Below are 57,671 nucleotides of genomic sequence, written 5' to 3' on the forward strand. Positions count from 1 at the left end.
CACGAACACCCTTGCGTTAAGCTAACTATTACTTCTGCCTTCACAGTTCGGGACTTGCACCCTATAGACTACACCCATGCTAGGCGCACATAAAAGTGTGTCCGATTTGATTTATTCGGACACACTCCACAATTAATCTTCTAGTTTTAGGATAAATTCTCGCATTAATCCCGGTAAATCTGGCCATGCATGACCACTTACAAGGTTACCGTCAGTATGCAAATTGGCGTTAATGTAAGTACCACCCGCTACTTGAACTTCTGGTTTGCAAGCAATATAGGCCGTTAGCTCGCGTCCTTCTAGTACCTCAGGGATTGTTGCGAAAATCTGTGCTGCGTGACAAACTGCTGCAACCGGCTTATTCTCCTCAAAGAAATGGCGCACAATTGCCGGTACATACTCGTTTAGACGAATATATTCGGGTGCTCGACCTCCCGGAATAATTAACCCATCAAATTGCTTCGGAACAACATCTTCAAAAGCTGCATGGGCCTCTAATCCGTACGCGGGACGTTCGATATATGTATCGACGCCATCTACAAAATCATGCAAGACAGTTTGTAGCTTCTTTGCTGAAGGTGCTGCAATCGTCACAGTATAACCTGCTTCTAAACAACGGTAATACGGATAATAAATCTCCAATGCCTCTACTGCATCGCCAGCAATAATCAAGATATTTTTTGACATCTTTCCCATCCCCTTTTCTTTGTGAATCTAGTAGCTTAATTCGACACTTAAGAGAGATTACCTGCTGAATTTTTGTAATTTTCATAAAATAATAAGAAGCAAGAAAAACCGCTTCTACTATTCTTTCAATAACTGATGTAAAACAAATAAAGGACCTCGAACAGGCCCTTTAAATTAGAATCCCTATTCAATTAATCTTGCTCCTCATTTTATCTTATATTTTCAAATGTAATGCTTGCTTGTCGATTTTCCCGACAATTGTTTTTGGTAATTCATCTATGAAAATTACCTTTTTTGGCATTTTGTATTGACCTAAATGAGTCTTACAAAGTAGTTCCACTTCTTCTAAAATAGCTTTTGTTTGAAGATTACATACAATGAAGGCTGTGACGATTTCACCCCAATAATCATCCGGTGCGCCAATTACAGCAACCTCCGTCACTAGTGGATGACGTAAAATACACTGTTCTACTTCTTGCGGATAGACATTTTCACCACCACTAATAATCATTTCCTTTCTTCTACCTACAATATAATAATCCCCATCGCTATCCACTTTTGCTAAATCGCCAGTCTTCAGCCAACCATTTTGGATGGTTTGTTCGGTTTCGTGAGGATTATTCCAATAAAATCTAAACATATGCTTTCCTTTTACGAATAGCTCACCAACTTCATTTGGCGCACAAACAGTACCCGCCGCATTTACGATTTTCACTTCATTAAATTGCATACTTTTTCCGACTGCACCTTTTTTAAAATAGGCTTCTTCGCGTGTAATGAAAAAATTGTTTGGTCCTGCTTCTGTTAAACCATACCCTTCTTTAAAGTAAAGCCCTTTATTAAAGAAGGCATCATATATTGGAAATGGACATGGAGCACCACCAGATAAAAATACTTTTACTGTTGGAAACTTGTTTTCTTTAAAATAGCTAGTTGTAATCATAGCCTGATACATGGTAGGCACAAAAAGTGAAATTGTAGTCCGATAATGATTGATAGCAATCAGCGCTTTTTCTGCCTCAAATTTATCACCAATAATTACTGTACCACCGGCCATTAACAATGGGATACACAATGCATTAATGCCACCTGTATGGAACATCGGCATATAATTTAACGTGCAATCCTGTTCACTTACTCCCCAGCTAACAATTGTATTTAGTGCATTCCAGTTAATTGAATTGAAAGAAAGAACGACTCCTTTTGCCTTGCCAGTAGTCCCACCCGTATAAATCATGAGCCAGGGATCATTTAAGTCCATTGGAGTAATTGTAGGTGATGCTGTAACTTCGTTATTCAACTGTAACGGTTGCATTTTATCTAAAGAAATTGGACATGGTATTTCTGGATCGTAAATAAGTAATGAAGGTGTAGCATCAGCAAGTATATGGTTCAATTCTTCTGTACTTATGCGCCAATTCAAAGGAACATAAATAAGTCCTCTAAGCCCACAAGCAAACATCACTGCAAACAAATGAATATTGTTCCTTGCATAAATGGCTACACGACTACCAACTTGGAGGTTCTGTCGTTCAAAATAATGACTCCATTTTGCTATTTCACTAGCTAGATGTTGATAGGTCCATTGTTCATTTGTTTCGAGGTTAATCAGTGCCAGTTTAGTCGGGGTTAGGGTTGCACGTTTCAATATCCAAGCTTGCTCCACATTCATCTTGACCGGCCTCCTTTACTACATCATAATTGCGCCGTCTACATGAAGCGTGTGACCACTGACATAAGAAGCCTCATCTGACGCTAAAAATAAATAGGCATTAGCAATATCTCGCGGTGCGCCTAACCGTTGTAATGGCACGACTGAGCGCATTTGGTTAAGTATCGTTTCTGGCATTTTTTTCACCATCTCAGTTTCAGTAAATCCTGGTGCCACTGCATTGACATTGATGCCTTTACGTCCCAGCTCTTTCGCCCATGTTTTCGTCATCCCTACAATCGCTGCTTTTGCCGCTGCATAATTGGTCTGACCGACATTACCATAAATCCCGCTAACCGAGGAAGTATTAATGATTTTGCCACTGCCAGCTGCAATCATATGTGGGATAACTTCTTGTGTACAATGGAAAACACCGCTTAAGTTAACATTTAGAACTTGCTGAAACTGTTCATCCGTCATTTTTGTTAGCATGGCATCTCTTGTAATACCCGCATTATTCACTAAAATATCGATTTGACCAGCTTGCTCCATCACAAATGTAACTAAATTTTTCACACTCTTTCTATCCGCAACATTTACTTTAACGAAAATTGCTTGGTCACCTAGCTTTTTCGCAGACGTTATACCAGCATCCTCATCAAAATCGGCGATATACACTAATGCACCTTCTTCAATAAAACGCTCAGCTGCTGCATACCCAATTCCGTTTGCTGCACCTGTAATAATCGCTACTTTATTGTTTAAACGCATAATTTTTTCCTCCTATTTCTAAAAAACTTTCAATTTTTGAAATAAGCTGTGGTAAATCATCAATCAGCGGAGAATGGCCGCAGTTTTCTAAACATTGAAATTGTACATTTTGACCTAAATCTTCAATTGTTTCATTTTTCATCTGCTCTGTAATTACGTAATCCCGATCGCCTCTTAACACTAAAGTGGGAATGTTAATATACTGGGCTCCTTTTGTTCCCTTTGCCACTTCATTATCAACCTTGCTTATATTGAAGGTGTTTAATGCATGATAAACTTCAGCAAGGTTTCGTTGCGTGAACATATCCTCTACATAGACACCATAATGATTTGCTTCTGGTTGATTATGAGTATAAATAAGTGCATTCCAAACAGCTTTTAAACCTTCCACGTTATGTGTATCGTAAAATCCCTGCACTAATTTGGTTTTGGATGAATCTAGTAATACTTCTTCGTAAGTAGTTGCTCGTTTTATGGATGCCTGATTCCCTGTACCAAGATCTGTATAAAATGGATATCCTCTCGTAGAAGCAGATGCTAGTAAGACGAGTCGTCGGCAGTATCCAGGGTAATTTGCAACAAATTGCATACCTATCGCTCCACCTGTTGACCAGCCAATTAAATCAAATTGACTTAACTTTATCGCATCTACAAAAAGTTTTACATCATCACTAAAATCTTTTATACTTGTAATCGGTTTGTGATAGGATGAACCACCAAAACCACGTAAATCAATTGCATATATCGTATATTTCGGATCTAATGCTTCGATAAATACATCCCAATGTTTTGAAGATGTCATATTTCCATGAATTAAAAGTAAATGGTGTGCACCACCCTCACGTTTACGATATGCAATCGATTCTCCATTTGATAATTGTACTGTTAACAACATTTTTCTTCCTCCTTATCCCCAGCGAATTGTTATAGCTCCCCAAACATAGCCAATACCCGCACCTACTAATGTCACAATATGCCCATCCTGTATACGTCCAACTTCTAAAGCGGTTTGAAGCGATAATATTTGATCAATTTGTCCAATATGACCATAGTTCCGTAAATAGATTGATTGGTCCTCCTGCAGCCCAAGTGATGACAGGACATAATCATGTGCCGACTTCTTCATATGCAGCATTGCTAAGTAGTCCAACTCTTTTTCACTTAACCCACTTTTCGATAAAGAACTCCGAATCACCTTTAAAAAATTGCTTAATGACTTTTGTTCAAGACGTTCCTTCATGCCTACCGGATCAATAACATCTAATTTGTATAAATTATTTTCTAAATCTTTAGGAGTTATAGGTTTCTTTGTACCACCAACTGGCACAAGTACGTCCTCCGAAAAAGACCCATCTGTGATAATGGCTGCTTCTAGCAAGTGATTTTTCTCATAGTTTTTTTGTAAAATCAAAGCACCACCGCCAGCTGCCAAATTAAACATAAAACGAGCTCTTGGGTTTTGATAGTCTATAAAGTCCCCGTTTCGATAGCCTCCAGCAAGTAACACGGTTTTAATAGATTCATCAGATTCCATTAAACTTTTTGCTAATTTCATTGCCATTATTGTCGTGCTACACCTCAATTGGACATCAAAGGCCCAGGCATTTACTGCACCAAGTTCTTCTTGCATTTTGATAGAAGCGGTCCAAAGTGGATATTCCTTATGTTCTTCACCTATATACATCACAACATCAATTAATTTCGGTTCGATGTTTGCCTTTTTTAAAGCATCTTGTGCGGCCCAAATCCCCATCTGAACTGTATGATCTTCTGGACCGGGAATAGGCTTTTCATATATCCCCATTTTTTGACGAATGATTTCTTCCGGTATATCAGAAAGAGCTGCAATTTCTTGTGACGTCATCTTCGTTTGTGGAATATAAATTCCTGTACTCACAATACCTACAGTCATTCAAACCGCTCCTTTTCTTGCGGAAGAGAAGTTGGAGCTTTCTTTCTCTCGTTTAGTTTGAAACGCCATTTCCAAAGTAGCATTCGAATGGAACCAATGATTCCTTTCGGGAAAAAGATTACCGCTAAAATATAGAGAATACCAAAGAAGATAATCCAGCGTTCAAATATTGGATAATCTCTCGCTAATCCAGAAAGCGTATGCTGTGCATATTCAATGACTGCCGCTCCAAGTAATGGACCGACTAATGTACCAACCCCACCGATAATCGTCATTAATAACGCATCGAGTGTAATATCCATCGTCATTACACTTGTATTAACAAAACGCAGAGACAGCGAATATAAAGATCCTGCTAAGCTTGCCACAACACCAGCGACAACAGAAGCAATCACTTTATAGTGCAATGTGTTATAACCTAATGATCTTGTTCTTTGTTCGTTCTCCCGTACTGCAATTAAAATTCTGCCAGTAGGAGAATTTACGAATCGATAAAGCGCTACAAAAATAAGGACTAAACAAGTTAATACGAAGAAATAAAATGTAATTCGATCTTTAAAAATTTCAGGTGCTCTAAATGTAAAGCCGTCATTTCCATATGTGATAGAACGCCATTTCTCAGCAACGACTAAAAACAAACCTGAAAATGCTAAGGTAAGCATTGCAAAGAAGTGACTTTTCAAACGTAGCGTAAGTAACCCTACAAGGAAGCTAATAAACCCTGCAATTAACATACCAACCACAATTGACAATATAAAGATAGCAATCGAGGTATCCATTTGCTTCAGCATAACGGCCGTCGTATAGGCACCAATACCAAAAAACATTGCGTGTCCAAAAGATACAATGCCTGTATACCCCAGTAAAATGTCATAGCTCATCGCTAAAATCCCAAATATAAAAATTTGCGTTAACAAAATGATAAGCGTACGAGAATCGTTAATGAACGGGAAAAGGATTAGGAACACAAGAATGAGAAAAAAACAAAGATACTGCCAAGAGAGCTTTTTCATCATGTTGATCTCTCCCTTCCTAGCGTAAATAAGCCTTGAGGACGGAAAATTAACACGATAGCCATTAAAATCATATTGACGGCAAGTGATAAAACAGGCACATAATAAGCCATGAAGCTACCCGCTAACCCCACTAAGATTGCCGCTAAAAGTGAACCAGAAAAGCTACCCATCCCCCCAATTACGACGACAATAAATCCTAAAATGGCGTACTCCATGCCCATCTCTGCATAGATGACACCTGAATATGGAGCCATTAACATGCCACTTAGGGCTGCTAATGCCGCTCCGACCATAAATACATAGAGAAAGACCCTTTTAATATGAATGCCAAGTGCTTGTGCCATTTCCTTATCCTGTACACCTGCACGGACGATTAGCCCAATCTTCGTTCGCTTCAGCATATATTGGAAAATGCTAAAAATCACAAATCCTACTACAATGATAAATAATCGATATTTAATGATAATAACGTCGCCAACTTCCCAGCTTCCTGCTAAATAGCTTGGTGTTTGCACCGGTACACCATTTGGTCCAAATACAACTTTTATCATTTCTTGCAAGACAAGCATTAACCCTAACGTAATTAAAATTTGTTGAATATGATTGCCATAAACCGGTGTAATAATGAATTTCTCAGTTACTAGCCCTAAAACTGCACCTGTCAAAAGAGCCCCCACAATACCTATTAAAAAGCTCTCTGTAGACATATACGTAAAGATTCCCGCGTATGCGCCCCATACAAATAAACCACCATGCGCAAAGTTTAAAACGTCCATCAGCCCAAAAATAAGGGTTAGTCCTGCTGCCAGTAAAAAAATTAACATTCCAGTTGCTAAACCGTTAATAATTAAATTCGCTAATAATTCCAATGTGCAACACCTCCTTTACCCGATTCCAAGATATCTTCGTTTTAACTCTTCATTATGGACTAGATCCTCCATTCTTCCAGCATGTACAGTTCGACCATCATCAATTAAGGTATACGTATCTCCAATACGACTAGCCATGATGAAATTTTGCTCGACCAGAACAATCGATGTTTGCTTCTTCATCTCAACAATTGCCTCCATCACTTTCTCCACAACAATAGGTGCGAGCCCCTTAGATGGTTCATCAATCAACATCAATTTACTATCATTGATAAATGCTCGTGCCATGGATAGCATTTGTTTTTGACCACCTGAAAGATGGCCGCCAGCTTTTTTCCAAAATTTCTTTAGGTCTGGAAAAAGCTGAAGTACATAATCTTGCCGCTCAAATGCTGCCGTGTCTTCCTTACGCATTGCTACTTTCATATTCTCCTCGACCGTTAAATCAGCAAAAATCCCTTGATTCTCTGGCACATAGCCAACCCCTAATTTTGCAACCTTATAAGTTGGAATTTTCTTAATGGAGTGTGATTGAAATTCAACTTCACCTTTAGAAGCGGGTGTTAGCCCCATGATTGTTTTTAAAGTCGTAGTTTTTCCAGCACCATTTCGGCCGAGAAGTACGCTCACTTGCCCCTCCTTCGCCTCGAAATTTACCCCCTGCAAAATGTGGTACTGGCCTATATGTGTATGAACGTCTTTTAAGTTAAGCAAGGTGTTCATCATAAAGACCCCCTAGGTAAGCATTTTGTACAGTTTCATTTTGCATGATTTCATTTGGCGTCCCGTCTGCAAGTAATTGACCATTAAATAACACCATGATGGAATCTGACAAATCTAATATCATATCCATCTTGTGTTCAATGAGTAAAATAGTTTTGTCGCCGTTATTTTTTATCGAACGTATGACTTCCAAAATTGCAGGTACCTCTTCCAAAGACATCCCTGCAGTTGGTTCATCGAGCAATAGTATTTCGGTATCAAGCGCTAGGAGCATGGCAATTTCTAGTTTTCTTTTCTCACCATGTGATAGCATCGTAGTAACGGCATCTCTTTTGTTGTCGAGCAACACAAGCTTTAATAATTCATCTGCTTTTTCCGTAATGGCACAATAGCTTTTATAATGACGAAAGATTTGATATCGTACTTTCTCTTTTGATTGGACGGCTAATCGCACATTTTCTAAAACAGTCAAATTAGGAAAGACATTAGTAATTTGAAACGAACGTCCCAACCCCATACGAGTTCGTTCTATCGAGGATTTTTGAGACAGAGACTCCCCTTTAAAGTAAACGTCACCGCTAGTTGGCTTTAATTCACCACTAATTAAGTTGAAAAAAGTTGTTTTCCCCGCTCCATTTGGTCCAATGATTGATTTTAATTGTTTCTCTGGCATACTAAAATTCACATTATCGACCGCTGTGTGCCCGCCAAAGCGTATTGTTAAATTGTTTGTTTGCAAAATAGGCTCCATCACAACTCCCCCTTCCTCTATCTCTCTTCACATACTCTCAGTAGAAAGTAGATGAAGAGAGACAGAACGTAATGCGCACTCTGTCTCCTTACAAACCTTTGCAGTAAATCTAATTCATAACTGGTGGAGCAGTCTCTTCAGGACTTAGCTCACGGATAAGCACTGGCACTGGATAGTCAAATCCTTCTTGTTTTTCTAAACGAATCGAATACATCGATTGTAAGGCTTGGTGATCATCCTCTCGGAAAGTCATCGTTCCTTTTGGTGTTTCGAATGACATACCTTCCATGATCCCGATTAACTTATTTGCATCTGCATCACCTTCAGATTTTTTCAAAGCTTCAACAATTGAAATGGCAGAAGACATGCCTCCTGGTGTAAATAGGTCAGGTACTTCATTAAACCGTTTTTGATGTTCATCTACTAACCACTTATTCACATCATTTTGTGGTAGTGTGTGATAGTAAACAGAGAAGCCCTCCATGCCTACTAATGGATTCATGAATTTCAAGGCAATAATATCTGGGGCTCCTGTCGAAATTTTAATGCCTTTTTCTTGAAGTTTAAGATCAGCAATTTGATTCCATGGAGAGTTTGCTCCCGCCCAAACTACAAATAGATAGTCTGGTTTAGCATCAATGATTTTCTGTAAGTTTGAAGTGAAATCAGTTGCCGCTGGATCTGCGAATTCCTCTTTAACTATTTTCGCACCAAGTTTTTCTGCTGCAGTTTTAAATGCTTCGACACCGTCCCAACCAAATGAATAGTCAGGTGCAAATGTTGCAATTTTTACATCTTTTCCAGCAATCGCTGCCGCTGCTGCATACGCATCTTGTGACGAATTACGTCCTGTGCGGAAGATATACTCATTAAACTCTGAGCCAGTTATACTATCTGCCACTGCTGGTTCGACAACCATGATTTTTTCGTATTCTTCTGCTAACGGTAAAACTGCAAGCGTATCACCAGAGCTAGAGGAGCCTACTAGAAAATCGACCTTATCATCTTCTAATAATTTTGTTGCCTTCTGCACGGCTACTTCAGGCTTAGTTTCTGTATCTTCATAAATAATTTCAATTTTTTTGCCGTTAACCTCCATAGTGCCATCTGTTGCATACTCAATTCCTAAATCAAAACCGCGTTGTGTTTGCTTGCCATAAGACTCCAGTGCTCCCGTTAACGAGGCAAGTACACCAATTTTAATCGTGCCTTCTTCAACAGTGCCTTCAGTGCCTTCAGTCCCCTTGTCATCATCAGCAGTTGTAGTATTATCTGCTGGTTTATCCCCGTTACATGCCGCAACGACCATTGTCAGTACAAGTAATAACAAAGCTAGCCAATATTTTTTCATTACAAAACCCCTTCCTGTAAGTGAGATGTTTCGTAAGCGCTTTCTTCGCTGTGCTTTAACTATATAAAAAGCAAGTTACAAATCAGTTACAGATGCTTTGAAATAAAGTTGGATCAAATAAATTAATAACTAATTAATCGATAGAAAATGACCCCTTTTCCAGTTCCGTATCTTACATTTAAGCCTAAGCGAGAAAGCTATAACAGGCGGTTGCGATGCAAGTAATTAATTTTATAAAGTAGGGCACCTCCTCATTGACCTTATAGGTAAATTTTTATATACTAAATTTAACCTAACAGGTAAATATTGTTTCTTTAAAGGGGGGACAGATATTGACAAAGTTATTAGATTTAACCCCTCAAAGGAGGGACACAATTCTAAATGCGGCATTAAAAGAATTTTCATCAAAAGGATATGACGTCGCTTCTACAAATGTAATCGCAAAAGAAGCCGGAATTTCTAAAGCTCTTATGTTTCACTATGTAAGTAGCAAGCAGGAGCTTTTTCTTGTTGTGTATGATTACTTCTCAGAACTACTTAAACATGAATATTTTGAATTGATGAATTATGATGCAAAAGATATTTTTGACAGGCTACGGCAATCATATCTTTTGCAAATTAAATTATCGGAAAAGTACCCTTGGATTTTAGATTTTAATAAACTTTCACGAATTACTAATTCTAACGAGGTTAATGAAGAACTCGAAAATAGAACACACAAAGAATATTCAAGCTGTTATCCTAATTTATTTGATGAAATAGATGAAGGTAAATTTAAAGTAGGCTTGGACATCGAAAAGTGCAAACAATTTATTCTTTGGGCTAATGTTGGATTTACTAATGAAATATTGGAGAATATTAGAAATTCAGAATCTCCAGCCATAAACTATGAATTTGTTGTTGAAAAAATTGATGGATACTTTGATGAACTGAGAAAAGTATTCTACACACCAGGCAATGAATAAGGGATTGGGAAATGTGCGTTCAACATGATAAAACGTATGCCTGTACTTATCAGTTTCGTACTGGCACTACACTTGTGGTACTAGTCATTTTCAATAATGCACGACAGAGGAGGGATATGAGATGTTTGATGCACGTGAGCCGATAATCGTAGAGTTTCCTCTGAGAGGAGAATGGCACTCGCCTAACACTCCAGGGACAAAAATTCCGAGTCACGGTACAAACCGATTCGGATCAAGATATGCTTGTGATTTTATACAAGTGGATTGGGAAAGAAAAGGTTGGCCCGCCTATCGCGTTAGTTTGGCGCAATATTTACTTTTTGGTGTTCCCTTAGACGAATATTATTGTTGGGGCCAAGATGTATATGCTCCTTGCGACGGGATCATTGTCCAAGCAGAGGATGGTTATCAAGAACGAACACGAACAAAATTGCTTTCAGATATGTCTAATGCTTATAAAAACGCTCGTTATTTCAACCCCAAAAAAGACGACATACAATCCGTTGCCGGCAACTACATCATTATAGAATGTGGCGACAATGTATATGTTGGATTAGTCCATCTTCAAACGGGGTCAATTCAGGTTTCAGTTGGTCAGCGTGTTAAAAAAGGTGACGTTATTGGTAGAGTTGGTCATTCAGGTAACTCCTTTGCTCCACATTTGCATTTTCAACTTATGGATAGCAGTGACGTAGCTATTGCAAACGGATTACCTTTTGCTTTTGAACAATACGAATTATTTAAAAATGGCACATGGGAAAAAGTAAAGAATGGGATTCCAACAAATAAGGATAGAATAAGGTTTTAAAAGCCCAATGAATAAAACTGCATAAAGGGGTACCCTCAGGGAATCCGCACTTTCCTGAGGGTACCCCTTTAGAGTTGTGATAATGTCTTTATCAAAAAGGTAATAGTAAATAGTTAAACTTCTTTGAAACCATTCTTAGCGCTTTTCAGCAGTCTATGGCCTGTAATCCACACTGCCATCCCGGTTCCCCATAATGTCAGGGCTGTGCTAAAACCAATAGATGTCCACCATGCCATAATTTGATGATTCCCCCAAGTTACGCTTACAGGGAAAGTAAGCAGTGTGATTACCGAAAACATACAAAGGAGTGAACCCGTAATATAATAGATTTTGACCTGGAAAAGGTTTGCCAGAGGAAAGAAATGAGCACCTACAATAAGAGCCATAACAGGGACAAACAAATCTAAGTGATTGGTAGATTGGCAAATTACGGAGGCTGCGGCTATCAATACTCCTTCTAAACCGAAAATAATGCCGAACCACCTATTCTTTCGTTTCCAACGAAGGGCATCCCCTTCCACCATCTTATTTGATAACATTTTTGAATTCATTATCAAAACGATTCCTCCAGTAAGTAGTAAAATTCCAATCAGCAGGGATAAAATCAACAGCCAGACAAATCCCCAGCCCTGCAGTCCTCTAATTCCAATACCTGCCCACATAGTACCAAAAAACGCCATGAAGATAACTCCACTAGCTGTCCCGCGCACAGCAGCTCTGGGAATGATGGTTTGCGCCATATCATGAACCCTCCTCTTTCAATTTCATTCTAAAAGACTAAAAGATGCCTTCTTACTACTATGAAAAATTCCACCTATTAAAGATAATAATTATATTCATTAATTCTAGAGTTAGTACTCTTTATATTCCACACTACCCGATTAAATCGAAAATCCTACATTGCCATCATAATACCTAGATAAAATTCGGATTGTTCGCAAAAAAACACACTATGCAGTTTATTCGCAAAGTGTGTTTTTTAATTTTGAATTATCAAATCATAAATAGCCATTGTAGACTCCATTGGTGTTGTATTTAGCTCTTTGTGCAATTGTTGCACACATTTTTCGTACCATTTTAATGCAAGTGGTCGATTGTTTAATTGAAAGTAACTATACATTAAAAGTCTATACCCTTCCTCCCATAGCGAATCTTCACGAATCATTTTTTCCGCATAAACAATAGCTTGTTTATAATTTTGTTGATGGATCGCGTTTTGTGCCAATTTTTCGAGTACTTCAAGATATAAGGTTTGAAATTTTTCTCGGTCTTGTACAATCCAATCGAGCTGCTTTTTCTCAGCGTAAAGCGCCCCTTTATAGCAGGTTTCAGCAAGATGAAGCCATTCATTTGAAATATACGGATCTAATTCTTCCATCCCTAATTGATAATAATAGAGAAAACGTTCAACATCGATTTGTAAAAAATGAATATGCCGTAATTGATACATATTATTTTTCCGATGGATAAAATAGCTATCCTGACGAGCACTTCTCGTAGGCTCAAGCACCTTTAAAAGAGCGTTCAATATCACTTTAAAATCACGATCAAGTGAGTCAACTAAACGATCTGGCCATAATGCATGAGCAATTTCTTCTTTAGGAATATACCTATGACGATTACAGTACAAATACACAAAAAGGTCCTTTGCTTTATCACGTTGCCATTCCTTATCTTCACATTGATGATGATCTCGACTCAAACTTAAACTACCAAAGAAATTAACTTGTATCTCGCATGATGGGTATATTAAATTACGATCTACGCTAAAATAACTCTTTATAATTTTAATAGCTGAACTATCGATGTCATTTTGAACACTGTATTGTAAAAGTTCAAGAAAAACTGCTAAATTTGACGGTCCTAACATGGTTCTTCTTTGGAAAAAATATTCGTAGCCTTGTGTAATGCATGAGCTTGCAAATTGCTTGAAATAGATACTAAACGCTTGTGTGTTTTGTTCTTTGGAGGCAATCACAGATTGATAGAAGTATACATGCATTTCACCGTTTTTATCGCCGCATTCTTGAAACTGCATTTTTGCTTTCAAGAGTAGCTGTTTAGCTTTTTCCAAATCATTTTCAGAAACGGTAATTTTCACTTCAACAAGTAAGATAAGTGCGGACATCCATGCATCATGTACTTGTTCAGTTTCATGCAGGCCGAGTGCTAAATACTTTTTAGCAGCAAGCCTGTCCCCAGTCTCATATTTAACAATAGCAAGTCCCATATAAGGTTCTGCTTTCACACGTGAGATATTAATTGTATTCATAAGCGCAATGGCCTTTTCATAAGCCAAGTATGCTCCCTCATAATCTGGAAAATCAAATAATAATAGCGCACTTCCTTTTCGTAAATAACCTACAGCTTCAATAAAAGCAGACTTTTCCCGCACACCTCTCCGAATACCTATTTGAGCAGTGTGCCATGCTTCTTTCGCTTCACCTAACAACCCATGAACGAATGATGCTAACAGTTCACTCTCTCGGTGCGTCGCAAGCATTTGCGCTGGACCTTCGAGCCTTTTAGCCAATAAAATTATCGCTTCGTGTAGCTTACCAGTTCTTAATAGAATACGGACATCTACGTTGGCTCTTTGTAGGATTTCTTCATCTAAAGCGACAGCTTCAATAAAATGACTGGCTTGATTGGCTTTTCCTAAATTCACTAGATTTTCGGCATACTGGCGTTGCAATTCTAAATGCTCTTTTAAACTTAATGTTGTATGATTGGCATGTTCTAATGCCTGGATTAAATAAGGCTCTGCAAGGGCCGGTTGAATAGTATCCAGATATATATGCGCTAATCCAGCATGTGCTTTGGTCATATAGAGGGAGTCACACGCTTCACTAGCTAAGATTATGCACGCTTCATAAGCATTTTTTGCCTTTTCATAATAGGCACGAAAACGATGACATTCACCTTCAAAATAGTATAATGGGTAATATTTTTGCTTTTCATTGACTGAAAAACGATTGATTTTTTCTAATAGCCATTCAAATTGTCCAGCTTTAACTACACTTTCTGCGTTCTTTTGCAATAGTTCCCCACAAAAATTAATATCTTCCGTTTTAAAAGCATGATGTAGTACAGCATGTACATTATCTTGGGTACTAAAATATAAAGCAGCTTTTTTGTGTAACCTAATAAATTGTGTTTGGTCTTGCTGCCATTTCATTTCTAGAAACTTACTAAATAAAGAGTGGAATCTGTATAATCCATTAGGGGTAATTGGTTGAATAAATAAATGCCTGCTCAATAATAACTCTAATTGATCAGCTACTTCCTGATTGTAAAACTGCCTGATTAAGTCATCCGAAAAGGTTGGGAAAATAGCGAAATACAAAAGAGCTTGTTGCTCAAGTGTGGTCATTTTTGCAAAGACATCCTCAGATAAGTATGAAAAGAGATCAGTCGTTTGAATTGTTAACCACCGTTCAATCGGATCATTTTGCCATTGCTCAGCCAATAATGAAATACTGATTGCCCACCCCTCTGTTATTTCTAATACATTCATTAGTTCATCCTCAGTTAGGTGTACCGCTACATAATCTTCGAAAAACACAGAAATTTCTTCAGCTGAAAAAACTAAGTCTTTCTCAGAAATCATGAGCAATTTCATTTGCAGTTTTAACTTTCGTAGAATATCCCAATTCGGAAAAGATCTCGATGCAATGATAAGATGTATATTAGGTGGTGCAAATTCTATTATTTTGTCTAAAACATAGTTAATGTGAAACTCATGGTCAACTAAATGATAATCATCAATAACAATAATGAATGGCCCTTGTATCGTACAAAGGCTATTGATAAATAGCTTGTACAAACGATTTAATTCTTCTATTTTTGGAAACCGTGATAGCCGATTCCAAAGTTCCAAATCCTCGCCAAACGTTGGGATGACACGTTGAATGCTATGGGTCACATACCTTATAAACGGCAATATATTATCATCTTCTTCTGTAACTGTATACCAAGAAAATGGAATGTTTTCAGAATGTAAAAATTGTGCGAGTAAAGTTGTTTTACCATAACCTGCACCGCTATGAATGAAAGTACATGTGTGATCCAGACTCTTTTTCAATTTTTTCATGAGTGGCGCCCGATTTAAACAATAATTTGATGGACTCGGTGAGATACATTTTGATTGAATAATAATATCAATGGTCATTGAATAATAACACCCCTTACATGCTCGCTTTTTATCTATACTACTGAAAAATAGCTCTACATTAAAAACTGTACATGCCGGCACATTCCACTACAGTTGGCGCTTTTCTGGGGGCGAACCTTTCGTTCCATGCGCTTATATTTTTAAGTCAAGTAAATGTTTGGCGAAGCTCAAAATAATAATTTCTAACTGTTCAATCAGTTAGATAATTAACCATTTACTATATACTATATGATTGTTACAAGAAACAAATCATTAAAATTGTTATTTACCTTCATATATATTGTTGATTATGTATACAGAAGTTTTTTCAAAAAAAGTCCAATTATCAATACTGATAATTGGACTTAAAAATATTATAGCAACTCAGCACGTAATTCAGCGGCTGATTTTGGTGATAATAAACCAAATGGAATATCAAATACTGTTTTTGCACCTTTGTCGCCAGCTTGGCTTAAACGATATGCTGCACGAGCATATGCTACTAGAACACTAGATGTAAAGTTTGGATTACTCTCAAGCTTTAACGAAAATTCTAGGATTTGCTTGTCATTAGCACCGCTTTCACCACTGCGAATAACGAAACCACCATGTGGCATTCCTGTATGGTTTGCATTAAATTCTTCTTCTGAAATGAAGTTTACAGTTGTATTATACTCATCAAAGTAGTTCGGCATAGTGACAATTTCTTGTTCAACTTTTGCAGCATCTGCACCTTCAGCTAAAACTACCCAACATTCACGTGCATGTTTTTCACGAGTTGAAAGTTCAGGATTTTCGCCGTTACGAACACGTTCTACTGCATCTTTAATTGGTAATGTGTATTGTACCGCATTTTTCACGCCTTCAATGCGACGTACAGCATCAGAGTGTCCTTGGCTTAAGCCGTCACCCCAGAATGTATATGTTGTGCCTACTGGTAGTACAGCTTCACCCAATACACGATTTAGTGAGAATAAGCCTGGATCCCAGCCTACTGAAATAACAGATACTTTACCAGATTGTTGTGCAACTTTATCTACAGTAGCATAAAATTCTGGGATTTTTGCATGTGTATCGAAACTGTCAATTGTGTTAAACCATTGTGCAAAATGTGGACCTTGTTCTGGTAAGTCTGTTGCCGAACCACCACATAAAATCATTACATCAATATCATTTTGGAATTTTTCAGCATCGTCTACTAAGTATACGCTTGCGTTACTTGCAACATTTACTAAAGAAGGATCACGACGTGTAAAAACAGCCACTACTTCCATATCTGGATTTTGTGAAACCGCATATTCTACACCGCGCCCTAAATTTCCGTAACCTACAATACCAACTCGAATCTTACTCATAAAAAATTCCTCCTTACGTTAACGTGACTATGTGAAGTCTTTCACGTTAAATCTATCTATAATAATACTTTTTGTTAGAAAAATTCACAATAGTTTGAGTACGTGTTTTTTACCATAATCTATACCAGTTTTGTATGAGTACTATCCGACAATGGTATGAATGCGGTTACAAATTAAAATCAGGGTTTTTATTGAATTTCTTGTGCTAATTTTGCAAGGCGTTTGTCATCGAGGATATGATACCCTTTTTTTGTTTTTTCTAGGATCTTTTCTTCACAGAATTGGGCAAGCACATACAATAAATGACGATAAGACACACCCAAGTACTCACATATTTCAGTATGCTTTTCTTTGTAATAGCCTTGATCAGATGATAGCTGAATAAAAGCCGCTAATCGGTTTTCGAGTGGATAAACCTGGTTTTGAGTATATTTTGCGGTCACTGCAGTTTGCTTTTGTCCAAGAAAAACGCAAATTCTGCGCAAAAACACAGCATCAGCAAGTAATTTTTCCTTACATCCGTTTATCGCTATCGACAAACAAATGGTTTGTGACACTGTCTGAATTCCCTTTGTATACCGGCCCTCATTTAATAATTCAATTTCCCCCATAAAACAAGGCGCTTCAATATATTCAATCAGCGATACCTTACCATTTTTGTGTGTTACATAAAGTTTAGCCTTCCCTTCAATCATGTAATACATCGTATCTGGGTATGAGCCTTCCTTGAAAATCCACTCTCCTTTTTCAAACTGGCATAATTCTATGTAAGGTTGTATATCAAACGAGAAAAAGTCATCAATGGGATATTGCTCTAAATAGTACGTGCGTTTACTACCTGTTAATAGTTGCATATTTTTCATCACTTCCCTTTCAAAATATGAGATATCTCACATTATTCTATCGAGGAACGTGCTATTATTCAACATAGTTAATGGAGGTACGAAATCTTATGAACAATCAACGATGGCTTTCTCAAAATTTCTTTGCCTTTTTCTTCACATGGGGAATATTTTTACCCTACTGGACTGGCTGGCTTGTTGATGCAAAGCAACTAACCGTATCAGAAGCAAGTCTTATAATGGGTTGTGGTTTACTTGCCCGAGCAGCTTCTAACTTATTCTTCTTTCCAACACTCGCAAAATACGTGAATAACAAAAATCTTAATGGAATTTTAGCACTTGGAGCACTCGTGACGGCACTACTTTATATTCCAAGTACTTCTTTTACGTCTCTATTCATTGTGACGATTTTATTCAGCATCTTTTATCCGGCACTATTACCAGCAATAGAAAGTAGTGCAGCAACACTTGTACAGCAAAATCACGTCCATTATGGTAAAAGCCGTTCATACGGTTCCTTTGGCTTCGTGATAGCAGTACTCATTATTAGTATGCTCACAGGTGTATTTGGTAAGCAAATGATCTTTTGGAGCATGATTGTAGGTCTGATTGGTATGTTGCTAATGCAATTAACGGCAACACCGAAAGTACTGCTCGCTGTTCCTACAAAAGAAGATCGAAAACAATCACTTTCTATGAAAACACTTTGGAAAGTAACAGGCTTCCCAGTTATTTTAGTAATCCTGATTTTACTACAAGGAGCACATGCATCTTATTATAGTTATGGTTATATTTATTTGGAGGATTTAAACGTTAATCCGCTTTATATGGGAATGATCATTAACATAGCTGTTATTTGCGAAATTTTGTATTTCATGAAAGCAGATACATTGTTTACAAAATGGCGCACATCATCGCTACTGCTATTAGCAGGTGTAGGTTCGACATTGCGTTGGGTATTGATTTTCCTTTTCCCAAATGTATGGATTTTTGTATTCTCTCAAATATTACATACTCTATCCTTCGCATTAGCACATTATGCTTTCATCGCTTATTTGTCAAAAACATTGCCAAAAGAGCAAATTCCAAATGCCCAAGGTTTATATTCAGCGCTTGCCATGGGTCTAAGCACTGCGATTCTTACGTTTTTAGGTGGCTATCTATATGAAATCTCGCCAGGCTTATCATTTTTAGCAATGATTATTTGTACAGTACCAGCGATTATTATCATTCTTGCCACTCGTAAGAAGTTTCAATATTAAAAGCATGAGCTGTCTCGATAACACTGGAGACAGCTCATTTTTTTGACACGACTACATCGTGCAATATTTGCAAGCCTTCACCTAATTCTTCCATTGTCGCGTATGCATAAGAAAGGCGTATATGGTGGGCATCTTGTGGGTCATAAATATACCCTGGGTTAATTAGTACATGATGCTGTAATAACTTCATGAATAACCCTTTATCTACTATTGGTTCATGAAATTTTAGCCAAATATAAAAACCACCCTTTGGTTGCTGCCAACTAGCGATTTCAGCAAAGTTCTCTTTTAATATATTTACTACAAAAATAGCCCTTTGCTGTAATTCATGTCTCAAATGTTTGATATGCTTTTCGTATTTTCCTGTCTGGAGCCAATGCAACACAATTTCCTGTGAAATAGCGCTAGAACCGTAATCCGTTTGCATTTTAATATCAGCAAGCCGCTCGATAACGGTTGTCGGTCCAACTACCCAACCTATCCGAAGACCAGGACTTAATGTTTTTGACATACTACCAATATAAAGAACTTGTCCATTTTCGTCTATTGCTTTTATAGGCTTCGATGTTTCATCAAAAAGTAATTCATGATAGACATCATCTTCAATAATAGGTATACGTAATTGCTTGCAAGCTTCATAAAGCTGTTCTTTTTCAGCTTGAGACCATACTGCCCCTGTTGGATTATTTAATGTGGGGACTGCATAAAAAATTGCTTGGCGTTTACGTTTTCTTTGTTCCAGTATGATATTTAGCTGCGTATCTCGTACAACAGGTACCATTTGCATACCAACTGATTGAAATGGGTGTACAGAATTTAAATAAGAGGTCCCCTCTTGAAAGACGATAGCACCCTGCTCCAATAAGCCAACTGCGATTAGCTGTAATGCCTGTAACCCTCCTGAAACGATACACACATTTTGTGGTGAAGCCTGAATACCCCTTTTTTTCACATAACCACAAATAGCCGATCGTAATGCTTCACTACCTTGTGGTGAAGAATAGCCTAAAGCTTTTGGATGCAATGTTAGTTCTCGTAAAGAAGCCTCAATTTCAGCCTTCGGTAACAGACTCGGCGCCAATTCACCTGTTCCTAAGCGAATTACATCCGAACGTTGCTCATATTCATTGATTAGCTGAATTGTATGATAATTAGGTTTATGTAAACTTGTCTCAATATAATTTTGCCAATTCGGTTGTGCTTGCTTTATTAGTACATGCCAAGAATTATTTGCAACAAATACACCAGACCCAACCTTCCCTTCTAGTAATCCATCCGCTTTTAGCTCTTCCAATGCCTGCTGTACAGTACTTCTGTTTACACCAAATTGCAGCGCGAGCTGTCTTTGTGTCGGGAGTTTGGTCCCCACTACCCAGTTTCCTCGTTCGATGTTTCCAATGATCCAATCAATGATTTGCTGCTGTAACGTCGTTTGTGCATCTCTTTTCGGTTGCCAGCTCATAATTCCCTCCTTAAAAATTGGATGGCTATAAAACCATCCAATTGGTCGTTTTCATTTAGTTATAACATATGTAAACTAATGAAGGAAAGGAGGTATGACAAATGGAAGCATTTCTGCATGGCGCATTATTAGCATTGGGACTGATTTTGCCGTTAGGTGTACAAAATGTATTCGTTTTTTCACAAGGTGCCACGCAACAGCGTTTAGTTCGTGCCTTCCCAGCTAGTATTACTGCGGCATTGTGTGATACATTACTTATCTTACTTGCTGTTTTTGGTCTATCTGTACTTGTATTGCAATTTGAATGGTTACGGTTAGCGCTAATGACTGCAGGTATACTTTTTCTACTATATATGGGCTTTGCTATTTGGCAATCTCAGCCTACAACAACCGAAAAGAATAAAGCATTGCCTATAAAAAAACAAATCTTGTTTGCACTGTCGGTATCCCTGTTAAATCCTCATGCTATTTTAGATACAATTGGCGTAATCGGGACAAGCGCTTTGAAATATAGTGGTGTTACACTAATCTATTTCACTACTGCTTGTATTTTGATTTCTTGGCTTTGGTTTTTTGGACTTACACTCGCTGGTGCATCGTTAAAAAAAATCGACAGCTCTGGAAAACTAATGAACGTGTTTAACAAATGTTCTGCTGTATTTATTTGGGCTACCGCTATTTATTTATTACGTGGTCTTCTGTAATGAACCGCATGTTTTTTTATAGAGAAACAGGAAGATCAAAATGTCTTTCCTGTTTTTCTACGCCTCTTTCAATCCAGCCACATGAGCCGGTCCGAAGAACGATATCTTCATTAAGATTAACGCCATTTCTCGGGGTGTTTGTTTCGTATCACTTGCTAACCATTGTTGAATGACACCAAGATGAGCAGCAGTAACATAGCTCATAAGATACTCCATTGGCACTAAAAGCTCCTCCTTGTTTAAATCTTTCATGATTTTCTCTATAAAGTTAGCTCTCATAAATTGTTTTATTCTATCTTGAAACGAAGGATTTCCATTGGGTCCTAATATTAATTTCATAAAACGTGCATTTTCTTCTATATACCCAAATAATTTCACTAAAAATGGAAGCGGTTCGTTCTGTAAATTAGATTGCAGAATTATGCTTGGATTTATTTCGTGGATAAAATCCTTCAACCCCTCAATCAGTTCATCTTCACTTTTTTTCAGCAAATCATATTTATCTTGGTAATGTAAATAAAAAGTGCCCCTATTTATGTCTGCTTTCTCTGTCAAGTCTCTGACTGTAATCAGTTCAAACCCTTTTTCCTCAATTAAGTCTGTAAGAGCTTCTCGAATGACTTTTTTCGTTCGTACAATTCGTCGATCTGTTTTCTGATTGGACATACCCATTCATCCTTCCCTTCAATAATGAACAATGTATAGCTTTCTGTTTAGTAATAGACAAATCACCTTGTATTGATTATTGCTATCTAATATGGATAAATTATAATTTACATTGTGATCATAAATCAACAACATGTTCACTAATTAATCAAGGGAGGAACTTCGAATGAAAATTGTAAAGGATAAATTTATTCTGATGTCACCTATTATTGTATTAGCAGTAATACTTATTTTTAGTTTAACTTTGGTTCCATCAGTAAATCCTACACAAAAAAACTTACCAATTGCTTTTGTTAATGAGGATGAAGGTGTAATACTTCCTAATCAAACAACTGTTAATATGGGAGAAACAATAGCCACAATGATTCAAGAAACAACAAAAACTGCCGACGATAAAGAACCTACTATAAAGTGGATTTCCGTAAAAAATTATAAGGCAGCGAAAAAGGGCTTAGACAATAGAAAGTATTACGCCGCACTTGTCATACCAAAGGATTTTAGTCAAAAGCAAGCCTCTCTTCAAACGCCAAATCCTATATCAGCAGAAGTTCAAATTTTAGTAAATCAAGGCATGAATACAATGGCATCGACAATAGCTAGTCAAATACTAAATGGATTTGTAGACAACATGAATAATAATGTTAGAGCGCAATTATTGGCTGATTTCGAAAAACAAGAGCGCACCCTAACGACTAAACAAGCAGCCACATTAGCTTCACCAATCACAAAAAACACTACCAATGTAAATGAGATTGGTCAGCATAGCGTTAATGGGAATGCACCAGTTTCATTATTCCAACCACTGTGGATGGCAAGCATAGCTGGAGCACTTATCATAACGTTAGCACTGAATAAACGATTTTTTGCAAATCGAAAAGAAAAGCTCGTAGCTCAATTAATACAGGTTCTTATTGGTGGGATACTTGCTGTTTTTGCAGGTTTTGGTTTGACGTGGATGGCTGGCGTAATAGGAATAGATATTCCTAATTTCTTAGACATCGCTTGGTTCGTAGCAATAGCATTCTTCAGCTTTTACTTAATGATTTCCGCAGGTTTGGCCTGGATTGGTATAAAAGCCATGCCACTATTTGTTTTAATATTGTTCTTTGGTGCACCGCTCCTTGCAATGCCTCCTGAGTTTATGTCTACTTTTTATCATGATTGGATTTATTCATGGTTGCCAATGCGTTTTATGGTCGATGGTCTTCGTGAATTATTTTTCTTCGGCAACGGACTTAGTTGGAATCAACCTACTATGGTTTTAGTAGGAATTGGTTTAGGTAGCCTGATTGTTTTACTACCTTCTGCACTAAAACCTAGTCTTATTACGAAACAGGATATTCAGTCAGATATTTAAAATAAAAACTTAAAATGCAATAATAAACGAAATAAAGTAGGATATCTTTTAAAAAGACATCCTACTTTACTATACAGAATTAAAAACCTACTACTGCTAATTTGAACTTTTCCAATGTTGCTGAATCTTAATAATATTTATTTAATCTCTGGAAGTTATTTTGAAATCCAGGTTCTTTTAACATTATATTTACGTGTTTTGTGCTGCAGTAATCTTTCATCTCCAGCTTTGATTTGGAAATGAAGAATATAACTGAGCTCTTTTGTAATAGACTCCCTTACTTCAAATACTAAGGGGCAAAACGAATTATGAAATCGAACTTCTTTATTTAAAGGAATTTGAAAGTATTGAGCATTTTAAACAAGAGCTAGAAAAGTATATCGGATACTATTATACAAAACCAGACGCGTTGATCAGGGGATTATTGTAAAAATATACCCTTATTCCTCATCTTCCCCACAAATATCAAACTTGTAAATAATCCCAATTTTATAGATTGTACCGAAGAACTAGTCGACTCACGTAGGAAAGCAAGTTGCCTGATGAAATAACCATGTCTAACTTTTAGGGGGCTAATTAACTTTGCCTGCTTTTATTAAAATCTATATGGTATTTAAACGTTAACCAGGGTGGAGTTTGATAGTACCTTTTACCGACATTAAAATAGCAGTAGCAAATTTGGCGACAATTTATATACTCCAAAACAACAGGAAGCGGTACTGAAGCATCAATATAATAAACATACAAATAGTTGCTACCAATATAGCATTCCATATTTTCCTTTTTACGCTAACTCGCTTATCTCTAAATGATCTTAGAATAGGGATAGCTACAATTACCATGCCAATAGACAAAACAGCATTGATTATTAGGTGTATCCTAAAATCTCCAATTGGAGAGGCCATAGCCGACATAAACCTCAATATAGTCACTATCATGTTAACCATACATAATAGACCGATAACCGGTAATAGATTTGTTTGTTTATATGCCGGTATATTAAGAGAGATTCCCTGCTTTTTACGTTTTCTAAATAAAATCACGGACACGAGAGCAGCGATGGAGCCTGTAATAAAAATTATTATACAAAAAACAAAAGCAATCTGGTTGATCTGGATGTTTTTGTATAGCGGCATTTTTAAATAGTCACGAATATTTCCAGTGCGAACTTTATCAACCTGACCGTTTTCATCTAACTCAAAGGATAAAAAAGAGAGAGATCCTCCGCTTCGTTCCAATATAGATGGATTGGAATCCATTCGTTCAAAAACCAAGGGGGCGACCTCTGCAAAGTGAAGTATTTCTCGATTTGGATCGATGGAAGGCCGTACTTCAATTTCCCCGTTCCCCATGTCCTTTACCACAATACTATCACCAGAAAGCAAATATAAACTTGACAGGAAGTTGCTATGAATCATTCGGCCCGAATAATAAGTTCCAGAGAGATTTTGGGTATGGATATTTGGTACAGTAACCGTTGCTTGATGAGAAAACTGGCTAGAAAGCTTATCTACAATTTCAGTCCGCACACCACCCGATTCTCCAGCTACGTTAGTAAGCACACTAACACCGAAATTCTCTTCCGGGACGAGACTTAAAAATGCAGAAAAATTGGTTGTGTTTCCTCCGTGTTCCAGTAAGCGAACTCCTTTTTCCTGACGCTGCCAAAATCCATGGGCATTAGAAGGCATACCGGCAGAAATAGAAAGGGAATCGGCATGCATTTCTTTAAGCGTTTGAAGCGAGTTAAATAATGAGTTATCTAAAGCACCCTCATAATCCATTTGTGCGATCATAAACTTTGCCATGTCTTCCGCGGTTGAGGTAATCGCGCCAGCAGGTGCCTCATTTAAAAAGTTTTCTGGTAGCAGCTCGAATCCTTCTGACGAACTGCCATAACCCTTGCTTTTATTTTCTACAAACTCAGGCAGGTGATAATAATTTGCATAGGCAGTACTTCTTTGCATATGTAAGGGATCAAAAATATGGTTTTTTACATATTCTTCAAAGAGTTCTCCAGACTTAATTTCCACTATATATCCGGCAATATCTGTACCGAAGTTAGAATATGCGATAACCGTTCCTGGTTCATATATTTGCTTGGGCTGATGTTTTGCACTCACCCATTTTTCAAGAGGAATAACTTTTTCTTTATCAAAAGTAAGCATTTCGCTTGCATTTTCTTCAAATCCTGCGGTATGGTTCATTAAATCAAATATCGTAATTGGTTTATCATAAACCAATTTTAGGCGATCATATCCGATATATTCTCGTATATCTGTATGCAGATCAATCTTTCCTTCTTCAACTAGCTGCATTACTGCAGTCCATGTGAAAATTTTGCTGACCGATCCAATTTCAAATACAGTAGATGTGGGATCAACAGGAATATTCTCCTCTATGTTTGCTACCCCATACCCTTTGTTGAAAATTAGCCTTCCGTCTTTAACTATAGAAACTGCCACTCCCGGTACGGTAACCCCTATTTTATCTTCCATAATATCATCAACTATTGTTTCGATTTTTGAAATATCCACCCCTGATGGAGTTACTTCAGTACTTGCAAATGCTGACATGGGAAAGTAGAAAAAGTAACTGAAAATTGAAATTACGATAGTTACAAATGCAACCAGCCTATTTGTTTTTTTCATTATAAGTCTCCTTTTTTCCATTACGTAATCTTAATTTATTTTTAGAAACATAAGTTTTATCTCTTTGCTTGTATACCTGTTATTACACTGGCTGCAATGCCTAATACACCTAGCGCTAGCATCCATTTATATGATAAAAAAATTCCAACCAGAATAAAAACAATCCCCGTCATCCCATTTGTAAGTGAACTTATTATGAATGACTGTTTGCTGGGTTTGGGAAAGCTGATGGAAATTTCCGCTAATTCCCCGACCTTTTTACACGCGCTATTCATGCTGCTAAACACTTTATCAATCATCATATATTTCCTTTCTAAAATATGAAATAGGAAACACCCCAGTCAGATATAGCTCCTAAGAAAAAACAAAATAGAAATTACGATACAAATTTGACCGCAAATTCTTGCTTTCTTGTTTTAACCACTTTTTTAAGAAAGACCACTCCAGTCACAAGCAAAATTATGCAGACAGCAATATTTAAAAGAATGAATAGTAGTGCTAATGTTTTTCAAAAATCCAGAAATTCATTCAAAAAAAATTCTCAGCTAACCTCTTATCCCTCCATCGATTTTTTCTCTCTTTATTCAAATATTTTATCTACCGTACTATTTAATAGAAATTCAAATACTTCAAAACGGTCATAAGCAAGTTTATCTTTCATTGTCACTATAAATAGCATCGAACTTATTACAGCATAAGCTTTTTCTTTTTCAACTTTCAGTCTGAGCCCTGCAAGATCTATGATATCGTAGAAAAAATTTGCGCTATCAAAGTGTAGTTTCTCGATACGTTCTTTAGGTAATTTATTTAAAAAGGCCAAGAAATCTGGAGTTCCCAGATCATATAGAAATGGTGATTTATCAAATTCTTCAAAATGCCATTTCATGGAACTAATAAAACCAACTTTGCCCCCTTCACTATTAATAATTTCTTGCAATTTGCTTTTTAACCTATTTTGCACACGCTCTAAGGTGTCGCAAAACAAATCCTCTTTAGCCGAATACAATAAATAAAATGATCCTGTTGATATTCCTATTTTCGCTGTTAATTCACCTATACTTGTTTTCTTGTACCCATGTAATGCCCAACTCCGCTCACATTCAGTACAAAGCTTTGTTCTTAGCTCACCTTTTTCTTCATCAGAAAAGCCTTTTGGTCCTTTTGCCATTCATTACACCACCTCGTTTTATTATGAATTAATTTATTTTTTAATTCATAATAAAATAATAATCTCTCTTATATAAGCTGTCAACACCTATATTTTGCTTGATAATAATTAACGTAATGCAAAATAAATAGATATGCAGGCAAAGTCCTATACTTTTGAGTCGATTCAAACAGGATAATTTTACCGTTGTAGGCAGGAAAATTTTATAATTAATTGATAAAGAAGCATTAATTTGTCTAACGACACAAATTAATGCTTCTTTATCATAAATAACAAATTCATTTTAAAGTATCTTGATAATGTAATATTCAAGTAAGACAGGTCTTTAGTCACTGCTTATTTGCATGCAATGAGATTTAATATCGAAAAATAACGCATTGAAACGGAGAATGAATATGGGTATAATCGTCAGCAAATTAAAGATTATGAACAGGTAGATAAAAAATTTCCAAATGATTTTCCTCATGTAATTTGCTAACTCGACTTTCCTTATTACGGGTGGTGACGGCTTCGGTAGCATCCCTCAACATAGCATAGTAATGAAAAAAATATAATAAGCCGATGATTCCTTAGTATAGGAAAAATCAGCTAGTTCTTTGTAGAAATTTACTTAGCCAAGGAAACTCGGTTTTTATTTCCCGAAAAATGTCTTAGTTTAGGTTTTATGTCATTGAGTTGGCGGAACCCATATATAAAGAATTTGGTGCCTTAAAAATATTGATATAGTTTACGTCACCCGGTCGTGCAATTTGCCAATCCCCTTAGCATCTTGATAGGCATTAGCTTTTTTCCTTTGTATGGAAAATTGCATCATTAGCTTGTTTCTTGCATCTAATGACAGATTATTATAGGTATTATGTATCTAAAAATAAATGAGTGCTTCGCGTTGAATCAATGGTAGTGCTAATATTGCATTTTCAATTATGGTGTGCTCGTCCTGTTGTATAAGTGCATCCATGTTCATTATATTTTGCTTGGCAAATAGTTTATTTTGCACTCGAATTTTACGATACGTCCAACTGCGCAAGTAATCTTTGCTTTTATTAAATAACTAGCCTCGATAAATAGGCCTTTAGCTCACCACGTTCCTCGTATCTTTGCCAGTTGTCGTAAAATTTGATGAACACTTCTTGAACGATATCCTCCGCACTCTGTAAATCTTTAACGTAATAATAAGCTAATCGAATCAATCTCCCTGTATGCTGCTCCATAATTGCTTCGAGCTCTTCAATCCGATGCAACATCACTCTTCCCCTTCCGCTACACTATAAACGGGGCTCATGATATAGAGGTTTGCACTTTTGTAAAATAATTTTTTACTCTATTGGAAATGGTGGAATTACTGATTTTTCAGTAGCAGACAGAACGATATTGGTTGAAGGTGTCCCATAAGGCATCGCATCATCAATAAACTGCTCTAATGTCTCGACAGAGTATGTAGCAATTTTAACAATATAACTAATTTCACCTGCAACACGGTAACACTCAAGAACATCAGGATGTGCATTGCAAAAGTTTGAAAGACTTTTACAATCAATGGACTTAAATAGAATAATTGCTTGTATCGAACGATTTATTTTCTTTAAGTCCACATCTGTGGTATACCCTTTAATGATGCCTTGCTCCTCAAGTTTCTTTACACGCTCTATAACAGCTGGTGATGATAAATGAACAATCGTCGCTAGCTCCTTCATTGAGATTTTTGCATTACGTTGTAGTTGCTGTAAAATTTCATTATCAATTTGATCCATATGTACCCACCTTTTTTTATAAATAAAAAAACCAGTTTTTCCTTATATTATAAAGCAAAATAAAGAAAATTCATGCTTCATCTTATGTTTAACATCGTCTTTCTTCATTAAAATAGAACTATGAAGGGGGCATAAATCATGAAAAAGATTTTATTATTGTTAGCAAATGGTTTTGAAGCGGTAGAAGCGAGTGTTTTTACAGATGTGCTTGGATGGAATAAATGGGAGGGAGATGGATCGACAGAAGTTGTTACTGTAGGTTTACACGAGCAATTACAGTGCACCTGGAATTTCACTGTAACGCCTGAAAAATTATTACATGAAGTTCGCTTAGAGGATTTTGATGCGTTAGCGATTCCTGGTGGATTTGAAGAAGCTGGATTTTACGAGGATGCTTTTAGTGATGCTTTTCAACAAGTAATCCGTCATTTCGACGACCAAAAGAAGCCTATCGCCACTATTTGTGTAGCTTCCCTAGCATTAGGACATAGCGGCATTTTACAAAATCGAAAGGCAACGACTTACAATCATCCGACTAGTAAACGACTAGAACAACTCCAATCCTACGGGGCGATCATTGTTAATGAGCGCATTGTCCAGACAGAACATATTATTACATCATCTAATCCAGGTACAGCTTTTGAAGTAGCCTTCCTGTTACTTAGTAACCTGACATCAATCCAAGACATGCAAAAAGTAAAAGATTTAATGGGATTTAACTAAACAAATAAGAAAGGATGCTTTTTTTACGAAAAAGCATCCTTTCTAAACATTTAATTAAATCTAATTTTCTCTAAATTATTCATAAAGACCATTTTAAACTCGTAGTTTTGATTACTCTTTATAGGAAATAGCTACACCAGTTATGCCATCAATGTACCGGATAGGTTTTCTAGTTTGCCGATCACACGCTCGATAAACAAGCGTATAGGATTCAGTTTCATCATCATAATTTCTGTTCCATGCTAATTCAAAGTCCACTTGATTGAAAAACATTTCACTTGCATCTTTTTTAGAAATGGTTGGTTTTACAGGAAGTCGCTTCAGTTCCTCCACGTCAAAACTCGGTCCACTAAAATTATCAATCAGTCCCGTAGTCCGATTAACATTAACGACAACAAAATTATGAATAGGTATGTTTTGACCATTATGCATATGGAATCTAAATACTTCTTTTAGTGAAGTATCGTCCTCTTCCTCATGTTCTACAACAATCAATTGCAAATACTGATAATATTCAGGAACCGCATTCTGTAAAAAGGTAATGGCTTTTTGATAACAAGCTTCACGGCTAAGTTGAAGATTTCCATTCCGCTCTTTAAACCACATAAAGCTTCTCACTTTAGCAGTTTTCTTTGAAATGAAAGCTTTCACAGTATCTTCTGTCTGTCTTTTGAAGAAGCCATCCATAGATATATCCTTTTCGTCCATCTTCCAATCCGGATCACGCCATACTATACCCATTTCCTCACCCATATCTACTTCTCGAATGATTTCCATCTCATCCATGATACCAATAATCTCTTCATTAGATAGACCATTGAACTCCAACTTGTTTGAAAAAGCGGGAAGTGATATATAGCGTTCGGGCTCATGCTCATCATGTATGATTGTTAGTGTCGGCTGCAAAGTATCTGCTTTATATTGGAAAAGCGAATCTATTCCGTACACCAGACGAAATCCGTCTTCCTTAACATTGTAAGTACTTGTGCAAAAATTAGTTATCTCTAGCTTCAAATTCAAAGAATTTTGTACATGTTCCCTAAGTGCTATTTTAGATATTAACGTTGAAGGGATATTTGGAATTGGTTTCACACCATAATAAGTAAACCCAACAATGGTCCCTAATGAATTAATATCAATATAACAACCCGCATTTCCTAACGGTAAATCCATAACGACTTGTTCATAATAAAAACGCTCTGTACGAGTAAGTTTTTTTATACTATAGAAGGTAAAATTTTTTAATGCGTCTGGATAATGACTAAGTAAAAAACGTTCCACACGTTCTCTTTTTTCTTCGAAATTTAAAGGGACTATTTCAGAATTATACTCTTTAATATTAATTGACAAGCTCGTTAAATTACCTGAGTAATCCAATTTTATCGTAATACCTTCATCTTGTGCCTCGTCTGTCCATGAAAACATTACTTCGCCCTCGCCATTTTCGCCCTCAAAATACTCTTCTAGAAAAGGCTTAAAATGGTTTGGTAGTTGAATAAATGATAATGCATGTTGCCTCATTTTTGCTTTTAGCAAGTAATTTGCTCCTATTCTGCTCATCAATAGCAGTTCTTACAACCACCACTGCCATATTCAATACAGATTTACTTTAAGATTGGAAGCGTAATTGTGGAAACTAGCTCCTTTTCATCTACAGTTATTGCTGGTAACTCCTTCGCATTTTTCAGCACATCTTGTGGGATGGTAATTGTTTTAATTGTATTAAATTCATCGTATGTGATGTTTGATTTTTGGTCAATCTTCATTTTAACGTCTTCCATTGTCATTGCTAAAGTCATATCCATCACGATATTTTTAATATCAAATGATTTTTTATCAATTGTTAATTGATATTTTACATTATCAAATGACATATTACTCAACGAAGCTAAAATTTGCTCTTCTGCTAATTCAGCTTCTTTATCTTCTGTACCTGTTTCCATCATAGGTAATAGTGCCGAAACTTGATCTTTAATCAATTTATTGAACTTCTCACCATCTGCATTTAGTGTCAATATATAGCTATTATCTGTTTCTTTCAATGTAAAATCTTTTGCAAATTCTTTCAGCATTTCAAGCTGATCAGCAGCACTTGCTTGCACGCCTGCTTGATCGAGAATGGCATTATACGAATTAAACATATCACTAGGGAACTTAATCCAAGCCCCTTCTGTCGCTTCGTACATATACATACCATCTTTTGCTGTCATGTACATCTTTAATGGCATTTCCATTGCCTCGCCACTCTCAGGTTCTGTCATAGCGACTGTTCCCTCAACGAAAAATTGCATAGGATCTATCACTACATCCATTAACATTTTGGTAGAAGTGTTTGCTTTGAATGTTTCTTTCCCTTCATTTACTTCAATTGCCTGTGTCATTGTCATAGTTGTTTTCATACTTTTGATGTCTTGTTGTTTGGCTAAAGCTTTGTTAAACACTTCTTCTAAAGGTAGAGAGCTTGGCTGTGACACTGTTGGCGTTGTTGTCATAGCATTGACAATAAATGTAGCTAATTGACCACGTGTCACTTTATCATTTACACCATATTCTGTAGCAGAAATGCCTTTCGAAATACCTGCTTCATAGAGTGCTGTAACAGCATTTGCATAGGGACTGCCCTCTGGTACATCAGTATATGGACTTGTTCCTTTTGCATTTAAGTTTAATGCTCGTGCAATCATCACAGCCAATTGTCCACGTGTGACAGTTTCGTTTGGACGGAATGTGTTATCATCATACCCTTTCACCACACCAAGCGCTGTTAATTTTGTGATAGATTCATAATACTCACTTGATTTATTAAGGTCTTTGAAACTTTGTTTTTCTACAGAATCTGCTGCGGCAAGTTCAAATGCATTGACAATTATTTTAGCAGCTTGTCCTCGTGTCACAGCTTGGGCCGGTTTAAAAGTGCCATCATTATAGCCATTTATAACACCTGCTTTAGAAAGTGTAGAAATTCCTTTAAAATGTGGATGGTCTTCACTTACATCTGAAAAAGGGCTTGCCGCTGATGCAGGTACTACTGCCATAGCAGTTACTGCTAATGCAACCGCAGATGTTGTATAAAATTTGTTTTTCTTATGTTTCATTATTCCATCTCTCCCACTAATATATATAGTTTGTAAAACTATTACATCTATAATTATACATTAATTCGTGGGAAAATGCTATGAAGTGGAGCTTCAATCAGCAAGGCTTTTACACATAGGACATACTAATGTAAACGTTTTCATAAGAATGTGACTTTCCTTCATTCCGCAGTGATGAAAAATGAACTCAGATAAGAACAGTCACGTCGTGTGACTACGCTAGCATGACCAACTTCCTGTTGGCCATCATCAATTGGACTTTTATAAACAGTTGAACTTCCCCCTAAACTTCTCCTAGCCCTCTTAAATTTTGAGTTGGCGTCTTACTGCCCATTAAAATTGAATAGATCAACAAAAAAACCGACCTCCTAAGAGATCGGTTTTTTTTAAATGAATTATTCAGCAGCTTTCGCGCGAAGAACCATTTGTAAGATACCACCGTGACGGTAGTAATCTACTTCTACTTCTGAGTCGAAACGAGCTAAAGCTTCGAAAGTTTTAACTGTGCCGTCTTCAGATTTAGCAGTTACTGTTAAGATATCACGTGGTTTCACGTCATCAGTAATGTTTACAGAGATTTCTTCTTTACCAGTTAAACCTAGTGATTCAGCAGACTCACCGTTTAAGTATTGTAAAGGAAGAACACCCATCATTACTAGGTTAGAACGGTGGATACGCTCGTAAGATTGTGCGATAACAGTTTTCACGCCAAGTAGGAATGTACCTTTCGCAGCCCAGTCACGAGAAGAACCCATACCATAGTCGTTACCAGCAAGTACTACTAAACCAGTACCTTGCTCTTGGTATTTCATACATGCATCATAGATGTATTCAACTTCACCAGTTGGCCAGTAAGTAGTGAAACCACCTTCTGTACCAGGAGCTACTTGGTTACGGATACGGATGTTAGCGAATGTACCGCGCATCATAACTTCGTGGTTACCACGACGAGAGCCGTATGAGTTGAAGTCACGAATTGCAACACCGTTTTCGATTAAATATTTACCTGCAGGCGTATCTTTACCGATAGCACCAGCTGGAGAAATATGGTCAGTAGTAATTGAGTCACCGAACTTCGCCATGATGCGTAAGCCGTTTAAGCCTTTAATTGCTTCTGGCTCTTTCGCAAGACCTTGGAAGAATGGTGGGTTTTGGATGTAAGTTGATTTTTCATCAAATGTGTATAGAGACTCAGTTGATGTTTCAATTGCATTCCAAGCTTCGTTCGCTGTGAATACTGTTTCGTATTCTTTTTGGAATAATTCACGGTTAACAACAGTACCTAATACCGCATTAACTTCTTCAGTTGAAGGCCAGATGTCAGCGAAGAATACATCGTTGCCATCTTTGTCTTTACCGAATGAATCATTTTGAAGATCTACATCTACAGTACCAGCTAATGCATAAGCAACAACAAGTGGTGGTGATGCTAGGTAGTTAGCTTTTACAAGTGGGTGTACACGACCTTCAAAGTTACGGTTACCAGAAAGAACTGAAGTTACAAATAAGTCGTTTTCTTTGATAGCATCTTCGATTTCAGGAAGTAATGGACCTGAGTTACCGATACATGTTGTACAGCCGTAACCTACAGTGTTGAAACCGATTTGGTCAAGGTATGTTTGTAAACCTGAATCTTCTAGGTAACCAGTTACTACTTTAGAACCTGGTGCTAAAGAAGTTTTAACCCATTTAGGCACTGAAAGACCTTTTTCTACAGCTTTTTTCGCAACTAAACCAGCAGCGATTAATACGTATGGGTTAGATGTATTTGTACAAGAAGTGATTGCAGCGATTGCTACAGCACCTGTTGGGATTTCTACATCACCTTCAGCAAATTTAGCTACAGAAGTTTTAGCGAACTCATCTTCAGTTAAACCGAAACCTTGAGTACCTTGTGGAGCTACAACTGCTTCTTTGTAACGAGCGCGCATTTGTGATAATGGAATTAAATCTTGTGGACGTTTTGGTCCAGAAAGGTTTGGTTCGATATCAGCAAGGTTTACTTCTAGTACGTCAGTGTAAACTGGCTCTAATGATGGGTCAAAGAACATGTGGTTCGCTTTTAAGTAAGCTTCTACAACCGCGATGTGATCTTCGTCACGACCTGTTAAACGCATGTAGTTAAGTGATTCTTCATCGATTGCGAAGAAACCACATGTAGCACCGTATTCAGGAGCCATGTTTGAGATTGTTGCACGGTCAGCTAGTGGTAATTTAGATACGCCAGGTCCGAAGAACTCAACGAATTTACCAACTACGCCACGTTGACGTAATACTTGAGTTACTTTAAGTGCTAAGTCAGTAGCAGTTGTTCCGTTTGGAAGGTCGCCAGTTAATTTAACACCGATAACTTCAGGAATTGGGAAGTATGATGGTTGGCCAAGCATACCTGCTTCAGCTTCGATACCACCAACGCCCCATCCAAGAACGCCGATACCGTTAATCATTGTTGTATGTGAGTCAGTACCAACTACTGAATCTGGGAATGTTTCGAATGTGCCATCAGCATTTTCGTTAACGTGTACAACTGGAGCTAAATACTCTAAGTTTACTTGGTGAACGATACCTGTTGCTGGAGGTACAGCACGGAAGTTATCATAAGAAGTTTGAGCCCATTTTAGGAAGTTATAACGCTCAGCGTTACGCTCAAATTCAAGATCCATGTTCGCTTGTAATGCTGCAGCATTACCGTATTTGTCAACTTGTACTGAGTGGTCAATTACAAGGTCAACTGGAATAGCAGGGTTGATTTTGTTAGGGTCGCCACCCATTTCTTTCATTGCTGAACGTAAAGATGCAAGGTCAACTACTACTGGTACACCAGTGAAGTCTTGTAATACAACACGAGAAGGTTTGAATGGTACTTCTGCTTCTGCACTAGCGCCATTGCCCCATTTCGCTAATTCATTTACGTGCTCTTCTTTGATCACGTAAGCGTCATATTGACGTAAAACTGATTCTAATAATACTTTGATTGAGTATGGTAGGTTTGAAACTTTTGCAACGCCAGCTTTTTCAATCGCAGCTAGATCATAATAATTGTATGATTTACCATTAACTTCGAATGAAGCGCGGCTGTTGTGTAAATTGCCTTGTGCCATTTGCGGATCCCCCTAAATATCTTTTTGAAAAGGCTTATGTAACGAGTCTTTTCTCCAACACCCATGATAGCCTATTTATATTCATAAGTAAATTACATTAATATTATCTTTTTCAATAAGTTTTTCTTATTACAAACGATAGTTTTTGATTATTTACTCGAATGAGCAAAATTGTGACGAAAAAGACATAATTTCGTCATTTTCATTTTTTAGTTTTTTTAAAAAAAAATCGTAAACGCTTACTTTTTGATATCCGTGTTAATCTTTTTCTTCAAAATATGGTTCTAAAAATTGGAAAACGCCGGTGGAACGTACAATCGTTCTACCTGTGTTTTTTTAAGTTCGTATAGTTAGTTCTTTTAAAGAACTGCTCAATGCTTGTATTTTATTCAAAGAATCATGACATGTCGCAGTCAACGCATGCACAGTTTTCAAGAGTAGCTAAAATTTCTTCGGTAGCAGCACTATTTTTATTCAGCACAAATCGTTACTTCTTTCATTTGTGTTTGAATATCATTGAAAGCATCTAGGGCTTGAAGCATATCCTACATTCCTTTTGTTAAACAAGAGTTTGTTTGTTGCATATCCTGTGAGAGTGTTTGGAAATAATCAGAAACCGTAAGTATAATCTCTTTGTTATCCTTCATTGCGGCTTCTCCCTCAGCAGATCGCTCATACGTTAATTGTAATTTAGTAAATAATGAACTCGTTACGTTCGTAATATCAACGGTAATAGCGGCTTCTGAACTTCATTGGCAACTACTGCAAAGCCCTTCCCATGTACTCCTGCCCGTGCCGCTTCAATAGCTACATTTAACGCTAGTAGATTTGTTTGCTCTGCAATTTGCTGAATGCCCTCAAGTAGCTGATTTACCATTGCTAAACTTGATTGCAATTCGTCAACGGTTGTTACTGTGGAAGCAATGGCAATATCAACGGTTTTCATTTTCGTTGTTACCTGTTACATATCAAAGTATAACTTTCATTGTATTGTAAGTTTGTGCGATATTTTTTGATATATTCAGCGTGTCACTCATTAATATTGCTGAAGATTGCATAGCATTGTTCATAATGCTAAAACTTGCATATTCCTTTTGAACGGTAATTGTCATTTCCTCTACAGCATCTACCATCTGTTCACTTGATTCAAAAACAGAGGACATATTCGTATCAAATGCTATCGCATTATCGTTAAGAGAACGGCTACGATCTTCAATTGTATTCAAGATTTCCTCTAATTGCTGTAGCATTAGAAGCACTTGTTTTTCTGGGGCTCTGTTAAATTTTAATGTTGATATTGAATGTAAAAAAAGAACTTCCATAAAAGCGAAAGTTCTTTTTTTATTATTTACTTCTTAAACTAACGTACCTCGTTATGTTAAGAAAAGTTATTTCTTCTTTCTTGTTTGAATGTATTTTTCCGTCAATAATCCCGCATTAAACACCGATAAAATCATGGTGAAGAAAAATATTACACGAACGACTGGATCCCTCTTGTCAGCAATAAACTCAATACTAGAAAAATTAACATAAACAAAGCCTATAGCAACAAATATAGATAAGATAAATTGCCCTTTTAAAGACTTAATCATAAAATCCCCCCTATAAGTATTATTGAATTATCCTGCCCCGTTAGACATCCATGTCGCGTAAAATCTACGCTACACCACAGAAAATGAAAGATTATTACGTTCTTTCATGGGAGTTGAATAAGAAACAAAATTTATTTCGCGAACTTAGATAACCTAAGTGTATGATATGTTTCTATATTTTGTATTAGATTTCCTTTAATAATCAAGTCTTTCATAATGACTTCATTTCTCTGGTGTTGAACACTTTCTAATAATTGAAACCAAGTAAGATAATTAACTAAATATCTGGTTGCAACCCCGTTAAATCGTTGTATCCAGGCTTTAAGTCTGCGGTGGTATTTGTTAACGTTCTGAATGTGATAAAGCCCCTTTGTGCGAACTTTACCATCTGACTTGAACTGATAAATATTCATACCTTTTCCGGCTGCATATGTTTTAAAAGCACGCCAAAAGTCGGTGCATAAAACATTTTCGCTTGAAAGTTTATGTCCGATGGCTTTGTCTAATTGTTCTTTTGTTAATCTACCTTTTCCCAGTGTCTACGAAAAGGTCAGCTTATCACGGTTTGCGGAACCACCACGCTTGCCGGGCTTCCTGTCTTTAATCTTTCTTTGTCCTTTTTCTGAGTATAGGAAATAGGTCTCGTCCATTTCGACGATACATTCAAAATTCGATATATCTATTTGTTTTGTTTTAATGATGATAAAAGTTTGTACCTTCAGTAGAATAATGTAACGTAAGATACATTACCAACTAATTCAGCGGACTTACGCAATGAGTATCCTTCTATTATACATTCTACAAATTTTATCCATTGTTTAAGACGACGAGTTCGATAAAGTACGGTATATGTAAGGTCAGTAAATGTCATTTCATACGATTTACAGCGATACCGTTGTTTTTTACTTCTTTACCTTTAACAAAAGTGGAATATTTACCAAACCAAACAGTATACTCCGACTCGCAATCAAGACAATGATAACCACTTTTGTTTTTACGCTCAGATATTTCTTGTAGAACAGTTCTTGTCGAGGACGTTGCAGTAAGAGCATCAATTAAATACTCTCGTAATCGATGTTTCTCTGCTGGATTTAATTTTTGAATGGCTTTAAGAATATCAGTTGCTCTCACGTTCATCACCAACTTTTATATAGTTACATCCATCACAGATCATAAGTACTGGTAGATCGATTTTCAACAACAATCATTAACAAAGCCTTCTTTTTTACAAAGGATTAGAAGGCTCTGTGAATTACTATTTCTGTTAATTTTTATTTGTCGCAAGTGATTTTAAGGTCACACTTAGCGCTTGAATATGGTCAGTAGCCCCAATTATTGTCTCAAGCATCTTGTTCTCATCCTCTACAGATTGCAATATATTATTTGTCGATATCGCATTTTGCTCTGTCATTTGTTTCAACTTGTCAATTTGCATTTGAATTTGCTCAAATTGTCTAATGGCAGTGCTTAACTCACCCATACCACGCGTTAAATCTGAATTCGTCTCCACAAATGAATCTTTAAGTACATTAAAGAAGGAGCTTACATCTTGTAACAAGAATTCCCCATGTTGTAATGCTTTGTCCCCTTTTTCAGAACGCTCATATGCTTCAGTAGATTTTTGAAACAAAGTTGCAGTCACAGTTGTAATATCTACAGTAATAGAAGCACTTTCTTCAGCCAATTTCCGAACTTCGTCTGCTACAACAGCAAAGCCTTTCCCATGTTCACCTGCTCTTGCTGCTTCAATAGCTGCGTTTAAAGCAAGTAAATTTGTTTGCTCTGCAATATGTTGAATTCCTTTTAATAAGCGATCCACAGTTTGCAAACTTGACTGTAAATCGTGTACTGTTGCAGCTGTAGCATTCATGGCTTGGCTCATAACTGCCATTTGCCCCATGACCTCCTGCATTTTTTCCCAGCCTCTAAGTACTTCTTGCTGCAAATCATTAGATTTAGATACTGTTTCTTTTGAGATTGAAAATGTTTCATTCACAAAGTGCACTGATTCAGCCATTGTTCCATGTATCAGCTGCAAACTTGAGGACTCTTGTTGAATACTTGCTGAAATGTCCTCAGTTGCACCAAGTATTTGTTTACTAACCCCTGAAATATTGCGCATCGTTTGATGAAATTGCGTCACTTGATCATCGAGTGTATAGCTACTATCTTCAATTAATTTAAATGTAGTCTGTAACTGATTAAACGAAGTGGAAACTTCCTTCTGCTGAGCATCCGCGTGTGCAAGAAGTTCATTCCCCCATTTAGCAATTAAATAAAATACAATAATGACACCATTCATTATGGCAAGTAGCGTCACAAATACGATGATGTCATCGAACGGTCCTAATAGAGAATCTGAATTTACAATATATAAAATAATAAAACTTACATTTGTCAAAACACCAAAAAACACAATTAATTCCTTTTTAAAATACAAAGCAATTATCGCAATCGTACAAAGGAGAATATAGTGTTTATTAAGCGAAAAACTATCGAACAAAAACAATGTAAAGACAACACTCGATGGAATCATGCCAAAAATAAAACCCTTTACATACGTTTTTATCGGTAAAAAATAGTTACCTACAGCAAGTCCAATAACACCGAGTCCGATAAAAAGATAGATGATTCCCTTTGAAAGAATCATTGGTCCACAAATTAGTACGGCTAAAACCGAAATGATTGCTAAATTAACACGGTGTACTTTACGTGTATCATAACGCAGCTTTTTTTCCATAGCCTTCTCTCCCCCTAAAAATGAATAGACATTCACCATCTATTTCCATTATTATAAAGGAGAACAATTACTTTTTGTAGATAAAAAAAGATATTTAGAGAATATTTCACACTTTAAGAATAAAATTGGAGGTTGTTAAATGAAGAGAGTTAAGAAAATTGCAGCGAATTTTTACTGTATTGATACAAATGATTTAAATCGAGCTGAACGTACAAGTGCTTATGTATTAATCGATGAAAAGATTGCAATAATTGAAACATCTGCAAGCCCTTCTATCCCTTATATTATGGAAGGATTAGACAAGTTAAGTATCTCGGTAGAGGATATTGACTATGTAATTGTCACACATATTCATTTAGATCATGCGGGTGGAGCTGGACTCTTCCTTCAAAGCTGTCCAAATGCAAAGTTTGTCGTTCATCCACGCGGAGCATCACATATGATTGACCCAAGTCGCCTCATAGCCAGTGCAAAATCTGTCTATGGATCAGAGTTCGATGAATTATTCGACCCAATAGTACCAATTGATGATGATCGTGTTATTGAAGTTGAGCATGGTGAGGTATTGTCATTAGGAGAGCATCAACTCACATTTTTTCATACAGAAGGTCATGCAAAACATCATGTATCCATGCATTATTCAGCAACAAATGGGATGTTTGTTGGAGATACGGCCGGCGTGAGATATCCAGAGATGGACGGTGAGGCCGTTGACTTAATCATTCCATCGACTTCTCCAAATCAGTACGACCCGGAAACAATGGAAAAATCCATTCAATTTTATGAAAGCATGGATGTTGCAGAATTATACTTTGGCCATTATGGCGCATATAACAATCCCAAAGAGGCTTATCGTCAAGTAAGGTATTGGACACCATTATTTTTAGCTGCGGGAGAAAAAGCATTAGCATCCGCAGGAAGTTTTGAACTTCAAACGAACATTTTAGACGAGCAATTACAGGCTATTATTTATCAATATTTGCAAGAACAAGGCATCAAAAATAATCATGCTGTTTATAAAGTGATTCCCTTTGATACACTAGTATCTGCTATGGGCATTCTTGATTATCTTACAAAAGTAAAAAATAATAAGGCGTAACTAAATATTACTTATACCAAAATGCCTTTTGCGTAGGTATTGAAACGATTCAATGAGGCATTATTAGTGTGTAACTTTTCAGGACATGCTTATGATAATGCCCTTTTCATTTTCATACGGGCTAATTAAATCATCAATACTACTGCAATTATTAAGTATGTAATTCATAAATTGAAGAGTGTCGATGTTTAATCTAGAAAAGGTTCCAACCAAAATATTAAGGTTGGAACCTTTCTTTTATTGAGCTCAGGAAAATGTCGAGTAAAAGCTATTAGTATACTAAAAGGTCGTATCTACAATTACAAGGCACTAATAAAAGAAATATATGATTAGTGAGATCCTCCGATTGTAGTTTCCACAATAGCTTTATTATTGAAGATAGAACTGAGTGTTTATACTCATTTAAGGGACTAATTGGGGTACTTTGCACTTTAGTACCCCTCAACCCTTGTTATATCAACGTTTTAAAGACTATCTAAATATATTATGCTCATATAAGTAATCATACGATAGATCGACGAATAGAAATTCTGATTCACTAATTGCAATAGAGAATGTACGAGTAATTTCCCCTGTTTCGATATCTCGGTATAATTCTGAAATTTCTCCACTCTGATCATTACGCATTTTAATAATCGTTTGTAGGAAATATGGACGCCAACTCCAGTTTTTGTTAATGGCATTCGGTTGTAGCTCCCACTGCCCATCTACGCGCATGACGTTCGGTGTTAACTGGAAGCCATCCTCATTACAAATATAAAGACGGAAGGAATAAACATCTAGCAATTTTGCTAAATGTTCTAAGTGTGGAATATTATCACTGGAAGGTTTGACGCGTTGTACGATAACCTGTAACTCTTCCTGTAATTTTTTTAGTTCAAAATATTGAGCTTCTAACATTTTCTTTTCAGAAGTAATAAATTGCTGACATTCCTCTTTGAAACGTTCTTTTAACATATCTTTTTCTACAAATGTTTCAGATGCATTTGCTAAGTATGGACCTTGGTAGAAACGGCCACCATTTTTCCAAGCAAATTGCAATTGATACACGGTCTCAATTCCTTCAAATAGAAGATTAGCACCGATTTTATACGCTAAGCTTCCAATTGCAGTTATCATATCAGTTTGGGCTGACCATGAATCATAATTTAATTCACGAATATTCACCTTTAAAATATGCGGGGCCAACAAGGCAATATGTTCTAAATGGCTTTCGGCACCGACCTCTTGCACTGCAAATTTCACGCCGTATGTTGTAAAATAACGTACGGCATGATGTAACTTATCAATATCCCCTTTATACCGGTGTTCGGAAATAACGAGCACAATTCGATGTAACTCTTCTTCAGAAAAATACTGTTGTATAATATCAAATTGGCTTTCACCAAAATCCTGCATCAATAAATTCGGATTACTTGGAATATAAATATCCACCTCTTCCGAAATTTTATCTATTTTTTCTAAAGCTGCATGTAGAATTTTACGTTCCATATCTATACGATATTCTTCCGGAATATCTTCATTATTAATAAAATCTTTTAGATTGATTTGTTGATCTTCCAACAATAACTGTCCAGAAATTTCGTAGGCAATGACCGTATGCTCATCAGCACTAAATATCGGTTGAAAATACCCTTGTACTTGATCTATATTCGTTAACACTTCGATTGCATCCATCGTAGAAACCCCCATACCTAAATGACAGCCTTGCTATCATCCCAAAATAACGTTACATCCGCCAGTTTACTTAAGCTAAAATGCTCTCTGACTGTATAATAGTTGGTTTATAGGAATTTCGCAACTTCATGTACCTAAAATTTATGAGATTAGAATTATTGTTATATAGTAACTAATTCAGCTTCTTTTTGCTTAAGTGGTGCCAGCTCTGGCAGGCGTACCCAGCTTAAACCAAGTGTCCCCTCACCAGCATGAACTGCTACACAAGCACTTAGTGGTACTACGCAGAAGTTTATGAGAGGATATTCGTTTTCTAAAGCTTTTTTCCAAGTAGTAGCCCCTTCTTCATCATTACAGTGAATAATTGCAACCTCAGGGATTATACTGTTTTCTAGATGTGTATTTAATGAATTTTGTACATATGTTTTAGCTCTAGTGGTAGCGCGTACTTTTTCTTTCATGACGGGCTTCCCATTTTCAAATGAAATGACTACTTTAATATTCAACAAGTTACTTAAAAATGCTTGAGTCCCTGAAACCCGACCACTTTTATGTAGTTGTGATAAGTTAGCAGGGATAAAAGAAAGCTCACTATTATCTGCCATCTCATTGATTCTTTCAACAATATAGCCAGGTTCAAAACCTTCACGCTCTAACTGCTGACCGAGTTCAATCATTTTCATCATCGGAAATGACCCAATTTTCGAATCCACTGGATGTACTTCAAATTCAGCTTGATCAGCTGCCGTGAAAGCGCTTTGAAAAGTGCCCGAAAGATGTTGAGAGGTATGAATTGCAATTGCACATGTATACCCTTTTTCTTTTAATGATTTATATAAGTCTACAACTTCACCAATAGCAGGTTGTGATGTCTTAGGATTTTTTTTAGCATTTCGTAGCTTTTCGTAAAACTGATCATGTGTCATATCAACAGTTTCGCGTAAAGCCTCTTCTTCGAACACTATATTAAGTGGTAATACGTGAATTTGATTGTCCTGTATGAACTTTTCATCTAACAATGCTGCTGTATCTGTAACCCATGCAATTTTCTTTTCCATTTATAATGTAATCCCCTTCATCTATCGTAGAATATTATTCTTTTTATAACTTATGCAACTATACACAGATACGATCATCATGAGTAGTGACATTTATCATACCTCATTTATTTTTTTACAATCTTCGACATCAATTCGACAATATTAAAAATAAAAAAGTAGTATTCCAAGTGGATACAAGCCCTACTTTTGGAATACTACTTTTTGTTATTCAGTCATAAAGAAATAATAAATACACGCAATGACAATTAATGATACAAGTACAGTGATCGTAACACGGATTGGCGAAATCGGTGCATCTCCACCGACTTGACCTGTCTGGCCATTCACCATAAAGCGGTAAATTTTGTTCTTGTAACGGAAGGATGATAACCAAATTGGTAGCATTAAATACTTGTAAGTGATGTCATCATGCGTTGTCGAAAATTGCAAATTGGATACAACATCTGCACGGTTTTCACGGCGGATTTTCGACTTAATTTGCATATTTAAATGATGATTTATTTCGCGTTGTGCCTGCCCCCAACCATCCTGCAAACCAATACTATATCGTTCAGATAGAAATCCTGCTACATATTCAGGTTTATACGATTTGTTATTCAGCAAATTAAATGGTTCAATCTTGCGCATCATATTGCGATCATAACGCGTAGTTGCACTCACTAAATGATCATCGATAAACTCCTGGTAGAATCCAGTAGTTCTATACCAATCTGTTTCTGTATGTGTTTTACCATCTTTATCCGTCACGGTACGATGGCGTCCGTATTTAGCAGAATAACGAGAACTCGTTTTCGTATCAAATGTCCAATAAGGAAGATAAACGCCTTGAAATGAATCAGGTTTTGCGCTATTTTTTGCAGCTTTTGGTGTAAACCATTTCCCTTTAATCCACTTATGGAAGTTTTCGCCGGCTTGTTTGTCAGTCACTTCGAAGGTACAAACCCCGTTTGGTGCAAGAGTATTTCTAGCACTTGCTTCCATAACCTGGTTGGAGCCACAATACGGGCAACTATCAGCTACCTGTAATGCATCATAAATTGTCTCTGCTGCACATGCCTCACAAATAACCGTTTTCTTTTCTACGCCCCAGTTAAAATTGCCACGTTCCTCTGCTTTCGTAAAATCCATTTCCTGCGCGACTTTTCCCTCTTCTTTTTCTGGTACCGCAATCTCTGTTTCAAAGCCACAATAGGGGCAAGTTAACCTACCCGTGATAGGATTAAATTCAATGGATGCACTACATGATGGACATTCAGCGTCGAAATCGAGCTTTACCTCTTTAACGTTTTCGGCTTCTTGCGTCGTCATCATTAGTCATCTCCTTATTTAATATCATTGTCATCGAAAACATCCCCACATTCAGGACAGAACTTAGGTGGATTTGACGTTTCTTCTGGTTCCCAGCCACATTTATCGCAAGCATATTGTATTGCACCGGTAGGCTTTTTAGAGCCACATTCACTACAGAATTTACCTTTATTGATAGCACCACATGTACATGTCCAACCATCTACAGTTGGCTTCGATGAACCACAGTTCGAACAAAATTTACCTGAATCAGTGTGTCCACATGCGCATGTCCAAGCTCCAGGTATTTCAACAGATTGTGCCATTTGAGCCTGCTTATTTTGCTCACTCATCTGAAATAATTGACTAGCATTAACACCTCCTGCTTGTGTGGCCATGTTCATACCCATAAAGCCGGTCATTGCGCCCCCTTGATTTTTAGAAGCAGCAATCATTGCTTCAGCCTGGGCTCCTGTTAGATGAGCTGCAGCCATACCAGGATCACGCATTACAGCATTTCGTTGTAGCTGCTTTATCATCTCTTCATCTTCTTCAGACGCTTTTAATGTACTTATACCGAATGAGACAACAGCTAAGCCGCGTGTTGCAAGCCATTTTTCTGATAGCACTTTATTAAGTGCATCGGCAAGCGCTACTGTATGGGCAGGTATTTCACTATAACGTACGCCACTTGCTGAAATTTGAGCAAAAGCTGGTTGTAATGCTGTCATAAGCTCCGTTTTTAATTGACTATCAATGGCATCACGCGTAAATGTATGCTCTACATTCCCACAAACATTCGAATAGAATAATAGGGGGTCAATAATTTTATATGAATATTCACCATGACAACGAATCGAAATATCAATGTCTAAACCAATATTACGGTCGATCACTCGAAATGGAATCGGACTTGGCGTGCCGTACTTATTACCAATAATCTCTTTCTTATTGAAATAATAAATTCGCTGATCTTTCGCCGGTTCTCCACCGAATGTAAAACGTTTACCGATTTCTTTAAATGTTTCCTTTATAGTAGATGAAAGGTCGTTTCCATACATAATCGTTGGTTCCGTTGATGTATCATACACATATTCACCGGACTCTGAAGAGAACTCGACAATTTTCCCTTGCTCGACAATCATCATACATTGACCTTCGTTAATCGCAATCATCGAGCCATTACTAATAATATTGTCATTTCCCTTATTTGAGCCACGCTTTGTTGTACGTTTTAAACCTTTTGTAACTAATACATCCGCTGTCAATGCTTCACAGTAGAAATATTCTCGCCACTGATCTTCTAACACTCCTGCAAATGCGCCCACGCCTGCTTTTAATAAACCCATTACTTTTCCCACCTTTTAGAGATTTACTCTTTCAATCTATTTTATCATTTATAAAAATACACGCACTACTGTTTTACGTATCAAACCGTATTCGGTTTCAGCATCTTATTTTAGATTAACAATGTCACTAATAAAAATAAGATGCTGCACACAAGTCTGTGTACAACATCTCAAGTCTAAGCAATTACAGAAAATACAACCAGCACCCAAGCGATCATAAATAGTAATCCACCAATCGGTGTAATTGCTCCCAGTTTTTTAACACCAGTAACAGCTAGGACATACAAGCTACCAGAGAAGAAGATAATCCCCGCAAACATCAAATATCCTGCCCACGATAACATACTAGAATTCCCAAGTAATGCTTCACTAGATAAAATACCGAGCCCTATTAAGCCAATCGCATGATACATATGATACTGCACGGCTGTCTCCCAAATAGCAGCGTATCGTGGTTCAGGGAATTTATCTTTTAATGCATGTGCACCAAATGCACCGAGCGCAACACCTAAACAAGCCATTATAGCGCCTAAGACGATTAAAATTTGCATAGTTGTTTCTCCTATTTTTGCTCACGAGCAATTTCTTTATACTTCGCATCCCAAGCCGGATCAATTTTACTTAAGGAAACCGGACGTAACGTGTCTTTTTGTGCCAAAATATGTACTGATTGTGCAGTCGCAGCAATTGTTCCATCTTCATGTAAAATTTCATAGCCATATGTCGTACGTAAACGATCGTGTTTTTCAACCCATGTACGTACCGTAGCAACCTGTCCATAATACATGGCTGCCTTATACGAAATGGATAAATCCATTACTGGGGAAACGTACCCCTCTTTTTCTAATGCCGCATACTCAAAGCCCGCATCTTTCACTAACTGGGTACGGCCAATCTCTAGCCAGACGATGTAATTTGCGTGATACACAACACCCATCTGATCTGTTTCTGCATAGCGCACTTCAATTTGTTTTTCACTTATAAACATTTTCTTCACCTCGCATATTATTATAGCGTAAAAATGTTAATTTAGCGGTGATTAAGACTCTCTAATAAAGATCAAGGTAATTAAGCTACAAAATATACTTTTCCCTGACATAAAAACCTTTTCATCGTTAAAACAAAAGTATCGTGTATGTTAACCCGAAGTACAAACAAAGTGGACTATACATCCAAGAATCATTTCTAGCGAATTTAGAATGATTTATTTTTTTGAAAAACCCTATATAACGAAAATCACCAATTGCCCGCAGAAAGAAAACACAAGCACAAGTGATACATCCAACTCTAATATAGATATTTGAAGAAATGGATTGTATGTAACCACTCTGAACTAGAAGAATGAAGGCTGCGATTAAAATAAGTATTGCCACAGTTAGTGTACCAATCTTAGTTGGGACAAATATTGGTTCACTCTTTCCCGCTTTTGACGGTAACGCTTCTTCACTACCCCAACGCCCCCCACACGCCCAATAAACATGTAACAAACTAATCAGCCCCATAAGACTTACAGTTGATAATGTCAAAATCAATTTCATTTGTGTCCCCCATTTCACCTATTTTCCAATCTGCCACGCCTTACAAAACATACGTCACCGTATGTGTAAAGGATTTTTATATCCCTTTAGGTTTTACAAACACAATAGGGACATCTCATTCACATATTTAATAATATTTTATACATTTTTTCTATATCAAAGTTTGTATTAGCTTCTACCCTGTTCATCCATCCTATATACGTTAAATAAGTAAGTCTGGCTCTATCCATTGCTTCTGAAAATGTCAGTCCTTTTTTTGATATAGATTGGCAATACACTTAATTCTTTGTTCTTCAATAGTAACTAGATGAGATGCCACGATGGGATCATATTTAGCCCAGTCATAAACACCAATCTCAATTTTTTTATCTTTGCTAATACTTATGTGAAGTAACTGTTCTAATGACGAATTCTCTTGTTCCATACTGTGAACAATCTGTTTTGTGGCGTAATTATCCCAATAATCGAGCATGGAATCCAAAAGTTCCTTATGGTCAAGAAAGTAATGGTAAAAACTCCCCTTACTGATTTTCAGTGATTTAGCTAGTGTTTCAATACGAACTTTATGTATGCCCGCTTCTGCTAATTGATTTAATCCAGCCTTTATCCAGTCTTCTTTAGTTAATTGCATAATTCACCTCCAGATGGACATACGGTAGCGTATGTTTTAGTCAGATTACTACTTCCTCATTATTTTGTCAACGTTGCTTGGTACCTCACCCTTTACAGTTTACACGCGCCTCAGCAAAAATTTTCGCATGCATATAAAAAAGAGCCGCTATTGGCTCTTTTTTAACCTATATTACCTAAAGTGAATTTTTCTATCTTATGATCTGTTTCTTTAATTAAGATTCGTAAGTTCACTTATATTACTTTATAGTGTGTGGCCTTCAAATCTGCCCACTACCAGAGAAGTTTTTGTTTATGTTTGTTCACATAAACCTCTGCAGAAACTTCTATAAATTCATACATAGTTGAAGACGACTAAAACTCCATTTTAAGAAGTCATCTTAGGCAAGCTTGCGCATCAGCCATTCAATCGGTCCTCGATCAAACTTAATTTTCCATAGAACACTAAAGATTATACAACCAACGTAGAAGCTAACGCTAAAAATATAAATAAACGGGAGTTGCTGATTTTCTATTCGCCCTAGATTATCTAAAATTGATAACCCGATTATTATATGTCCGATGTAGTGCGTTAAAGTCATTTGTCCAGATGGTACGATAACCTTCCATACCCAAAAATTTTGCGCTTTTTCTGTAACCTTTAGAATTATTACTAGAATAATTAATGAAGAACCTATAGCAGAAAGCATATACAACATACTTGGTAAAATAGGTCCCGTGTTAAATAAAAACTGTGCAACATCACTCGTGAGTACAGGAGTTAATTGTTTGATTAATAAAACAGAAGCACTCTCCGCAATGATAAGCAGTGTAAAACCAATTGCAAGAAGATTTCTTTGAATACGCCAATCTTTCAAAGTATAGCAGCCAATGACAAACCCAATAAGAATAAAAGCAAACCATGGGAAGATTGGATGATATCCGTTGATAAAGAGGTTACGGGTAAAACCACTTATCGACCAAAAATCTACGTATCCCATAAACAGAGCATTTGGTTGCCAGCCTGTAAACATGTCATAGGTTAGCTGGATAGCTTGAGCAACTAAAATAAGAATTCCTGCAATAATTACATTTGTTCGTTTTTTAAAACCAATAAAGAAAGCCAGAAAGAAAAGGTAGAACCCATAGTAATGTAAAATGTCCCCTGTCCACCCAATTACATATAGCCCCATACCAAGAACAAAGAGCAATAATGCACGCTTCCAAATGGATATTCGTGCTTTTTGAAGTTGTTCTTTATTGTTACTTTCTCGTGCTCGTTTTGTCATCAAAGCTATCCCAATACCAGCTAATATAACAAATAGAGCAGAAGCACGACCTTCAATTAGGGAAGTTAACTTAATTAGCCAAGATGGCCCCTTCGCTTCTGCTCCGGTAATAACTGAATAATTTACAATTAGCATTCCAAACATCGCAAGTGACCTAGCAACATCAATACCAATTATTCGTTCTGCAACTTTAGCCATTTAAATCATCCTTCAAAAATACTAGCTTAACCGCTGTTATCCAAATACCTTTGTAATTAATAGTTTCATTCTCCATTATTAGATTCCCGATATTATCTAGAACTAAAGCTAAAATATGAGCTTTCTCTTCAACAGCTTCATCTGTAATTAATGAAAGGGAGGAGGCCTTTTTGAGCAATTTCTCAAATCCCTTTAAATAGAATGACTGAATCTCTAGTAAATGATCTTGATAATATTTATCACGAGCAGCAAGGGACAAAAACTCTTTCATTACATTATCGTAGTAAGGATCTTGTTTTTGGTCCTGAATCATTTGAACACCAATTTTGACTAATTTATCTACAAAGTTTTCAGCTGTAAAATCTTCAATACGAAAATAATTATTGAATTGAATTTCTGTACAGAAGAAATCAAATAATTGTTTGATTAGATCATCTTTCGACTCGAAATAATAGTAGATCGATGGTTTTGAGATTCCCACTGCTTTCGCAATCTGTGCAAAACTTGCTTTTTGAATTCCCTGCTCTGCAATCAGAATATATGTAGCATTTAAAATATCTTCTTTTGTATTATTGGACATAAAAGTACCTCCCAGTTTACCTACCTATCGTTAGGTAAATTATATAACGGAAAATTTTTATATTCAAGTACGAGAAAGACTTCCCTAAATACGAATATTGTTCGTATTTAGGGAAGTCTCTATTAAAAGTAATAATTAGGAACTTCAATAAAAATTATCATATTCTAAGCTTGTTTTTTGAATCATTTTATCAGAAAGCTTGAAGAAAATATCTTGGGATACTTCTAACTTTAAGGCTTGTTCCTTATCCATTTCAGCGTAGACCCCACGCAGTATCCTACCTGTAAGTCCATGTGAAATAACAATCACTTTTTGTTCGTGTTTTATGCTTAGAAGCCAATCGGTTAACCGACTCACAACAGTGTCATAACTTTCTCCATTAGGTGCATTAAAAAACCAACTAAAAGCATCTGTATCTTTTATAAGGTTTGGCCAGGTATTTTCAATTTCTTTCATTGTTAACCCTGCCCAAACACCAACAGCCACTTCACTTAGTCGATCATCGGTCTCTATCTTCTTAAAATCATATCCTATTGTTTCACATATAATTTTGGTGCTCTGCAAAGCTCGGCCTAGTGGATTTGAAACAACTTTCCAGTCATTTGGATTTCCAATGAGATTTTTCAAGATGTCTGCATTTTGTCTGACTTGATCCATTCCGACATCCGTTAATGGAGAATCAAGCTCCCCTTGATATCGCCCTTGCGTATTAAAAACAGTTTCACCATGACGTAGTAAGTAAATGATTTGATCCAATACTTCCCCTCCACACCCTTTTCGCAAATTGTATCATTAAACCGAAAAGCAAACAGTAGTCCCACCTTAAGCTACAAGTGCATCACACGAATCCTCGGTCCTTCATACACTATAGAAATTGTGTTTTTGTTACACTTTTGAAATTTAAGAAGAAAGGATGTATATTTGACTTCCTATATAGATTATACCTCTCCATCTACTCAGTTTACGTTTGACGTCAATACAAATACCGTATTTAAAAAAGACGACCAAAACTTCATTAACCTTCTTGGTATCCAACAATTAAATACGCTTGAAAATGTTTCTTTATTGGACTTCTCTCTGAGTGCAAATAATGTGATTGAGCCTCACTATCATCAAAATGCTGCGGAATTAGTGTACTGTATTTCGGGTGTTGGGAAGGTGTCTATGATTAACCCTTTCACGAAGAAGCTTCAAGAATATGAAATAACACCAGGAAAGGTAGCAAACGTTCCGCAAGGATGGTGGCACTATGTTACCGGAATAAAAGATCATACACATTTGCTCGCAATTTTTGATGCACCGACACCTGAAGTAATATTAGCTTCAGATATCTTAAAAATCATGCCATCTAATGTTATGGCGCACACATATTGTTTAGATGAGCAGCAATGGAATAAAACGATTGCACCGATTAAGCCATCTACAAACATTGGTCCTCCAGCAGATTGTAATACATCTTTTAATAATACTTCTATGAGTTACCCCTACTACCATCAATATTATAATAACTATTATCCCCCTCAAGGATATACGTATTAAAATTAGAAAATTAAAGTTTCTAGTAATACATGAATCGTGTGTTAAGATAAGAACATGCATTCGCACTCTTTTAATTTCTTCTCGTGAATATATTAATTTGTTAGAAGAAATTTGGTGCGAGTGGTGTGTTTAAATTTAATAATTATAATGTCGGATAATCTGTTATTCCATTTTATTTATACTGTACTTTTTCTGCATAATAAAAATCCTGTTTCTAATAAACAGGATTTTACTGAAAATATTAAATTGAATACATAAATAATAGAGTTGTCGACTTTCGTTACATTATTATACTTTGGTGCTTTATCTTACAGACTCATGAGACCCTTCCTTTAATCGATTGCTTTAGATGCTTGCTTTATAAGTGCTGCGACCATTTTATCCATTTGTGCAAAGCGATCATCTTGCGTTTGCCCTTTTACATATCGATAATAAATTTGCTGACAGATTACGGCCAATTTAAAGTATGCAAACGTAATATAGTAACCAATGTTTGATACATCACGTCCGCTTTTCTCAGCATATCGCATAATGAATTCTTCTCGAGTATAGAAGCCTGGCAAAGTTGTAATCGGTGGCCCTCCAAGTGCATGTAGTAAAATTTTAGGATCGTCCATATGCATCCAGTAGCTCATGGCTACACCTACATCAGCTAGTGGATCCCCGACTGTTGCCATTTCCCAATCAAACAACCCAATCATTTCCGTATAGTCTTGTGAAAACATCGCATTATTCAACTTATAATCATAGTGGATGATTGTTGATTCTTGATTAATAGGAACATTTTCTTGCAACCATGTTGTTAATGTAGAAACTTCATCCAATTCAGCTGTTTTCGCTTTTTCATAACGCTCTGTCCAGCCTTGTACTTGGCGCTTCATAAAACCCTCGGGCTTCACGATATTTTTTAGTGCTGTTTCTTCATATGGGATGGCATGAAGTGCCACAAGCGAATCCACCATTTTTTCAGATATTTGGCGAGCTAGGACCTCAGTGTTGTACGTATCTTTTGGAAAATGTGTGTCGAGTACAATGCCATTTTTGCGCTCCATCAAGAAAAAGTCACTGCCAATTATAGAGCTGTCTTCTATATAAACGTAGGGCTTTGGCACATCTGGAAAATACGGATGTAGCGCTGACAAAATCGTGAATTCACGTTTCATATCATGCGCTTTCTTCGCAACTGGTCCAAGAGGTGGTCGGCGAAGAACAGCTTCAAAATCAACTATTCTCAAGCAATATGTCAAATTAGAATGCCCTGCACTAAACTGCGTAATTTCTAGTTCACCCTCAGGCAACTCAGGGAATTGCTTCTTTAAAAAAGCGAGTAACTTCACTTCATCAATGCGCTCACTTGCTCGAACTTGAATCGTATCTGCCATTATAATGCCCCCTTAAATAATTGAACTCATGCCACCATCTACCGCAACGACATCACCTGTAACATAATCTGAAGCAGCTGCTGCTAAAAATAGTGCAACCCCCTTTAAATCATTTTCTGACCCCAAACGCTTTAACGGCGTTGCAGACAAAATGTATTCGTGTCCATGCTCAATTAACGCACTCGACATTTTCGTCGGGAAAAAGCCTGGTGCTATCGCATTAACATTAATGCCATAAGGTCCCCATTTCACAGCCAAATCCTTTGTTAAAGTGATGATAGCACCCTTACTCGCGTTGTAACCAATAGTATCCATGAATTCTGGTAATGTGCCCCCTAGTCCAGCGATTGAGGCAATATTTATGATTTTCCCACACTTTTGTTCAAGCATGACTTTACCGACTGCTTGACTCATTAAAAACGTACCATTGACGTTAACATCAAAGACCTTTCGCCACGCTTCAAACGGCATATTTACAGCAGGTGCCCCCCAAGATGCCCCACTGTTATTGACTAAAATATCAATAGAACCAAAATTTTCTTTCGTTTTTGTAACAACATTCGCTACATCCTCTGGATTTGTAACGTCACAAGGCAATGCTAGTGTTTGTACACCAAGATTTGCTAGTTCAGTAGCTACCTCTTCGCACATTTCAACCTTACGTGAGCACAACACAATATTAGCGCCAGCCTCGGCGAAGCCTTGTGCGATTTGAGCCCCAAGTCCGCTCCCTCCACCTGTGACAATCGCTGTTTTACCCTTTAAGCTAAAAAGTTCTAGTACGCTCATTTCACCAGCTCCTCTTGTCTACTGATGTGTTTTTTAAGTTCAAGCTTTGCGACGGTATTACGATGAACTTCATCTGGTCCGTCAGCTAAACGTAATGTACGTGAATTCGCCCATTGCGCTGCAAGTGTAGTATCTGGACCAACACCAGCAGCACCAAACGCTTGAATCGCTCGATCAATGACACGTAGAGCCATATTAGGAGCAACAACCTTTATCATTGCAATTTCTGCTTTTGCTTCTTTGTTGCCTACAGTATCCATCATATAAGCTGCCTTTAGCGTTAAAAGTCTTGCCTGCTCGATATCGATACGTGATTCCGCAATGCGTTCCCTTATAACACCTTGGTCTGCCAGAGGTCGGTGGAATGCCTTACGTGCTTGTACACGGACACACATTTCTTCTAATGCTCGCTCTGCTGCACCGATTAAACGCATACAATGATGGATACGCCCTGGTCCAAGACGACCTTGCGCAATAGCAAAGCCTTTCCCCTCGCCCCATAAAATATTTTCCACTGGTACACGGACATTTGTAAATGTAACTTCTCCATGTCCTTCAGGTGCGTGATCATAGCCAAATGCCGTTAACATACGCTCTATTTTTACCCCTGGTGTATCCATTGGCACCAAGATCATTGATTGTTGCTCATGTATTAGAGCCGTTGTATTTTTATGCTTGCCCATAAAAATAGCAACTTTACAACGAGGATCCCCAGCACCCGTTGTCCACCATTTATGTCCATTCAAAACGTAATGATCGCCGTCTCGTTCTATAGTTGCCTCAATATTTGTTGCATCACTAGACGCCACAGCAGGCTCTGTCATCGCAAAGCATGAACGAATTTCTCCTCGTAGTAAAGGCTCTAACCACTGCTTCTTTTGCGCCTCCGAACCATATCGAACAAGGACTTCCATATTACCAGTATCCGGTGCATTACAGTTAAATACTTCTGGCGCTATAAGTGAACGGCCCATGATTTCGCAAAGTGGTGCGTATTCAATATTTGTTAGCCCAGCCCCATATTTACTCTCCGGTAAAAATAAATTCCATAAGCCCGCTTCCTGTGCTTTGGCTTTTAATTCCTCCATGATTGGCGGAATTGCCCCCCATCGATCTTCCATTGCCTCTACCTGGGCTGCATACACAGCTTCATTCGGATAAATATATTGCTCCATAAAATTCGTTAGCTTTTTTTGCAAGTCTACCACTTTTTCACTATAAGAAAAATTCATATGGAAAGCCCCCTTTGTTTAACATCGAAATCAAAATGAATGAATATTCATTTTATTCACACATTAAATGTTACAGCTACATTCCACTTAAATCAATTATCTTTTGAATAAAATTTCGATTAAAAGAGAAAAATATCACTTTAAAAAGCATTCCCTTTCACAAACAATTCGTTTAAAAACTTTTCTACAATAAACTAATTTGTTTTCACACTAAAACATTGTTCTATTTCAATTAGTAATTGATGAATAGCAACCGGTAGATGTCGATTTTTCATATATACTAAGTAAACATTTCGTCGCAAATAGGGACTATCAATTTCTTTTTGCACAATTGTTTTTAACGTTGGGCCTTGTAAATATTTTTCAGGTAAAATCGAAATGCCTAAATTCTCTCGAACAAGGGATAAAGCAATTTCAAAACGCTCTATGACAAATTGTATTTTAATGTCCTTTCCTTCCTTTTCAAAAGCATTTAATATATCTCGCCTCGTTTGAAAACCTTCCTTTCCTATGATAAATGGCTCTTTACAAATATCAGCAATTGTTAGTTTTTCCTTTTCCGCTAATGGATGATCCAAAGGTAAAACCGCAACAAGACGTTCCTCGTACAAAGATTTAACTTCAAAATCTTCATCATCAATTAATTGATTGGTAATAACTAAATGCGTTTTATAGCTTCTGAGGGAATTTTTAACGCGTTCGCTTCCTAAAATATCAACTAAATGAAATACCATTTTCGGATATCTATTTTTATATTCTGAAATAACTTTCGGCAGCCAATGCTTAATGGATTCCATCACACCAATTGTTATTTCACTCGTACCATGCACAACTACTTCGTCTATTTCTAATTTTAAAATCTCAATATTTTTTAGTACGACGATAGCTCTTTCATATAGTAGTTGACCTGCTTCTGTTAAATGAAGCTTTCTTGTGTTTCTTTCAAGTAAAGGGGACCCAATTTCTTGTTCTAATTTCTTAATGGCATTACTTAATGATGGCTGTGAAATATGTAGTTTTTCAGCGGCTTTCGAGAAATTCATATGCTCAATAACGGAGACAAAATATTGTAATTGCTTTAAATCCATAAATAACCCACTTTCTTATTTATAGTTATAAACTATATATTAATAATAATTATATATTAGCAATTATAATTTTACGAATATATAATAAATTAACACTATACAAAACTTGTTTAATGGAGTTGATGAAACATGTATACAATGACAGATAAAAAACATTGGCAAGGTCGAATAGACTCAACAACAAATGTGAGTAGTTTTCGTCTTCATCAAGAAGTAAAACGTGTTCCAATAAATGATGTAATTGCTTCAGAAAATCCTCAAGCTGGGATTGTCGGATTTATATGTGATGAAGGTGTCCGCCGTAATCAAGGCCGACTTGGTGCAGCTCATGGACCAAATGCACTTCGTGAAGCATTATCTAGCTTACCTTGGACATTTCAAGATGGGCAACAAGTTGTAGATGTCGGTAATATCCTTTGTCTGAACCATGCTTTAGAAGAGGCACAGCAAGAACTTGGTGAAATCGTCGGAATATTGAGGAATAAGAATGTGAAGTGTATCGTCCTCGGTGGTGGACATGAAACATTATATGGACATTATTTAGGTGTTCGTACTTCGCTTCAGAAAGATGCAAAAATCGGGATAATTAATATCGATGCACATTTTGATTTACGCTCTTATGACGTAGAGCCATCATCGGGCACAATGTTCCGCCAAATTCTAGAGCAAGATCCAAATACAGATTATTTTGTACTCGGCATCCAACGTTATGGTAATACGAATGAGCTATTTGAAAAAGCACGCGAGCTAAATGTGAAATATGTTTTAGAAGATGATTTAACTACTGAAAATCATGCACAAATCATGCATCAATTACAACAATTTATG

General features: G+C 36.9%; 51 protein-coding genes and 3 pseudogenes (1 of these 54 running past the window's edge). 9 read left to right on the top strand and 45 right to left on the bottom strand.

The genetic code is table 11. From position 1 onward, the window contains the following. Positions 1 to 132: 132 nt before the first annotated feature. From ACIQZG_RS16695 to ACIQZG_RS16740, 10 genes are all read right to left on the bottom strand, one after another. Entirely contained in the window at positions 133 to 687 is a 555-nt protein-coding gene (locus ACIQZG_RS16695; protein WP_402756617.1) for a DJ-1/PfpI family protein, read from the bottom strand. A gap of 214 nt (positions 688 to 901) precedes the next feature. Beyond that, positions 902 to 2,359: an AMP-binding protein gene (locus tag ACIQZG_RS16700; RefSeq protein WP_402756618.1), complete on the bottom strand. Its 1,458-nt coding sequence runs from the start codon at positions 2,357 to 2,359 to the stop codon at positions 902 to 904. Positions 2,360 to 2,377: 18 nt separating this feature from the next. Then, positions 2,378 to 3,109 carry a 3-oxoacyl-ACP reductase FabG gene (gene fabG, locus ACIQZG_RS16705; protein ID WP_402756619.1) on the bottom strand — a complete coding sequence of 244 codons (732 nt, stop codon included), beginning with the start codon at positions 3,107 to 3,109 and terminating at the stop codon, positions 2,378 to 2,380. Continuing rightward, positions 3,093 to 4,004 (bottom strand): intracellular short-chain-length polyhydroxyalkanoate depolymerase, encoded by a 912-nt coding sequence (gene phaZ / locus ACIQZG_RS16710; protein ID WP_402756620.1) that lies wholly within the window; start codon positions 4,002 to 4,004, stop codon positions 3,093 to 3,095. The genes fabG and phaZ overlap by 17 nt, the downstream gene beginning before the upstream one ends. Before the next feature lie 12 nt (positions 4,005 to 4,016). Then, complete coding sequence (locus ACIQZG_RS16715; RefSeq protein WP_402756621.1) at positions 4,017 to 5,021, bottom strand: 3-oxoacyl-ACP synthase; 1,005 nt, start codon at positions 5,019 to 5,021, stop codon at positions 4,017 to 4,019. Next, positions 5,018 to 6,034: a branched-chain amino acid ABC transporter permease gene (locus ACIQZG_RS16720; RefSeq protein ID WP_402756675.1), complete on the bottom strand. Its 1,017-nt coding sequence runs from the start codon at positions 6,032 to 6,034 to the stop codon at positions 5,018 to 5,020. Before ACIQZG_RS16720 ends, ACIQZG_RS16715 begins: the two co-directional genes overlap by 4 nt. After that, positions 6,034 to 6,906, bottom strand: coding sequence for a branched-chain amino acid ABC transporter permease (locus tag ACIQZG_RS16725; protein ID WP_402756622.1), 873 nt, complete (start codon positions 6,904 to 6,906; stop codon positions 6,034 to 6,036). The genes ACIQZG_RS16720 and ACIQZG_RS16725 overlap by 1 nt, the downstream gene beginning before the upstream one ends. A gap of 15 nt (positions 6,907 to 6,921) precedes the next feature. Next, on the bottom strand, positions 6,922 to 7,629 hold the full coding sequence (locus ACIQZG_RS16730) for an ABC transporter ATP-binding protein (protein ID WP_402756623.1): 708 nt from the start codon (positions 7,627 to 7,629) through the stop codon (positions 6,922 to 6,924). Beyond that, complete coding sequence (locus ACIQZG_RS16735) at positions 7,613 to 8,380, bottom strand: ABC transporter ATP-binding protein (RefSeq protein ID WP_402756624.1); 768 nt, start codon at positions 8,378 to 8,380, stop codon at positions 7,613 to 7,615. The genes ACIQZG_RS16730 and ACIQZG_RS16735 overlap by 17 nt, the downstream gene beginning before the upstream one ends. Before the next feature lie 109 nt (positions 8,381 to 8,489). Continuing rightward, on the bottom strand, positions 8,490 to 9,731 hold the full coding sequence (locus ACIQZG_RS16740; RefSeq protein ID WP_402756625.1) for a substrate-binding domain-containing protein: 1,242 nt from the start codon (positions 9,729 to 9,731) through the stop codon (positions 8,490 to 8,492). A gap of 332 nt (positions 9,732 to 10,063) precedes the next feature. Here ACIQZG_RS16740 and ACIQZG_RS16745 point away from each other — a divergent pair, with 332 nt between their 5' ends. Together ACIQZG_RS16745 and ACIQZG_RS16750 are read left to right on the top strand one after the other, a co-directional pair. Then, positions 10,064 to 10,696, top strand: a complete 633-nt coding sequence (locus ACIQZG_RS16745; RefSeq protein WP_402756626.1) for a TetR/AcrR family transcriptional regulator — start codon at positions 10,064 to 10,066, stop codon at positions 10,694 to 10,696. A gap of 121 nt (positions 10,697 to 10,817) precedes the next feature. Further along, positions 10,818 to 11,504, top strand: a complete 687-nt coding sequence (locus ACIQZG_RS16750) for a M23 family metallopeptidase (protein ID WP_402756627.1) — start codon at positions 10,818 to 10,820, stop codon at positions 11,502 to 11,504. A 113-nt stretch (positions 11,505 to 11,617) separates the two neighbouring features. Here ACIQZG_RS16750 and ACIQZG_RS16755 read toward each other — a convergent pair whose 3' ends face one another. The 4 genes from ACIQZG_RS16755 to yeiL all read right to left on the bottom strand — a co-directional run bounded on the left by ACIQZG_RS16755 (position 11,618) and on the right by yeiL (position 17,866). Further along, positions 11,618 to 12,244, bottom strand: coding sequence for a DUF7010 family protein (locus ACIQZG_RS16755; protein ID WP_402756628.1), 627 nt, complete (start codon positions 12,242 to 12,244; stop codon positions 11,618 to 11,620). 239 nt (positions 12,245 to 12,483) lie between these two features. Beyond that, positions 12,484 to 15,597 (bottom strand): BTAD domain-containing putative transcriptional regulator, encoded by a 3,114-nt coding sequence (locus ACIQZG_RS16760; RefSeq protein ID WP_402756629.1) that lies wholly within the window; start codon positions 15,595 to 15,597, stop codon positions 12,484 to 12,486. Positions 15,598 to 16,031: 434 nt separating this feature from the next. Further along, complete coding sequence (locus ACIQZG_RS16765) at positions 16,032 to 17,012, bottom strand: diaminopimelate dehydrogenase (protein WP_402756630.1); 981 nt, start codon at positions 17,010 to 17,012, stop codon at positions 16,032 to 16,034. 188 nt (positions 17,013 to 17,200) lie between these two features. Then, positions 17,201 to 17,866, bottom strand: a complete 666-nt coding sequence (gene yeiL, locus ACIQZG_RS16770; protein WP_402756676.1) for a transcriptional regulator YeiL — start codon at positions 17,864 to 17,866, stop codon at positions 17,201 to 17,203. Positions 17,867 to 17,964: 98 nt separating this feature from the next. Between yeiL and ACIQZG_RS16775 the strand changes: the two genes are divergently transcribed. After that, a complete protein-coding gene (locus ACIQZG_RS16775; RefSeq protein ID WP_402756631.1) occupies positions 17,965 to 19,116 on the top strand; it encodes a 3-phenylpropionate MFS transporter in 1,152 nt (383 codons plus the stop codon). Positions 19,117 to 19,150: 34 nt separating this feature from the next. Here the strand turns inward: ACIQZG_RS16775 and ACIQZG_RS16780 are convergent, their stop codons facing one another. Next, positions 19,151 to 20,578, bottom strand: coding sequence for an aminotransferase-like domain-containing protein (locus ACIQZG_RS16780; protein WP_402756632.1), 1,428 nt, complete (start codon positions 20,576 to 20,578; stop codon positions 19,151 to 19,153). Between the two features lie 101 nt (positions 20,579 to 20,679). On the opposite strand from ACIQZG_RS16780, the gene ACIQZG_RS16785 reads away from it, so the two are divergent. Next, positions 20,680 to 21,282 carry a LysE/ArgO family amino acid transporter gene (locus ACIQZG_RS16785; RefSeq protein WP_402756633.1) on the top strand — a complete coding sequence of 201 codons (603 nt, stop codon included), beginning with the start codon at positions 20,680 to 20,682 and terminating at the stop codon, positions 21,280 to 21,282. Between the two features lie 57 nt (positions 21,283 to 21,339). Here ACIQZG_RS16785 and ACIQZG_RS16790 read toward each other — a convergent pair whose 3' ends face one another. Continuing rightward, positions 21,340 to 21,948 carry a TetR/AcrR family transcriptional regulator gene (locus ACIQZG_RS16790; RefSeq protein WP_402756634.1) on the bottom strand — a complete coding sequence of 203 codons (609 nt, stop codon included), beginning with the start codon at positions 21,946 to 21,948 and terminating at the stop codon, positions 21,340 to 21,342. Positions 21,949 to 22,120: 172 nt separating this feature from the next. On the opposite strand from ACIQZG_RS16790, the gene ACIQZG_RS16795 reads away from it, so the two are divergent. Further along, positions 22,121 to 23,305 (top strand): YhgE/Pip domain-containing protein, encoded by a 1,185-nt coding sequence (locus ACIQZG_RS16795; RefSeq protein ID WP_402756677.1) that lies wholly within the window; start codon positions 22,121 to 22,123, stop codon positions 23,303 to 23,305. A 689-nt stretch (positions 23,306 to 23,994) separates the two neighbouring features. Here the strand turns inward: ACIQZG_RS16795 and ACIQZG_RS16800 are convergent. The 6 genes from ACIQZG_RS16800 to ACIQZG_RS16825 all read right to left on the bottom strand — a co-directional run bounded on the left by ACIQZG_RS16800 (position 23,995) and on the right by ACIQZG_RS16825 (position 28,875). Then, on the bottom strand, positions 23,995 to 25,956 hold the full coding sequence (locus ACIQZG_RS16800; RefSeq protein ID WP_402756635.1) for a serine hydrolase domain-containing protein: 1,962 nt from the start codon (positions 25,954 to 25,956) through the stop codon (positions 23,995 to 23,997). Positions 25,957 to 26,012: 56 nt separating this feature from the next. Beyond that, positions 26,013 to 26,258, bottom strand: a complete 246-nt coding sequence (locus ACIQZG_RS16805) for a hypothetical protein (protein WP_402756636.1) — start codon at positions 26,256 to 26,258, stop codon at positions 26,013 to 26,015. A 278-nt stretch (positions 26,259 to 26,536) separates the two neighbouring features. Then, on the bottom strand, positions 26,537 to 27,124 hold the full coding sequence (locus tag ACIQZG_RS16810; protein WP_402756637.1) for a TetR/AcrR family transcriptional regulator: 588 nt from the start codon (positions 27,122 to 27,124) through the stop codon (positions 26,537 to 26,539). An 862-nt stretch (positions 27,125 to 27,986) separates the two neighbouring features. After that, on the bottom strand, positions 27,987 to 28,151 hold the full coding sequence (locus ACIQZG_RS16815; RefSeq protein WP_402756638.1) for a hypothetical protein: 165 nt from the start codon (positions 28,149 to 28,151) through the stop codon (positions 27,987 to 27,989). Between the two features lie 16 nt (positions 28,152 to 28,167). Next, complete coding sequence (locus ACIQZG_RS16820) at positions 28,168 to 28,368, bottom strand: RNA polymerase sigma factor (protein ID WP_402756639.1); 201 nt, start codon at positions 28,366 to 28,368, stop codon at positions 28,168 to 28,170. A 72-nt stretch (positions 28,369 to 28,440) separates the two neighbouring features. After that, positions 28,441 to 28,875, bottom strand: a complete 435-nt coding sequence (locus ACIQZG_RS16825) for an Lrp/AsnC family transcriptional regulator (protein ID WP_402756640.1) — start codon at positions 28,873 to 28,875, stop codon at positions 28,441 to 28,443. Between the two features lie 138 nt (positions 28,876 to 29,013). Between ACIQZG_RS16825 and ACIQZG_RS16830 the strand changes: the two genes are divergently transcribed. Next, on the top strand, positions 29,014 to 29,598 hold the full coding sequence (locus ACIQZG_RS16830) for a DJ-1/PfpI family protein (protein WP_402756641.1): 585 nt from the start codon (positions 29,014 to 29,016) through the stop codon (positions 29,596 to 29,598). 111 nt (positions 29,599 to 29,709) lie between these two features. On the opposite strand, the gene ACIQZG_RS16835 is transcribed toward ACIQZG_RS16830, so the two are convergent. The 8 genes and pseudogenes from ACIQZG_RS16835 to ACIQZG_RS16870 form a co-directional block, all read right to left on the bottom strand. Then, positions 29,710 to 31,134, bottom strand: a complete 1,425-nt coding sequence (locus tag ACIQZG_RS16835; RefSeq protein ID WP_402756642.1) for a YcdB/YcdC domain-containing protein — start codon at positions 31,132 to 31,134, stop codon at positions 29,710 to 29,712. Between the two features lie 68 nt (positions 31,135 to 31,202). Continuing rightward, a complete protein-coding gene (locus ACIQZG_RS16840; RefSeq protein ID WP_402756643.1) occupies positions 31,203 to 32,693 on the bottom strand; it encodes a DUF6612 family protein in 1,491 nt (496 codons plus the stop codon). Between the two features lie 395 nt (positions 32,694 to 33,088). Continuing rightward, complete coding sequence (gene acnA / locus ACIQZG_RS16845) at positions 33,089 to 35,794, bottom strand: aconitate hydratase AcnA (RefSeq protein WP_402756644.1); 2,706 nt, start codon at positions 35,792 to 35,794, stop codon at positions 33,089 to 33,091. Positions 35,795 to 36,533: 739 nt separating this feature from the next. Further along, a pseudogene (locus ACIQZG_RS16850) lies at positions 36,534 to 36,740 on the bottom strand (methyl-accepting chemotaxis protein); the annotation flags it as partial. Between the two features lie 22 nt (positions 36,741 to 36,762). Continuing rightward, entirely contained in the window at positions 36,763 to 37,044 is a 282-nt protein-coding gene (locus ACIQZG_RS16855; protein ID WP_402756645.1) for a hypothetical protein, read from the bottom strand. Positions 37,045 to 37,182: 138 nt separating this feature from the next. After that, complete coding sequence (locus ACIQZG_RS16860; protein ID WP_402756647.1) at positions 37,183 to 37,386, bottom strand: hypothetical protein; 204 nt, start codon at positions 37,384 to 37,386, stop codon at positions 37,183 to 37,185. Positions 37,387 to 37,517: 131 nt separating this feature from the next. After that, positions 37,518 to 38,523: pseudogene (locus ACIQZG_RS16865) on the bottom strand (IS1595 family transposase). 127 nt (positions 38,524 to 38,650) lie between these two features. Continuing rightward, entirely contained in the window at positions 38,651 to 40,126 is a 1,476-nt protein-coding gene (locus ACIQZG_RS16870) for a methyl-accepting chemotaxis protein (RefSeq protein WP_402756648.1), read from the bottom strand. Between the two features lie 139 nt (positions 40,127 to 40,265). Here ACIQZG_RS16870 and ACIQZG_RS16875 point away from each other — a divergent pair, with 139 nt between their 5' ends. Continuing rightward, complete coding sequence (locus ACIQZG_RS16875; protein ID WP_402756649.1) at positions 40,266 to 41,225, top strand: MBL fold metallo-hydrolase; 960 nt, start codon at positions 40,266 to 40,268, stop codon at positions 41,223 to 41,225. A gap of 471 nt (positions 41,226 to 41,696) precedes the next feature. On the opposite strand, the gene ACIQZG_RS16880 is transcribed toward ACIQZG_RS16875, so the two are convergent. From ACIQZG_RS16880 to ACIQZG_RS16930, 11 genes and pseudogenes are all read right to left on the bottom strand, one after another. After that, the gene (locus ACIQZG_RS16880) at positions 41,697 to 42,902 is read right to left on the bottom strand and encodes an EAL-associated domain-containing protein (RefSeq protein ID WP_402756650.1); all 1,206 of its coding nucleotides are present in this window, start codon (positions 42,900 to 42,902) and stop codon (positions 41,697 to 41,699) included. A 161-nt stretch (positions 42,903 to 43,063) separates the two neighbouring features. After that, complete coding sequence (locus ACIQZG_RS16885) at positions 43,064 to 43,960, bottom strand: DegV family protein (RefSeq protein WP_402756651.1); 897 nt, start codon at positions 43,958 to 43,960, stop codon at positions 43,064 to 43,066. Between the two features lie 207 nt (positions 43,961 to 44,167). Beyond that, positions 44,168 to 45,271: a TFIIB-type zinc ribbon-containing protein gene (locus tag ACIQZG_RS16890; protein WP_402756652.1), complete on the bottom strand. Its 1,104-nt coding sequence runs from the start codon at positions 45,269 to 45,271 to the stop codon at positions 44,168 to 44,170. A gap of 14 nt (positions 45,272 to 45,285) precedes the next feature. Next, complete coding sequence (locus tag ACIQZG_RS16895; protein WP_402756653.1) at positions 45,286 to 46,599, bottom strand: SPFH domain-containing protein; 1,314 nt, start codon at positions 46,597 to 46,599, stop codon at positions 45,286 to 45,288. 176 nt (positions 46,600 to 46,775) lie between these two features. Continuing rightward, complete coding sequence (locus tag ACIQZG_RS16900) at positions 46,776 to 47,150, bottom strand: DUF423 domain-containing protein (RefSeq protein WP_402756654.1); 375 nt, start codon at positions 47,148 to 47,150, stop codon at positions 46,776 to 46,778. A gap of 11 nt (positions 47,151 to 47,161) precedes the next feature. After that, positions 47,162 to 47,587 carry an acyl-CoA thioesterase gene (locus ACIQZG_RS16905; protein WP_402756655.1) on the bottom strand — a complete coding sequence of 142 codons (426 nt, stop codon included), beginning with the start codon at positions 47,585 to 47,587 and terminating at the stop codon, positions 47,162 to 47,164. A 127-nt stretch (positions 47,588 to 47,714) separates the two neighbouring features. After that, positions 47,715 to 48,137, bottom strand: a complete 423-nt coding sequence (locus ACIQZG_RS16910) for a DUF3995 domain-containing protein (RefSeq protein ID WP_402756656.1) — start codon at positions 48,135 to 48,137, stop codon at positions 47,715 to 47,717. Between the two features lie 119 nt (positions 48,138 to 48,256). Beyond that, positions 48,257 to 48,768 (bottom strand): annotated as a pseudogene (locus tag ACIQZG_RS16915) (TetR/AcrR family transcriptional regulator). Between the two features lie 379 nt (positions 48,769 to 49,147). Next, complete coding sequence (locus tag ACIQZG_RS16920) at positions 49,148 to 50,233, bottom strand: DUF418 domain-containing protein (protein WP_402756657.1); 1,086 nt, start codon at positions 50,231 to 50,233, stop codon at positions 49,148 to 49,150. Beyond that, positions 50,226 to 50,813 (bottom strand): TetR/AcrR family transcriptional regulator, encoded by a 588-nt coding sequence (locus tag ACIQZG_RS16925; protein WP_402756658.1) that lies wholly within the window; start codon positions 50,811 to 50,813, stop codon positions 50,226 to 50,228. Before ACIQZG_RS16925 ends, ACIQZG_RS16920 begins: the two co-directional genes overlap by 8 nt. 144 nt (positions 50,814 to 50,957) lie before the next feature. Further along, the gene (locus ACIQZG_RS16930; RefSeq protein ID WP_402756659.1) at positions 50,958 to 51,569 is read right to left on the bottom strand and encodes a histidine phosphatase family protein; all 612 of its coding nucleotides are present in this window, start codon (positions 51,567 to 51,569) and stop codon (positions 50,958 to 50,960) included. A 165-nt stretch (positions 51,570 to 51,734) separates the two neighbouring features. On the opposite strand from ACIQZG_RS16930, the gene ACIQZG_RS16935 reads away from it, so the two are divergent. Continuing rightward, positions 51,735 to 52,352, top strand: a complete 618-nt coding sequence (locus ACIQZG_RS16935) for a cupin domain-containing protein (protein ID WP_402756660.1) — start codon at positions 51,735 to 51,737, stop codon at positions 52,350 to 52,352. Between the two features lie 332 nt (positions 52,353 to 52,684). Here the strand turns inward: ACIQZG_RS16935 and ACIQZG_RS16940 are convergent, their stop codons facing one another. The 4 genes from ACIQZG_RS16940 to ACIQZG_RS16955 form a co-directional block, all read right to left on the bottom strand. Continuing rightward, positions 52,685 to 53,734 (bottom strand): phosphotransferase family protein, encoded by a 1,050-nt coding sequence (locus ACIQZG_RS16940; RefSeq protein ID WP_402756661.1) that lies wholly within the window; start codon positions 53,732 to 53,734, stop codon positions 52,685 to 52,687. 12 nt (positions 53,735 to 53,746) lie between these two features. Then, entirely contained in the window at positions 53,747 to 54,523 is a 777-nt protein-coding gene (locus ACIQZG_RS16945; RefSeq protein WP_402756662.1) for an SDR family oxidoreductase, read from the bottom strand. Beyond that, entirely contained in the window at positions 54,520 to 55,755 is a 1,236-nt protein-coding gene (locus ACIQZG_RS16950; protein ID WP_402756663.1) for an acyl-CoA dehydrogenase family protein, read from the bottom strand. Before ACIQZG_RS16950 ends, ACIQZG_RS16945 begins: the two co-directional genes overlap by 4 nt. A gap of 194 nt (positions 55,756 to 55,949) precedes the next feature. Continuing rightward, the gene (locus ACIQZG_RS16955) at positions 55,950 to 56,843 is read right to left on the bottom strand and encodes a LysR family transcriptional regulator (protein ID WP_402756664.1); all 894 of its coding nucleotides are present in this window, start codon (positions 56,841 to 56,843) and stop codon (positions 55,950 to 55,952) included. 129 nt (positions 56,844 to 56,972) lie between these two features. On the opposite strand from ACIQZG_RS16955, the gene hutG reads away from it, so the two are divergent. Then, positions 56,973 to 57,671, top strand: the 5' portion of a protein-coding gene (gene hutG / locus ACIQZG_RS16960) for a formimidoylglutamase (protein WP_402756665.1). It continues 264 nt past the right edge of the window; 699 of the gene's 963 nt are visible here — the first part of the coding sequence; the start codon lies at positions 56,973 to 56,975; its stop codon lies beyond the right edge, outside the window.

This window comes from Lysinibacillus sp. NPDC096418, assembly GCF_044762775.1.
GTDB lineage: Bacteria > Bacillota > Bacilli > Bacillales_A > Planococcaceae > Lysinibacillus.

Bases quoted from the DNA above. Each gene is read 5' to 3' on its own strand.
- ACIQZG_RS16695 (WP_402756617.1), bottom strand. From the start codon at position 687: ATGTCAAAAAATATCTTGATTATTGCTGGCGATGCAGTAGAGGCATTG.
- ACIQZG_RS16735 (WP_402756624.1), bottom strand. From the start codon at position 8,380: ATGGAGCCTATTTTGCAAACAAACAATTTAACAATACGCTTTGGCGGG.
- ACIQZG_RS16755 (WP_402756628.1), bottom strand. From the start codon at position 12,244: ATGGCGCAAACCATCATTCCCAGAGCTGCTGTGCGCGGGACAGCTAGT.
- ACIQZG_RS16715 (WP_402756621.1), bottom strand. From the start codon at position 5,021: ATGACTGTAGGTATTGTGAGTACAGGAATTTATATTCCACAAACGAAG.
- ACIQZG_RS16740 (WP_402756625.1), bottom strand. From the start codon at position 9,731: ATGAAAAAATATTGGCTAGCTTTGTTATTACTTGTACTGACAATGGTC.
- ACIQZG_RS16945 (WP_402756662.1), bottom strand. From the start codon at position 54,523: ATGAGCGTACTAGAACTTTTTAGCTTAAAGGGTAAAACAGCGATTGTC.
- ACIQZG_RS16880 (WP_402756650.1), bottom strand. From the start codon at position 42,902: ATGGATGCAATCGAAGTGTTAACGAATATAGATCAAGTACAAGGGTAT.
- ACIQZG_RS16900 (WP_402756654.1), bottom strand. From the start codon at position 47,150: ATGCAAATTTTAATCGTCTTAGGCGCTATAATGGCTTGTTTAGGTGTT.
- ACIQZG_RS16895 (WP_402756653.1), bottom strand. From the start codon at position 46,599: ATGGGTTTATTAAAAGCAGGCGTGGGCGCATTTGCAGGAGTGTTAGAA.
- ACIQZG_RS16780 (WP_402756632.1), bottom strand. From the start codon at position 20,578: ATGAGCTGGCAACCGAAAAGAGATGCACAAACGACGTTACAGCAGCAA.
- acnA (WP_402756644.1), bottom strand. From the start codon at position 35,794: ATGGCACAAGGCAATTTACACAACAGCCGCGCTTCATTCGAAGTTAAT.
- ACIQZG_RS16775 (WP_402756631.1), top strand. From the start codon at position 17,965: ATGAACAATCAACGATGGCTTTCTCAAAATTTCTTTGCCTTTTTCTTC.
- ACIQZG_RS16750 (WP_402756627.1), top strand. From the start codon at position 10,818: ATGTTTGATGCACGTGAGCCGATAATCGTAGAGTTTCCTCTGAGAGGA.
- ACIQZG_RS16860 (WP_402756647.1), bottom strand. From the start codon at position 37,386: ATGATTAAGTCTTTAAAAGGGCAATTTATCTTATCTATATTTGTTGCT.
- ACIQZG_RS16890 (WP_402756652.1), bottom strand. From the start codon at position 45,271: ATGACGACGCAAGAAGCCGAAAACGTTAAAGAGGTAAAGCTCGATTTC.
- ACIQZG_RS16760 (WP_402756629.1), bottom strand. From the start codon at position 15,597: ATGAAAAAATTGAAAAAGAGTCTGGATCACACATGTACTTTCATTCAT.
- ACIQZG_RS16765 (WP_402756630.1), bottom strand. From the start codon at position 17,012: ATGAGTAAGATTCGAGTTGGTATTGTAGGTTACGGAAATTTAGGGCGC.
- ACIQZG_RS16730 (WP_402756623.1), bottom strand. From the start codon at position 7,629: ATGAACACCTTGCTTAACTTAAAAGACGTTCATACACATATAGGCCAG.
- phaZ (WP_402756620.1), bottom strand. From the start codon at position 4,004: ATGTTGTTAACAGTACAATTATCAAATGGAGAATCGATTGCATATCGT.
- ACIQZG_RS16885 (WP_402756651.1), bottom strand. From the start codon at position 43,960: ATGGAAAAGAAAATTGCATGGGTTACAGATACAGCAGCATTGTTAGAT.
- ACIQZG_RS16825 (WP_402756640.1), bottom strand. From the start codon at position 28,875: ATGGATCAAATTGATAATGAAATTTTACAGCAACTACAACGTAATGCA.
- ACIQZG_RS16810 (WP_402756637.1), bottom strand. From the start codon at position 27,124: ATGGCAAAAGGACCAAAAGGCTTTTCTGATGAAGAAAAAGGTGAGCTA.
- ACIQZG_RS16790 (WP_402756634.1), bottom strand. From the start codon at position 21,948: ATGTCCAATCAGAAAACAGATCGACGAATTGTACGAACGAAAAAAGTC.
- ACIQZG_RS16920 (WP_402756657.1), bottom strand. From the start codon at position 50,233: ATGGCTAAAGTTGCAGAACGAATAATTGGTATTGATGTTGCTAGGTCA.
- ACIQZG_RS16925 (WP_402756658.1), bottom strand. From the start codon at position 50,813: ATGTCCAATAATACAAAAGAAGATATTTTAAATGCTACATATATTCTG.
- ACIQZG_RS16950 (WP_402756663.1), bottom strand. From the start codon at position 55,755: ATGAATTTTTCTTATAGTGAAAAAGTGGTAGACTTGCAAAAAAAGCTA.
- ACIQZG_RS16785 (WP_402756633.1), top strand. From the start codon at position 20,680: ATGGAAGCATTTCTGCATGGCGCATTATTAGCATTGGGACTGATTTTG.
- ACIQZG_RS16720 (WP_402756675.1), bottom strand. From the start codon at position 6,034: ATGAAAAAGCTCTCTTGGCAGTATCTTTGTTTTTTTCTCATTCTTGTG.
- yeiL (WP_402756676.1), bottom strand. From the start codon at position 17,866: ATGCAACTATTAACAGGTAGTAAACGCACGTACTATTTAGAGCAATAT.
- ACIQZG_RS16905 (WP_402756655.1), bottom strand. From the start codon at position 47,587: ATGTTTATAAGTGAAAAACAAATTGAAGTGCGCTATGCAGAAACAGAT.
- ACIQZG_RS16955 (WP_402756664.1), bottom strand. From the start codon at position 56,843: ATGGATTTAAAGCAATTACAATATTTTGTCTCCGTTATTGAGCATATG.
- ACIQZG_RS16840 (WP_402756643.1), bottom strand. From the start codon at position 32,693: ATGAAACATAAGAAAAACAAATTTTATACAACATCTGCGGTTGCATTA.
- ACIQZG_RS16820 (WP_402756639.1), bottom strand. From the start codon at position 28,368: ATGTTGCATCGGATTGAAGAGCTCGAAGCAATTATGGAGCAGCATACA.
- ACIQZG_RS16700 (WP_402756618.1), bottom strand. From the start codon at position 2,359: ATGAATGTGGAGCAAGCTTGGATATTGAAACGTGCAACCCTAACCCCG.
- ACIQZG_RS16805 (WP_402756636.1), bottom strand. From the start codon at position 26,258: ATGATGATTGATAAAGTGTTTAGCAGCATGAATAGCGCGTGTAAAAAG.
- ACIQZG_RS16830 (WP_402756641.1), top strand. From the start codon at position 29,014: ATGAAAAAGATTTTATTATTGTTAGCAAATGGTTTTGAAGCGGTAGAA.
- ACIQZG_RS16940 (WP_402756661.1), bottom strand. From the start codon at position 53,734: ATGGCAGATACGATTCAAGTTCGAGCAAGTGAGCGCATTGATGAAGTG.
- fabG (WP_402756619.1), bottom strand. From the start codon at position 3,109: ATGCGTTTAAACAATAAAGTAGCGATTATTACAGGTGCAGCAAACGGA.
- ACIQZG_RS16855 (WP_402756645.1), bottom strand. From the start codon at position 37,044: ATGCTACAGCAATTAGAGGAAATCTTGAATACAATTGAAGATCGTAGC.
- ACIQZG_RS16910 (WP_402756656.1), bottom strand. From the start codon at position 48,137: ATGAAATTGATTTTGACATTATCAACTGTAAGTCTTATGGGGCTGATT.
- ACIQZG_RS16870 (WP_402756648.1), bottom strand. From the start codon at position 40,126: ATGGAAAAAAAGCTGCGTTATGATACACGTAAAGTACACCGTGTTAAT.
- ACIQZG_RS16800 (WP_402756635.1), bottom strand. From the start codon at position 25,956: ATGAAAAAAACAAATAGGCTGGTTGCATTTGTAACTATCGTAATTTCA.
- ACIQZG_RS16875 (WP_402756649.1), top strand. From the start codon at position 40,266: ATGAAGAGAGTTAAGAAAATTGCAGCGAATTTTTACTGTATTGATACA.